This is a genomic window from Neobacillus rhizophilus (assembly GCF_018343535.1).
GTDB lineage: Bacteria > Bacillota > Bacilli > Bacillales > Cytobacillaceae > Neobacillus > Neobacillus rhizophilus.
Window position 1 is genome coordinate 2560 of sequence record NZ_JAGYPF010000008.1, and the last position, 57671, is coordinate 60230.

Annotated in this window: 51 protein-coding genes, 8 tRNA genes and 1 pseudogene (1 of these 60 running past the window's edge); 51 read left to right on the plus strand and 9 right to left on the minus strand. The window is 41.8% G+C overall.

The genetic code is table 11. From position 1 onward, the window contains the following. Nucleotides 1-475: 475 nt before the first annotated feature. From KHA99_RS29070 to dacB, 18 genes are all read left to right on the plus strand, one after another. Nucleotides 476-559: transfer RNA gene (locus KHA99_RS29070), tRNA-Leu, on the plus strand. Between the two features lie 16 nt (nt 560-575). Continuing rightward, nucleotides 576-650 (plus strand) — tRNA-Gly (locus tag KHA99_RS29075). 5 nt (nt 651-655) lie between these two features. After that, nucleotides 656-744 (plus strand) — tRNA-Leu (locus tag KHA99_RS29080). A 100-nt stretch (nt 745-844) separates the two neighbouring features. Further along, nucleotides 845-920: transfer RNA gene (locus KHA99_RS29085), tRNA-Ala, on the plus strand. 17 nt (nt 921-937) lie between these two features. Beyond that, a tRNA-Met gene (locus KHA99_RS29090) sits at nt 938-1011 on the plus strand. Between the two features lie 24 nt (nt 1012-1035). After that, nucleotides 1036-1120: transfer RNA gene (locus tag KHA99_RS29095), tRNA-Tyr, on the plus strand. Nucleotides 1121-1125: 5 nt separating this feature from the next. Beyond that, nucleotides 1126-1196: transfer RNA gene (locus KHA99_RS29100), tRNA-Trp, on the plus strand. A gap of 154 nt (nt 1197-1350) precedes the next feature. Beyond that, nucleotides 1351-2118: an NUDIX domain-containing protein gene (locus KHA99_RS31105; RefSeq protein WP_213120992.1), complete on the plus strand. Its 768-nt coding sequence runs from the start codon at nt 1351-1353 to the stop codon at nt 2116-2118. 153 nt (nt 2119-2271) lie between these two features. Then, nucleotides 2272-2345, plus strand: a tRNA-Ile gene (locus KHA99_RS29110). A gap of 107 nt (nt 2346-2452) precedes the next feature. Further along, complete coding sequence (locus KHA99_RS31290) at nt 2453-2557, plus strand: zinc finger domain-containing protein (protein WP_213120993.1); 105 nt, start codon at nt 2453-2455, stop codon at nt 2555-2557. 160 nt (nt 2558-2717) lie between these two features. Next, on the plus strand, nt 2718-3353 hold the full coding sequence (gene ccpN / locus KHA99_RS29120) for a transcriptional regulator CcpN (protein WP_213120994.1): 636 nt from the start codon (nt 2718-2720) through the stop codon (nt 3351-3353). 22 nt (nt 3354-3375) lie between these two features. After that, nucleotides 3376-4191 carry a pyruvate, water dikinase regulatory protein gene (locus tag KHA99_RS29125; protein ID WP_213120995.1) on the plus strand — a complete coding sequence of 272 codons (816 nt, stop codon included), beginning with the start codon at nt 3376-3378 and terminating at the stop codon, nt 4189-4191. Between the two features lie 4 nt (nt 4192-4195). After that, nucleotides 4196-6865, plus strand: a complete 2670-nt coding sequence (ppdK, locus tag KHA99_RS29130; RefSeq protein WP_213120996.1) for a pyruvate, phosphate dikinase — start codon at nt 4196-4198, stop codon at nt 6863-6865. A 156-nt stretch (nt 6866-7021) separates the two neighbouring features. Continuing rightward, entirely contained in the window at nt 7022-7213 is a 192-nt protein-coding gene (locus KHA99_RS29135; RefSeq protein ID WP_213120997.1) for a YbxH family protein, read from the plus strand. Nucleotides 7214-7319: 106 nt separating this feature from the next. Further along, complete coding sequence (locus tag KHA99_RS31645; RefSeq protein ID WP_372447649.1) at nt 7320-7403, plus strand: putative holin-like toxin; 84 nt, start codon at nt 7320-7322, stop codon at nt 7401-7403. Between the two features lie 203 nt (nt 7404-7606). Next, entirely contained in the window at nt 7607-10192 is a 2586-nt protein-coding gene (locus KHA99_RS29140; RefSeq protein WP_213120998.1) for a DEAD/DEAH box helicase, read from the plus strand. A gap of 148 nt (nt 10193-10340) precedes the next feature. Beyond that, entirely contained in the window at nt 10341-11609 is a 1269-nt protein-coding gene (locus tag KHA99_RS29145) for a glycosyl hydrolase family 18 protein (RefSeq protein ID WP_213120999.1), read from the plus strand. An 82-nt stretch (nt 11610-11691) separates the two neighbouring features. After that, complete coding sequence (dacB, locus tag KHA99_RS29150; RefSeq protein ID WP_213121000.1) at nt 11692-13158, plus strand: D-alanyl-D-alanine carboxypeptidase/D-alanyl-D-alanine endopeptidase; 1467 nt, start codon at nt 11692-11694, stop codon at nt 13156-13158. A 42-nt stretch (nt 13159-13200) separates the two neighbouring features. Here dacB and KHA99_RS29155 read toward each other — a convergent pair whose 3' ends face one another. Both KHA99_RS29155 and KHA99_RS29160 read right to left on the minus strand, forming a co-directional pair. Then, the gene (locus KHA99_RS29155) at nt 13201-13413 is read right to left on the minus strand and encodes a cysteine-rich CWC family protein (RefSeq protein ID WP_213121001.1); all 213 of its coding nucleotides are present in this window, start codon (nt 13411-13413) and stop codon (nt 13201-13203) included. Between the two features lie 62 nt (nt 13414-13475). Continuing rightward, on the minus strand, nt 13476-13958 hold the full coding sequence (locus KHA99_RS29160; protein WP_213121002.1) for an HIT family protein: 483 nt from the start codon (nt 13956-13958) through the stop codon (nt 13476-13478). Nucleotides 13959-14143: 185 nt separating this feature from the next. Here KHA99_RS29160 and KHA99_RS29165 point away from each other — a divergent pair, with 185 nt between their 5' ends. Beyond that, entirely contained in the window at nt 14144-14872 is a 729-nt protein-coding gene (locus tag KHA99_RS29165) for a CBS domain-containing protein (protein ID WP_213121003.1), read from the plus strand. A gap of 38 nt (nt 14873-14910) precedes the next feature. On the opposite strand, the gene KHA99_RS29170 is transcribed toward KHA99_RS29165, so the two are convergent. Then, nucleotides 14911-15624, minus strand: a complete 714-nt coding sequence (locus KHA99_RS29170; RefSeq protein ID WP_213121004.1) for a hypothetical protein — start codon at nt 15622-15624, stop codon at nt 14911-14913. 131 nt (nt 15625-15755) lie between these two features. Here KHA99_RS29170 and KHA99_RS29175 point away from each other — a divergent pair, with 131 nt between their 5' ends. From KHA99_RS29175 to KHA99_RS29185, 3 genes are all read left to right on the plus strand, one after another. After that, nucleotides 15756-16742 carry a helix-turn-helix transcriptional regulator gene (locus KHA99_RS29175; RefSeq protein ID WP_213121005.1) on the plus strand — a complete coding sequence of 329 codons (987 nt, stop codon included), beginning with the start codon at nt 15756-15758 and terminating at the stop codon, nt 16740-16742. Nucleotides 16743-16859: 117 nt separating this feature from the next. After that, nucleotides 16860-19808 (plus strand): PD-(D/E)XK nuclease family protein, encoded by a 2949-nt coding sequence (locus tag KHA99_RS29180; protein WP_213121006.1) that lies wholly within the window; start codon nt 16860-16862, stop codon nt 19806-19808. After that, nucleotides 19801-22995, plus strand: coding sequence for a UvrD-helicase domain-containing protein (locus KHA99_RS29185; protein WP_213121007.1), 3195 nt, complete (start codon nt 19801-19803; stop codon nt 22993-22995). Before KHA99_RS29180 ends, KHA99_RS29185 begins: the two co-directional genes overlap by 8 nt. Before the next feature lie 86 nt (nt 22996-23081). On the opposite strand, the gene KHA99_RS29190 is transcribed toward KHA99_RS29185, so the two are convergent. Continuing rightward, complete coding sequence (locus KHA99_RS29190; RefSeq protein ID WP_213121008.1) at nt 23082-23510, minus strand: acyl-CoA thioesterase; 429 nt, start codon at nt 23508-23510, stop codon at nt 23082-23084. A 264-nt stretch (nt 23511-23774) separates the two neighbouring features. Here KHA99_RS29190 and eutL point away from each other — a divergent pair, with 264 nt between their 5' ends. The 11 genes from eutL (at nt 23775) to KHA99_RS29245 (ending at nt 32248) form a co-directional block, all read left to right on the plus strand. Continuing rightward, nucleotides 23775-24431, plus strand: a complete 657-nt coding sequence (gene eutL / locus KHA99_RS29195) for an ethanolamine utilization microcompartment protein EutL (RefSeq protein ID WP_213121009.1) — start codon at nt 23775-23777, stop codon at nt 24429-24431. A gap of 35 nt (nt 24432-24466) precedes the next feature. Next, nucleotides 24467-24766 carry a BMC domain-containing protein gene (locus tag KHA99_RS29200; RefSeq protein WP_213121010.1) on the plus strand — a complete coding sequence of 100 codons (300 nt, stop codon included), beginning with the start codon at nt 24467-24469 and terminating at the stop codon, nt 24764-24766. Between the two features lie 22 nt (nt 24767-24788). Continuing rightward, on the plus strand, nt 24789-25562 hold the full coding sequence (locus KHA99_RS29205; RefSeq protein WP_213121011.1) for a hypothetical protein: 774 nt from the start codon (nt 24789-24791) through the stop codon (nt 25560-25562). Beyond that, nucleotides 25559-25834, plus strand: a complete 276-nt coding sequence (locus tag KHA99_RS29210; RefSeq protein WP_213121012.1) for a EutN/CcmL family microcompartment protein — start codon at nt 25559-25561, stop codon at nt 25832-25834. Before KHA99_RS29205 ends, KHA99_RS29210 begins: the two co-directional genes overlap by 4 nt. A gap of 21 nt (nt 25835-25855) precedes the next feature. Next, the gene (gene eutS, locus KHA99_RS29215) at nt 25856-26194 is read left to right on the plus strand and encodes an ethanolamine utilization microcompartment protein EutS (protein ID WP_213121013.1); all 339 of its coding nucleotides are present in this window, start codon (nt 25856-25858) and stop codon (nt 26192-26194) included. Next, nucleotides 26191-26631, plus strand: a complete 441-nt coding sequence (locus KHA99_RS29220) for a EutP/PduV family microcompartment system protein (protein ID WP_213121014.1) — start codon at nt 26191-26193, stop codon at nt 26629-26631. The genes eutS and KHA99_RS29220 overlap by 4 nt, the downstream gene beginning before the upstream one ends. Before the next feature lie 49 nt (nt 26632-26680). Continuing rightward, on the plus strand, nt 26681-28105 hold the full coding sequence (locus tag KHA99_RS29225) for an ethanolamine ammonia-lyase reactivating factor EutA (protein ID WP_249367015.1): 1425 nt from the start codon (nt 26681-26683) through the stop codon (nt 28103-28105). Nucleotides 28106-28266: 161 nt separating this feature from the next. Next, on the plus strand, nt 28267-29628 hold the full coding sequence (locus KHA99_RS29230; RefSeq protein ID WP_213121016.1) for an ethanolamine ammonia-lyase subunit EutB: 1362 nt from the start codon (nt 28267-28269) through the stop codon (nt 29626-29628). 18 nt (nt 29629-29646) lie between these two features. Further along, nucleotides 29647-30504, plus strand: coding sequence for an ethanolamine ammonia-lyase subunit EutC (gene eutC, locus KHA99_RS29235; RefSeq protein WP_372447648.1), 858 nt, complete (start codon nt 29647-29649; stop codon nt 30502-30504). A 48-nt stretch (nt 30505-30552) separates the two neighbouring features. Next, the gene (locus KHA99_RS29240; RefSeq protein ID WP_213121017.1) at nt 30553-30690 is read left to right on the plus strand and encodes a hypothetical protein; all 138 of its coding nucleotides are present in this window, start codon (nt 30553-30555) and stop codon (nt 30688-30690) included. A gap of 22 nt (nt 30691-30712) precedes the next feature. Further along, nucleotides 30713-32248 (plus strand): amino acid permease, encoded by a 1536-nt coding sequence (locus KHA99_RS29245; protein WP_213121018.1) that lies wholly within the window; start codon nt 30713-30715, stop codon nt 32246-32248. Between the two features lie 104 nt (nt 32249-32352). On the opposite strand, the gene KHA99_RS29250 is transcribed toward KHA99_RS29245, so the two are convergent. Beyond that, nucleotides 32353-32697 carry a CotG/ExsB N-terminal domain-containing protein gene (locus KHA99_RS29250; RefSeq protein ID WP_213121019.1) on the minus strand — a complete coding sequence of 115 codons (345 nt, stop codon included), beginning with the start codon at nt 32695-32697 and terminating at the stop codon, nt 32353-32355. Between the two features lie 195 nt (nt 32698-32892). Between KHA99_RS29250 and KHA99_RS29255 the strand changes: the two genes are divergently transcribed. Further along, the gene (locus tag KHA99_RS29255) at nt 32893-33984 is read left to right on the plus strand and encodes a CotH kinase family protein (protein ID WP_213121020.1); all 1092 of its coding nucleotides are present in this window, start codon (nt 32893-32895) and stop codon (nt 33982-33984) included. A 143-nt stretch (nt 33985-34127) separates the two neighbouring features. Here KHA99_RS29255 and KHA99_RS29260 read toward each other — a convergent pair. After that, nucleotides 34128-35684: pseudogene (locus tag KHA99_RS29260) on the minus strand (IS1182 family transposase); the annotation flags it as partial. Nucleotides 35685-35963: 279 nt separating this feature from the next. Between KHA99_RS29260 and KHA99_RS29265 the strand changes: the two are divergent. Both KHA99_RS29265 and lipP1 read left to right on the plus strand, forming a co-directional pair. Continuing rightward, complete coding sequence (locus KHA99_RS29265; RefSeq protein WP_213121021.1) at nt 35964-36581, plus strand: DedA family protein; 618 nt, start codon at nt 35964-35966, stop codon at nt 36579-36581. A gap of 303 nt (nt 36582-36884) precedes the next feature. Further along, nucleotides 36885-37814 (plus strand): LipP1 family hormone-sensitive lipase, encoded by a 930-nt coding sequence (lipP1, locus tag KHA99_RS29270; RefSeq protein ID WP_213121022.1) that lies wholly within the window; start codon nt 36885-36887, stop codon nt 37812-37814. Between the two features lie 218 nt (nt 37815-38032). Here the strand turns inward: lipP1 and KHA99_RS29275 are convergent, their stop codons facing one another. Then, on the minus strand, nt 38033-38962 hold the full coding sequence (locus KHA99_RS29275) for an endonuclease I family protein (RefSeq protein WP_213121023.1): 930 nt from the start codon (nt 38960-38962) through the stop codon (nt 38033-38035). Nucleotides 38963-39313: 351 nt separating this feature from the next. On the opposite strand from KHA99_RS29275, the gene brnQ reads away from it, so the two are divergent. The 7 genes from brnQ (at nt 39314) to KHA99_RS29310 (ending at nt 48063) form a co-directional block, all read left to right on the plus strand. Next, nucleotides 39314-40684 (plus strand): branched-chain amino acid transport system II carrier protein, encoded by a 1371-nt coding sequence (gene brnQ, locus KHA99_RS29280; RefSeq protein WP_213121024.1) that lies wholly within the window; start codon nt 39314-39316, stop codon nt 40682-40684. Nucleotides 40685-41018: 334 nt separating this feature from the next. After that, the gene (locus tag KHA99_RS29285; RefSeq protein ID WP_213121025.1) at nt 41019-42458 is read left to right on the plus strand and encodes a GntP family permease; all 1440 of its coding nucleotides are present in this window, start codon (nt 41019-41021) and stop codon (nt 42456-42458) included. 21 nt (nt 42459-42479) lie between these two features. Next, entirely contained in the window at nt 42480-43265 is a 786-nt protein-coding gene (locus KHA99_RS29290) for a 3-hydroxybutyrate dehydrogenase (RefSeq protein ID WP_213121026.1), read from the plus strand. Nucleotides 43266-43404: 139 nt separating this feature from the next. Continuing rightward, nucleotides 43405-44838: a sigma-54 interaction domain-containing protein gene (locus KHA99_RS29295; RefSeq protein WP_213121027.1), complete on the plus strand. Its 1434-nt coding sequence runs from the start codon at nt 43405-43407 to the stop codon at nt 44836-44838. A gap of 224 nt (nt 44839-45062) precedes the next feature. Then, on the plus strand, nt 45063-45935 hold the full coding sequence (locus KHA99_RS29300) for an SDR family oxidoreductase (protein WP_213121028.1): 873 nt from the start codon (nt 45063-45065) through the stop codon (nt 45933-45935). 149 nt (nt 45936-46084) lie between these two features. Beyond that, nucleotides 46085-46630: a GNAT family N-acetyltransferase gene (locus KHA99_RS29305; protein WP_213121029.1), complete on the plus strand. Its 546-nt coding sequence runs from the start codon at nt 46085-46087 to the stop codon at nt 46628-46630. A gap of 167 nt (nt 46631-46797) precedes the next feature. After that, nucleotides 46798-48063, plus strand: a complete 1266-nt coding sequence (locus KHA99_RS29310; protein ID WP_213121030.1) for an MFS transporter — start codon at nt 46798-46800, stop codon at nt 48061-48063. Nucleotides 48064-48125: 62 nt separating this feature from the next. Here the strand turns inward: KHA99_RS29310 and KHA99_RS29315 are convergent, their stop codons facing one another. After that, complete coding sequence (locus KHA99_RS29315; protein WP_213121031.1) at nt 48126-49805, minus strand: multicopper oxidase family protein; 1680 nt, start codon at nt 49803-49805, stop codon at nt 48126-48128. Nucleotides 49806-49923: 118 nt separating this feature from the next. Here KHA99_RS29315 and KHA99_RS29320 point away from each other — a divergent pair, with 118 nt between their 5' ends. Then, nucleotides 49924-50706 carry an HAD family hydrolase gene (locus KHA99_RS29320; protein ID WP_213121032.1) on the plus strand — a complete coding sequence of 261 codons (783 nt, stop codon included), beginning with the start codon at nt 49924-49926 and terminating at the stop codon, nt 50704-50706. A 132-nt stretch (nt 50707-50838) separates the two neighbouring features. Further along, nucleotides 50839-51522 carry a LytA/YqiH family protein gene (locus KHA99_RS29325; protein ID WP_213121033.1) on the plus strand — a complete coding sequence of 228 codons (684 nt, stop codon included), beginning with the start codon at nt 50839-50841 and terminating at the stop codon, nt 51520-51522. A 61-nt stretch (nt 51523-51583) separates the two neighbouring features. On the opposite strand, the gene KHA99_RS29330 is transcribed toward KHA99_RS29325, so the two are convergent. After that, nucleotides 51584-51895, minus strand: coding sequence for a hypothetical protein (locus KHA99_RS29330; RefSeq protein ID WP_213121034.1), 312 nt, complete (start codon nt 51893-51895; stop codon nt 51584-51586). Between the two features lie 179 nt (nt 51896-52074). On the opposite strand from KHA99_RS29330, the gene KHA99_RS29335 reads away from it, so the two are divergent. The 6 genes from KHA99_RS29335 to KHA99_RS29360 form a co-directional block, all read left to right on the plus strand. Further along, on the plus strand, nt 52075-52500 hold the full coding sequence (locus KHA99_RS29335; protein WP_213121035.1) for a hotdog family protein: 426 nt from the start codon (nt 52075-52077) through the stop codon (nt 52498-52500). Between the two features lie 9 nt (nt 52501-52509). Then, complete coding sequence (locus KHA99_RS29340) at nt 52510-53850, plus strand: sigma-54 interaction domain-containing protein (RefSeq protein ID WP_213121036.1); 1341 nt, start codon at nt 52510-52512, stop codon at nt 53848-53850. A 343-nt stretch (nt 53851-54193) separates the two neighbouring features. Next, on the plus strand, nt 54194-55348 hold the full coding sequence (locus KHA99_RS29345) for an acyl-CoA dehydrogenase family protein (RefSeq protein WP_249367013.1): 1155 nt from the start codon (nt 54194-54196) through the stop codon (nt 55346-55348). A gap of 20 nt (nt 55349-55368) precedes the next feature. Continuing rightward, complete coding sequence (locus KHA99_RS29350) at nt 55369-55779, plus strand: hotdog family protein (protein ID WP_213121037.1); 411 nt, start codon at nt 55369-55371, stop codon at nt 55777-55779. Between the two features lie 3 nt (nt 55780-55782). Then, nucleotides 55783-56580, plus strand: a complete 798-nt coding sequence (gene menB / locus KHA99_RS29355) for a 1,4-dihydroxy-2-naphthoyl-CoA synthase (RefSeq protein WP_213121038.1) — start codon at nt 55783-55785, stop codon at nt 56578-56580. A 35-nt stretch (nt 56581-56615) separates the two neighbouring features. Then, nucleotides 56616-57671, plus strand: the 5' portion of a protein-coding gene (locus tag KHA99_RS29360; RefSeq protein WP_213121039.1) for an AMP-binding protein. It continues 582 nt past the right edge of the window; only the first 1056 of its 1638 coding nucleotides appear in the window; its start codon is at nt 56616-56618; its stop codon lies beyond the right edge, outside the window.

Sequence of the window (57671 nt, forward strand, 5' to 3'; positions counted from 1 at the left end):
AGCCCCCCTCGAGATGAGATTTCCCATAGCGTCAAGCTAGTAAGATCCCTGAAAGATGATCAGGTTGATAGGTCAGAGGTGGAAGCGCGGTGACGTGTGGAGCTGACTGATACTAATCGATCGAGGACTTAACCAAACAGAAAAGCGGAAGCGGCCGGTTAGCAACGTATGGCCTGGAGGGCTTTGACTGAGATAAGTGTAAACTCGCCGATTGGCAAGCCGTTAGGCGCAGACAGAGGTGTAGTTGAACTTATGCGTTCAGAATTTAGTAATAAATTCTGATTAGCTAAAGGAAACACGATGAGCTTTAGCGAATCGATGTTGACTTATCGTAGGGAAAAGACCGAAGGACACTAGTTGCTGGACGCTGGAGCTAGACAATCATCAATGTAAAATGGCAACTCGTTTTTACTAAACTTCTTCTGTATTATCTAGTTTTGAGGGAATGAAATCCCAATATGCAATATTATATATTGCGGGTGTGGCGGAATCGGCAGACGCGCTAGATTCAGGTTCTAGTGGTAGTAATACCGTATGGGTTCAAGTCCCTTCACCCGCATCAAAGAGATTAAAATGCGGAAGTAGTTCAGTGGTAGAACACCACCTTGCCAAGGTGGGGGTCGCGGGTTCGAATCCCGTCTTCCGCTCCAAACATGCCGGGGTGGCGGAACTGGCAGACGCACAGGACTTAAAATCCTGCGGTAGGTGACTACCGTACCGGTTCGATTCCGGTCCTCGGCACCATTATTTCTCTAACGGGAACTAGCTTTAGCTTGATTGAGTACTACGTTCGGGACGAAGGATCGCTTACTTCAGATTCTGTTTTCCTGATTATAATATGTATGGGGCCTTAGCTCAGCTGGGAGAGCGCCTGCTTTGCACGCAGGAGGTCAGCGGTTCGATCCCGCTAGGCTCCACCATTTTCATATTTGCTTTTGGCGGTGTAGCTCAGCTGGCTAGAGCGTACGGTTCATACCCGTAAGGTCGGGGGTTCGATCCCCTCCGCCGCTATTACTTTTTTTTAAATTATATAATGGAGGGGTAGCGAAGTGGCTAAACGCGGCGGACTGTAAATCCGCTCCCTCAGGGTTCGGCGGTTCGAATCCGTCCCCCTCCACCATTTATAGGGGCATAGTTTAAAGGTAGAACTAAGGTCTCCAAAACCTTCAGTGTGGGTTCGATTCCTACTGCCCCTGTCTATAAATCTTAGAATGAACACCTTCCTATAATTTTCAGGGAGGTGTTTTTTGTGCTAATTCAAACGTATTGAACTAACAAATGGAACCTATTTCATTAAGACGCGTAAACTGGTGTAATTTAATTTGTACACTGAATGAAATGGGGAAAAAAATGTTTTATATAAGAGAAGTTTTTCTGCTTGTTCCTGATAAGGTAAGCGAATTCAATGAAATTTTTGAAGAACTTATTTTTCCAATGAAAATAAAAAGTGGAGCAAAAATTATCGGCCGCTGGATGACAAAAGGGAAAGCTGAGGTAACGATTATTTGGGAGTATCCAAATCATGAAGAATATTTAAAAATTGAAGAGCGTGTTATTAAAGATGAGATGTATAAACAATTACAAAACCGCATTTCGAATGTAGACGAATTTTTTATCGATACTCGAAAAGATTATTTATCTTCATTTGGAGAATATACAAAAACAAAACCGACTATAACGGTTAGTGGGTATATTACAAACGAGAACCAAGAAACTTTATTAGTAAAAACTTATTGGAGAGCAGATACGTGGGAACTTCCTGGCGGGGGCGTTGATGAAGGAGAAACTTTAGACACGGCACTTGTTCGGGAGATTTTAGAGGAAACAGGCATTCAAGTTGAGTTGCATGGAGTATCGGGTGTGTATTCAAATGGAAATACTGTTTCAATTGTTTTTCGTGGGAAGTATGCAGGCGGTGAGCCTAAAACATCCAAGGAAACCAAGGAAGTTCGCTTCGTCAAACTCGATTCTTCCAATGTTTCTCACTATATTAAAAGAGGCAAATTTATTCCCAGGGTGATTGATGCAATGACGGGAAATAGGGCTCCCTACGAAGCTTTCAAGGTCCGTCCATATGAATTATTAAAAAGAATGGAAGGTAATCTTGAAAGGGATTAAGTAATGTGCTGCCCGATTGGCGCAGTGAATCTCTCTTAAATTGCCATTCAGTGCGCCAATCAGCTAAATAATAAAAAAGATTGTGATATTTATCGACAGGTAAAAGAATTCTTGTTATAATGTAATTCGTCTTTGATAATTACTTTTTATTATGGGCCTATAGCTCAGCTGGTTAGAGCGCACGCCTGATAAGCGTGAGGTCGATGGTTCAAGTCCATTTAGGCCCATTACAATAAATAGCAGTCAAAAACCGAGTTCAAAATGACTCGGTTTTTTATTTGAGTTTAGACGTTTTGGAAAGCATTAAGGAAAAGAGGTTTTAGAGGAAATAAATATGCCTGAACTTGAAGGACAGAAGTGTAAGAGATGCAGGGTTACGATTGTTATGGAAACAATCTCGTCGAGAAAAACCCTTTATTGCCCTAATTGTCAAAAGTGATTCTGAATCCCGCCGATTGCCGGTGGGGTTTTTTATTAAAAAGTTAATCAATTTGCAAAATTATTGTTTCCGAATTTGTTTAAATGTACTATACTATATACAAATAAGTATAGCACATTTAAATATATATAACATATTTATTGTGAATAAGGTGGTGCTAATGATTAAACTCACCAAGCGTCAGGATGAAATTCTGCAGATTGTAAAGGAAAATGGCCCGATAACCGGTAAAGAAATTGCAGAGAAACTCTCTGTTACTAGAGCGGCATTAAGACCGGACCTTGCAATCTTGACCATGTCCGGCAGTCTGGATGCCAGACCGCGTGTAGGGTATTTTTTTAATGACAAATTAGAGGTAAAACGTCAGGCGAAGAAGTTTATTCAGCAAAAGGTATCCGATTTTAAGGCTCATCCAATCGTGGTTGAAAAATCAACTTCTGTTTATAATGCGATTGTTCAGTTGTTCCTCGAGGATGTTGGAACACTTTATGCGGTGGATACAGAAGGAAACTTAGCAGGAGTGATTTCCCGAAAGGATTTGCTCAGGGCTGCACTTGGGAACAAAAATCTGCAAGAATTGCCCGTAAGTGTCATTATGACAAGAATGCCTAATATTATCACGATTAATTCAGAGGAAACCTTGCTCGAAGCGGCCAAAAAAATGATTAATTTTCATATTGACTCCTTACCGGTAGTAAAGGAAGTCGATCATAAAAATAATACATATTTGTTGTTAGGGAGAATTACCAAGACGACAATAACAAGGGCCTATTTAGAATTTATGGAAGAAAAATAGATTAAGGGGAGTTGCTGCGATTTTGGTACAAAAGGAAGTTGTCTACGTAGTATCTGACTCGGTTGGTGAAACAGCTGAGCTCGTTGTAAAAGCGGTGGCAACACAGTTTAATGGTGGACAGGTAGAAATTCGCCGAAACTCATATGTAGAGGACATTGAAGACATTGAAGATGTGATTATTTTGGCAAGAAAGGACCATTCCATCATTGCCTATACCATCGTCATTCCGGAATTAAAAGATTATTTAGATAAGCGTGCCATGGAAGAGGGGATAATGGCAGTGGACCTCCTCAACCCATTAATGAATGCATTTGCAACAAGGTTTAATAAACAGCCCCACCGCCAGCCTGGCCTAATGAGAAAATTAGACGAAGAATATTTCCGCAAAATCGAGGCGATTGAATTTGCCGTGAAATATGATGATGGACGGGACCCAAGAGGAATTATGAAGGCCGATATTGTTTTAATCGGTGTGTCCCGGACTTCAAAAACGCCGCTGTCCATGTACCTTGCCCATAAGCGTTTTAAAGTGGCCAATGTCCCGTTGGTTCCAGAAGTGCCTCCGCCAGATGAACTTTTTAAAATACCGAGAAAAAATTGTATTGGTTTAATTATTTCACCAGATAAATTAAACGAAATTCGGACTGAGCGCCTAAAAGCACTTGGGCTGGGCTCAAAGGCGAATTATGCCAGCTTCCAGAGAATTCTTGACGAACTAGATTATGCCGAAAAAATCATGAAACGCGTAGGCTGTCCTATTATAAATGTTTCGAATAAAGCGATTGAAGAAACTGCAGGTTTAATTTTAGACGTGTTGAAAAAAGAGAGGAGCTTATAAAATTATGGGGAAATTCGTTTATTTATTTCATGAAGGCCATGGCAATATGCGGGATTTACTTGGGGGAAAGGGAGCGAATCTAGCAGAAATGACAAGAATCGGCCTGCCGGTTCCTTATGGTTTTACCCTTACAACAAAAGCTTGCAATGCTTACTATGAATCTAATAAAACCATTCCAGCTTTAGTAGAATCACAGACATTAGAGGCGTTAAGACTTTTGGAAGAAAAAATGGACAAAAAACTCGGTGACCCGCAGAATCCTTTACTTGTTTCTGTTCGATCCGGTTCAGTTTTTTCTATGCCTGGGATGATGGATACCATTTTAAATCTGGGGATGAATGACGAAACTGTTGTGGGTTTGGCTGCATTAACGAATAATCCACGATTTGCTTACGACTCTTATCGCCGTTTCATTCAAATGTTCAGCAACGTGGTTCTTGAAATTGATACTTATTATTTTGAACAATATTTAGAAGAGACACGCGAACATAAGGGGTATTCCTCTGACCCTGAAATGACTGCTGAAGACTGGAAGGAAGTCATTGTTGGTTATAAGGAAATTGTCAAAAAGCATACGCGTAAGGACTTCCCGCAAAATCCGAAAGAGCAGCTTTTCCTTGCCATCAATGCTGTATTCAATTCTTGGAATAATCAACGGGCGATTGTTTACCGCCGCTTAAATAAAATTCCTGATCATCTGGGTACAGCTGTAAATATTCAAAGTATGGTGTTCGGGAACATGGGTAATGATTCCGGAACAGGTGTAGCTTTTACAAGAAATCCATCTACTGGGGAGCCAGTTCTATACGGAGAATACCTAATTAACGCCCAAGGGGAAGACGTTGTTGCCGGTATCCGCACACCGCAGCCAATTGCCACCCTTAAGGACGAAATGCCAGACGTTTACCAGCAGTTTTCGGATACATGCCATCGCCTTGAGCAGCATTACAAGGAAATGCAGGACATTGAATTCACAGTGGAACGCGGGAAGCTGTTCATCCTTCAAACACGGAACGGAAAACGTACCGCCCAAGCAGCTATCCGCATAGCAGTTGAGATGGTGGAGGAAGAAATTATCGATAAAAAGACAGCGCTGCTTCGTGTTGATCCTGACCAATTAAACCAACTGCTGCACCGCCGAATCGATGACAAAGCTGAAAGAAGAATATTAGCTAAAGGCTTGCCGGCATCACCAGGCGCTGCAACCGGCCGGGTTGTTTTTGATGCCGATGAAGCGGAGCAATTAGGAAATGAAGGTAAAAAAGTTATCCTTGTTTCTCCTGAAACCACTCCAGATGACATCCACGGTATGGTTGCAGCACAAGCTATTTTAACTAGCCGCGGTGGAATGACAAGCCACGCTGCCGTGGTTGCTCGTGGTATGGGGAAAGCTTGTATTTGCGGATGTGAAGCCTTAAAGATTGACATGAAAGCAAAACAATTCATGGTGGGTGCCACGGTTGTTAAACATGGCGATATTATCACGGTTGATGGTTCAACAGGTGAAATTATGCTTGGTGAAATCCCAATGATCGACCCTGAATTATCTGAAGAGTTCCAGCAGCTTCTTGCTTGGGCAGACCAAGAACGCAAAATAGGTGTCCGTGCCAATGCCGATAATCCCGAGGATGCCAAGAAATCATTTGAATTCGGTGCCGGTGGTATTGGATTGTGCCGGACAGAGCATATGTTTATGGATTTAAAGAGGATTCCAATCGTTCAAAAAATGATTTTAGCAGAAACCTATAGCGAGAGAATGGAAGCACTTGAAGAACTTTTGCCGATGCAGCAAGGTGACTTTGAAGGGATTTTCGAAGCAATGCAAGGTTTACCAGTAACGATTCGTTTGTTAGATCCGCCGCTTCATGAATTCTTACCGAATAAAGAAGAACTTTTAGTAGAAGTAACAAAGTTACAAATTCTCAATCCGGATTCTGAAGAGTTAAAGCAAAAAGAACTGCTTCTGAAAAAGGTTCGCCAGTTGGATGAGTTCAATCCAATGTTGGGCCACCGCGGCTGCCGTCTTGGGATGATACATCCGGAAATTTATGATATGCAGGCAAAGGCGATTTTCTACGCTGCTGCTAGAGTAGCGGAAAAGGGCTTGGTAGTCCAGCCTGAAATCATGATTCCACTTGTTGGTCACGTCAATGAATTGAAGCAAATGCGTCAGTTGGTTGTCGATGCTGCTGTACGTGTTCAGGAAGAAACGGGTAAGGCCTTTAACTACACAATCGGCACAATGATTGAGATTCCACGTGCTGCGCTTACTGCAGACCAAATCGCCGAGGAGGCTGATTTCTTCTCCTTCGGAACCAATGATTTAACGCAAACAACGTTCGGCTACAGCCGTGATGATGCAGAAGGGAAATTCCTGCAGGCATACATTGAAAACAAGGTACTGCCAGAGAATCCATTTGCTGTTCTTGACCAGGATGGTGTTGGCAAGCTTGTGGAAACTGGCGTTAAGCTTGGCCGTGCAACAAAACCTTCCTTAAAAACAGGCATTTGTGGGGAACATGGCGGAGAGAAAAGCTCAATTGATTTCTGTTACCGGACTGGTTTGGATTATGTCAGCTGCTCGCCATACCGGGTGCCTTTAGCACGTTTGGCTGCTGCCCAGGCCACCATTCGCCATGAAGCAAATCGGGAGGAAGTTTATACAACTGCATAAGTTGATTGAGAGCGCGGCACTTTTTATGGTGCCGTTCTTTTTTTGTCATCTGCCGTTATGAAATACAATCCTTTAAAAGGAAACTTGTTTATTTAAAAGGGTTTAGCGATATATTTTTTGCAAATACTATGAAAAAACTTTAAAGGGGCTATAAAAATGGGGGCAATTGAACGAAGCGGCTTTCGGTTTGTACCAGAATATAGTGTAATCCAGCAAAATGGGGCGATTCACGTCTACAATAGGGATGAGTTTATTGAAGAAATCCAATTTCAGTTTGCCGGGAATTTTCCGGAATTGGACCAAATTGAAGAATTAGTGGATAAGTATTGCGAGTTACATAATATTTAGGGAACGCTTGTTCGTTTTGGTTTTTAATGGTATAATCTAAATTGCAATAGAATAGGACTTCTCAAGGGTGGACGGCACATCTCCGAATGAAAGGGGGTGATGCTGTTTGACAGTATTTCAGGCCTTGATGTTAGCTGTCTCGTTTGCCAGCCTGATTATCACAATTCTGTCTTTTCACCAAAAAAAATAATCCACCCTTGAGCCGGCAAGCATAAGCGGTGGATTTTTGCCCTTCTTTTGCCGAATCCCCTTGATGGGAACCAGCTATTGCATGGCCGAGCGAGTACCTGTCGTCATGCTCGGTCTTTTTTACTATATGCACTTCTTACTGAACATTATACATAACATTTTTGCAAAAAGAAAGAAAATATCTATATTAAAGAAGGGATTTATATGAGCAAGCTCGAAGCTATTTACCCTCAAGCAATTGAACATACGAAACAAAAAGTATTGCAGGATATGGAACGTTATTTTGAATACAGTGAAACCCTGCCTTCTTTTGAGCAATACTTGGCAGACAGAGGCCAGTACATTGGACAAATTTGGATCAATGTGTGGCTAAACAAAGTAACGAACGATGTCTCGAAAAATGAAAAGAAGCAATTTTTGAGTGAAAGAGATTATGAGGTGCAGGGTGTTGACCGGAAGCTGATTAATAAGCTGTTCCGTGATGAAATGAGGACGTATCAACCTTTCGATACGCTTACTTGGGTTATAGAAAACTTTAAAGAACATGATGAGGATTGGCAAACCCGCTTTGAGCAGGCAAAAGAAAACTTCTTTATTAGGGAGCAAGAAAGGCTGCTTGAAGAAGAAAAAGCAGAATTTCGTGAAGAAATAGAAGACGAAGCAGCTGCCATCATCGAAGAACAATACACACGTGTCTACTTATATATACGTCAATTCACAGCGAAACAATTAGCAGCTGATTTTGAATCGAGTACAAAATTTCAGTCTATAGATCCTGTGGCTCTGGAGGAGAAGTTAGTCTCAGAAGGTTCGTTTGATTCGTTTTCATATCAAACAGTTGCTGATTTTTTCGAAGAATTGACCGGTGATATCCATAAACCTCCTCACGAGTGGGGGCGAAGCTATTTTGAATACGAGACATACTACTATGTATATGAAAGCTTGATTTCGGATTATCTTTCAGAATTACTGCCTAATAAAGTATTACAGGAATTGCCTAAGGATTTGAAAGAGAGGTTTAATGAGACTTTTACTAAGCCGCTCACAGCAGCATTCGTTAAAGAATGTATGATTAATGTGATTTATGATGTAATTGGTTATTATTTAGAGGACATCCAAGAAGAATACGTTGCCGACTTATTGAAGCTTGTTGATATCCCATTTGATGAAGAAGTTCACCGGAAGCTGCTTGATCAAGATTTAGAGGAAAGAGAACGAAAACGGGCAGAAGAATTGGCAGAGCTGGAGCGGAAAAGGTCCGAGGAAGAACGGATTATGAGGGATATTTTCGGTACGGAATATGACCCTTCCCTTAACTTACGTCACATCCGCTATGTCCTGCATATTGGCGATACTAACACAGGCAAAACACATCATGCCTTAGAGAGGATGAAGCATGCTGAGAGCGGCTTGTATTTAGCACCATTAAGACTTTTGGCACTTGAGGTATTTGATAAATTAAATGCTGAAGGCACACCGTGTAATCTGAAAACAGGAGAAGAAGAGAAGGTTGTCCTTGGAGCTGGCCATATTTCCTGTACGGTTGAAATGTTTCATGAAAAGGAATATTACGAAGTCGTCGTGATTGATGAAGCTCAGATGATAACCGATAAGGACCGAGGCTTTTCTTGGTATAAGGCCATCACCAAAGCAAATGCGGAGGAAGTCCATATTATTGGCAGCCGCAATTCGAAGGAAATGCTGCTTGAGCTTTTAGGTGATTCCGATATCACGATTAATGAATATAGCCGCGATACCCCTCTTGAGGTGGAATCGAAGGAATTCCATATTAAACATATTAAAAAAGGGGATGCCCTTATTTGTTTTTCAAGAAGACGGGTATTGGAAATGGCATCTCGGCTGCAAAATGACGGCCATTCAGTCAGCATGATATATGGCAGCATGCCACCGGAAACACGCAAGAAGCAAATTCACCTTTTTAATGAAGGAAAAACAAAGGTGATTGTCGCGACGGATGCCATCGGGATGGGCTTGAACCTGCCGATTCGCCGGATTGTTTTTCTCGAAAATGAAAAATTTGATGGAACGAGAAGAAGGCTTTTAAATTCTCAGGAAGTGAAGCAAATAGCGGGCCGTGCCGGACGAAAGGGGATTTATGATGTCGGTAAGGTGGCCTTTACTAATGATATTAAAAAAATGAAGAATTTACTCTTGCAGGAGGATCGGCCGGTCCAGACGTTTGCTATCGCTCCCACGTCGTCAGTATTTGAACGTTTCCAACGCTATTATCATGATTTGGATACATTCTTTGCACTGTGGGAAAAATTTGAAAGCCCAAAAGGGACAAAGAAGGCTTCCTTGTCAGAGGAGCGGTCACTATACAGAAAAATTGCCGGGAGTGAAATCGAAGCGCGATTGACACTGACAGACTTGTACAGCTTTTTGCATCTGCCCTTTTCCAAAAATGAACAAGCGCTTGTGAAGCAGTGGGAAGATACAATGTATGCAATTGTTCAGGGAAGGGAGCTTCCGGAACCAATTGTAAAGGAAGGCAGTCTGGAGGAACTGGAATTAAGCTATAAGGCAATCGGTCTGCATTTGTTATTTTTATACCGGTTGGGTGAGCCGACCGAAGCTAGCTATTGGGAACGTCTGCGTGAAGAAATCAGTGACAAGGTCCAGGAAAGGTTGAAAACTGACATCAAGAAATTTGTGAAAAAGTGCAAGAATTGCGGCAAAAGACTTGCCTGGGACCATCCATTTCCAACCTGTGATGCCTGTTACCGTGCGCGGTTTAAAAAATATTGGCATGATGAGGATGAGTTTTAATTTTAAAGGCCTGGTTTGGGGCCTTTTTTATTTGCCCTAGGAGGAAGAGGCAAGAAAGGATGTTAGCATTAAAAATAGGGCGTTTATTTTGCCGATATTAGTATTTTAAGCTAAATTGCCCATATGATGTTAGAAAGGAGGGGGATTTATGACTGTTCATGTGGTTCAAACCGGGGAAGATTTATGGGCAATTTCAAACAAGTATAATGTTCCAATTGAATCCATTCTCAATCTTAATGGGCTGGTATCCGCATCCGTCGTTGTTCCAGGCCTAGCCCTCTACCTGCCAGATAACCTTCCTCATATTAGATTCTATCGAATTAAAGCGGGTGACCAAATTGGGAATTTGGCTTTTCAATTTCATACGGACCCTGCCTCTATTTTAGCTGCAAACCCAGGCATCCACCCCAACCAACTTCGTATCGGTCAAATTATTCACATTCCTTCTCCGCTTAAATTACAAATGGCTGCGCTCGGATTTATAGTTCCTTCTTCTGAAAGTGCTAATTTAACTGCCTTAAACTCGGTTGCCGGTCAGCTTAGTTACCTTGCTATTGTTGCTTATTCCTTTACTGACGAAGGATTTGCATATAGGGAATTAGAGGATGCAGCACTAGTAGCCAGAAGTAAACAATTAAACATAAAACCGTTATTAATGATCCGAAATTTTACAAGTGCCGGCTTTAGTCCCGATCTTGCGGGAAGGATCCTCGAAAACCAACAATTTCGGAGAAATTTGGTAGCCAGCATTCTCAACCTTGCGAGGCAGCGGGGATATGGAGGAGTGAGCATTGATTTTGAATTTATTCCTCCGGAAAGAAGGAGAGATTTTATTTCATTTTTAACCGAATTAAAAAGGGGATTAGGGGACCTTGTTTTACACGTGAATGTTCATGCAAAAACAGAGGATATCCCTACCAATAGGATTATTGGTGCTTATGACTATGCGGCAATCGGACGGGTGGCCGATATGGTAGCAGTCATGACAATTGATTACGGATATCCCGGCGGACCGCCGGATCCTATTGCCCCTATAACATGGTTGGAGCAGGTCATTCAGTATTCCATCACCCAAATACCCCCACGAAAATTGCAAATGGCTATTGCATTGTATGGATATGATAAAGCAGTAAGGACGAATGCCACAAAAGCTATGTCAGTTCTTGCGGCCCAAAATCGGGCAATTTCAACTGGTTCCCCCATTCAAATTGACCTTTTTGCGAAATCGCCCTGGTACCGCTATTGGCGTGGTGTGGAAGAACGTATTGTCTGGTTTGAAGATATCAGGAGCTTGATTGAAAAGTATCGATTGCTTGATATTTATCAATTAGCTGGAACGACATTTTGGCAAATCACCCTCCCATTTCCACAAAATTGGGCTTATATAAGGGATCATATAGCTATTATAAAAACTTAATAGTTTTGTCCAGTTTGCCTGTACATCTATTTTTTGGAGGTTTTGGACAAACTCTAAGGAAAAAAGAAAGGATGGAAATTTATTGTTCGAAAGAATTCTTTTTTCCTTCATAATTTTATTTTCCACTATTAATTACATAGCGCAAGATAGGGTTATTGCGGAAAGGAGGTCTGTAGTAATAGAAAGTCAGATTAATGAGCTATTGAGCAGTTCCCTTACGATGCAAGGGGCAATTGCCGGAATTAGTATCCGGTCAGCAGAAGATGGGAAGATGATTTATGAATATAATGGAGATGTGCGGCTCCGACCTGCCTCCAATATGAAGCTACTTACAGCAGCAGCAGCTCTGAAAGTTTTAGGAGAAGACTATACCTTCCCAACCGAAATACATATTGATGGTTCCGTAAAAAAGAAAACACTTGCTGGGAACCTTTATATAAAGGGAAAAGGTGACCCTACCTTGATGAAAGAGAATTTTGACAACCTGGCTAAAGAAATACGAAAGAATGGTATCACAAAGATAAAAGGAAACCTAATAGGTGATGATTCCCACTTCGATGATGTCCGATACCCCCTTGACCTGCCATGGAGTGATGAAACGACTTATTACGGTGCACAGATTTCAGCACTGACAGCATCACCAACTACAGACTACGATTCAGGTTCAGTAGAAGTTATCGTGACACCAAGCTCCAAAGCAGGAGAAAAGCCGAAGGTAAAAATTACTCCGGAAACCAGCTATGTAAAAATAGTCAATCATGCTGTAACGGTTGGAGAAAATGATAAAAAAGACATTACCATCAAACGGAAACATGCAAAAAATACGATAACCATTGAAGGCACTGTCCCAATAAAAACAAAAGCAGTCAAAGAGTGGGTGGGCGTTTGGGAACCGACGCGGTATGCATTGGCGCTTTTTAAACAATCATTAGAAGAACAAGGTATTAAAGTTTCCGGGAAAATCAAGACAGGTAAAGTACCTGACAATGCTATACTAATTATTACCCACAAATCAATGCCATTGTCAGAACTACTTGTTCCCTTTATGAAGCTCAGCAACAATGTTCATGCTGAGATGTTGGTAAAGGAAATGGGAAAGGTTGTTCTCGGTGAAGGCTCTTGGGAAAAGGGGCTTGAGGTTTTGAATTTGGAAATGGTGAAGTTTGGGTTAAATTCGAAAACGATGGTCATCCGTGACGGATCAGGCGTCTCCCATGTTGATTTAATTCCAGCAAACGAAATTTCCAAACTGCTTTTCGTCGTACAAAAGGAAACGTGGTTCTCTTCATATCAAAATTCATTACCGGTAAGTGGTGTTCCTGAAAAAATGGCTGGCGGTTCGCTTCGCTATCGGATGAAAACCGCAGATGTTCAAGGAAGGGTAAAAGCAAAGACTGGGACTCTTTCCACTGTTAGTTCTTTATCCGGCTATGTAACAACAAAAAACGGTCAAACATTAATTTTTTCAATCATTTTAAACAATCTGCTGGATGAAGAAAAAGGAAAGAAACTGGAAGATGAGTTTGTGAAAATATTGGCTAACCAATAAAATAAATGGGCAGTGACTGTAATGATTCACTGCCCTTTAATATCACTTCTTAATCGTATTTCTGCTTAATTGCTCTTTCCGAAATTTATCTAAACATTTTTTGCAAATGCAATCTCTTCTTATGCTTTCGGAAGGAACTAATTCTAAGATTTCGTTTGGAAATTTCTCGGCATCACACCAGCAATTTCCATGTTCTCCTGCACCTGACATACATCCGTTAGCTTCCCCGCAAATTGGGCAATATTTATTAGCCAATTAAACTCCCACCTATTATAAGTCTTTTATTTCATTTTAAATCATTTTGCTTCATGAAAATATTAATTTAATTCATTTTTTAATGCTTTAATCGCTGCAAATACCTTTCGTCTATTCTCTTCGTCAATCATATTGTTCCGGGCATGAAGCAGCACCGGTCTCACGGACTCTATCGAACGGCCAAAATCATACATCCATTCATAGCGGGGGACAAGCCAGGTGTGAAAATGGTGGCTAGTGTCCTCGTTGTAAAAGTAATAAACATACTCAATACCAAGCGTTTCTCTTTGGGCTTTTCTGATTTTTGTTAGTAGATTAATATAATCGTGTTTTTCTGTATCTGTCAGTTCATCAAAGCATTTAATATGTCGCTTCGAAGCCAAGATAACCAAGCCTTCAATGGGATAGGCGACATCCTGATGGGCATGAAAATGGTCTGTTTCGATTATGACCCCGCCATCCGGATGGATTAGTCCGCTAGTTAAGGCACAGCTTAAACATTCTACTTCTACTGTTTGACCATTTGATAGAGTAATTGTTCGCATATCGGCTCCTTAGAATATGTAGTATCCAAACAATATTACACTAAACATGGAAAAGGGAATAGATTTTTCCAACTGTGTTAAATCTAACATAAAGCTTGGTGGAGTTATTAACAAGTATTTTCAATTGATTTCCCACCCATGAAAAAATGTATAATAGAGAAAAAGCATTCACATGGGAGAGAACAATGAAACCGGCAAATAAACAGGATCAGCTTCTGTCCGAGCGCTTCGAGGTCGCCTTTAATCAGGTCCATGATGCACTTCGGGATATTGTCCAGATCAATGATGAAAGATTTGTTGTATTAGTGAAGGTAGGAGCAAAAAAGTATCAAGTCATAGAAACCTTTAAAAAGGATTTGGAGCAATATGCCAGACTTCGGAATGCTATTGTACACGAAAAGATGGCAGTGGGCTTCTATATTGCAGAACCCAATGCTAAAGTGGTCCATCATATCGAAAAAATCGCCAATATCTTAAGCAGGCCGAATTACGCCCCTACGATTGCAACCAAGAACGTTGTTTTCTTTGATGAAAACGATAGTATTTTAAAGGTAACTGCTGCCATTAAACAGCATGGATATTCGAAGTTTCCGATTTATAAAAATCAAAAGTGCATCGGCCTTTTGACCGCTGGCTCTATCATGAAATGGATGGCGCAGCATATGGAAAGCGGCATCGTCAATCTGGCGGATGTTCGGATTGCAGATATTATGAAGGTTGAAAAGAAACAGTCAATAGAGTTCATTTCAAAAGAGATTAATATATTCGAGGTGGAAAACATTTTTGAAAAGGCTCATAAAAAGAAGAATAAATTAGAAGCAGTCGTGATCACGGAAAATGGAAATGCAGGTGAAAAGCCGCTTGGCATTATTACTCCATGGGATTTAATTCAGATTGATTATACAGTTGAATGAAAAAGGGGTGCTCGTTAAAAAAGCACCCTTTTCCTTATTTAAAAATCAAATTCGCTTAACTGATCCATATGGCTCGCAATCATCGCGATAATCGTGCTCGCCTCTTCTTTACTGAAAATAAAATGCGATTCATCCTTGATTAACTCGTCCTCGGTCGTCCAAATTCGGTTGACCCTCTTCAGTACACCGTCACCGGTTTCCTGAACAACGCCAAACTGATAAGTTACTTCCACTTCATCCTCATGCTTGAAGGCCGTTACCTCTGGGGTGGACCATTCAACGTCAATTTCTTCAAAAATTTCATCGCGGTTTATTTGTGCGCCTTCAAAATACTCCTCGTCATCATCCGCCATTTCAATTTCATCGTCTTCACAATATTCATCATCAGATTGAAGATAAACCCCATCATCGGTATAATGGTCCTCGCCGTTTATGTAATCATGGAGACTTTCATGTACCTCATCGACAATCTCCTCAATGTCTGAAAGAATGATTTTTGCAGTATGACCACTGTCAACATCGTAACTGTCAATATAAAATTCTTCGTTTTGCGGGTCAAAAAACAGCGTACAAAAGTAATCTCGGTCTAGTTCCTCAGTATCAACATCTGCGGTCTCCACAAAAAACTCAACCCTAGGATGCTTGGCAGCTCTCTCAATCTTCATGTGGCCAGCTTGATCGTATTCTTCACAAATCGATTCAAGATGATCCTGTAATTCACTGCAAACTCGGTCAAACCATTCTAACGACATCAAACATCCCATCCTTTCAAGTTTAATCGAGGTTATTATGTCCGAGTTTCCAAAATATATTTCATGAAGGTAAAATGAGTACTAACGTAGAATTCTGGTAGAAGGAATTTTTTTAAGAAAGGTGATTTTAGATGACTAAGCCTCCAAGCGGAGAGCGTCTGCTTAAGTTGCGGGAAATTTTATTTAATGAAACAGATGAAACGAATGAGCTTTCAATGGGAGAAATAATTGAAAGACTTCGTCAGGAGTTTGGACCGGGTTTTGAATTTGAACAGCGTGCCATTCTTCGTGACATCGAGGATTTAACTAACCAGCGTTTCGAAATTTTTGTTACCAGGGGAGCAGCTGGGAAGAAATATTACAGTCATAAAAATAAGCGGTTCGAGCAGTACGAATTGAGACTTTTAATAAACGCTATCCTTTCAGCACGTTTTATTACAAAAAAAGAGGCAGAACAGTTGATAGAAAAGGTGAAGGGTCTGACCAGCAAGCATCTTGCAGCCAAGCTTCCGAATCCGACACATTATGAAAGTTCGATTCGCAGTACCTACCAGCAGCTGCGGTATGAAATTGACCAAATTCAAATTGCAATTAATGAAAGTTTAAAAATTAAGTTTCAATATGGTAAATTCGATATTGATAAAAATTTTGTCCTCCAGCGCAATGGTGAATTTTATGAGGTCAGCCCGCACGCACTCATTTGGAAAAATGATTATTACTATTTGATAGGGATCTTAAACGGTGAGGAGAAGTTCCGCCATTTCAGGGTAGACCGGATGCGGAACGTCCAATGCACGGAGGATTTTTTCTTTAAGGCTGATATCAATATCTCTGATTACATTAACAAATCCTTTAATATGTACGCTGGCAAAGAACAGTGGATTACACTGAAGTTTAAACAGTCCTTGGTGAATGTCATGATCGATTACTTTGGGCTTGGTGCCGATATGAAAAAAATTGATGAAGCTTTTGGCTGGCTTAGGGTAAAAGCAAACAGAAGCGAAGGTCTTGTCCGCTGGCTGCTTAACTGGGGAAGTGATGTAAAGGTGCTTGAGCCTCGGGATTTAGTGGAAGAAATAAAAGCGGAAATTCAAAAAATGAATCAAACCTATGAATAGAGGAAGGTCTTAAAGCCCGCCTCTTTTTAGTTTTACCAAAAATGGTAAACCATTTGGAAGGAAATGTGAGATAATAAAAATGTAACTAATTGTAAATTGATACAAGGAGATTTTTTTATGGAATCTTTAGTAAATGAACTTAATGAAATTTGTATGAGAGATCCCTTTCGCGAGAAAATTGTCATTGTCGATTCTCATACAATTGGCGAACAAATAAACGAAGCCTTCATAAAAAAAGACTTTCAGGCGGTTAATCTTAAATATCGAACTGTTTTGGATCTGGCCAAGAGCATTGTTGAATTGAATGCAGGCCAGCCTACGGAATTGCTCGACCAGACGGTTGGGGTTCATATTACGTATACACTGCTTAAAAGATTAAAGGAACAGGGGGCTCTCCATTATTTTTCAGGAATGGAGATTACCCCGTCCTTCAGCCATGCCATTTACTCGGCCATTCAAACATTGCGGCTTACCGGTTATACCAAAGAGAATTTGAACGCGAATGCCTTTGTGGCACCGGACAAAGCCGCGGACATGGCTGAAATACTTGCAGGGTATGAAGAGCTTTTGCAAGCGAATACACTCATCGACAGAGCTGACCTGTTAACTCAAGCAATGGAATATGCCCTAATTGATGAAAAGAAATTGTTTATTCTGCAGTCTAATTTACAACTTTCACAACTCGAAGAACAACTTCTTGAAAAAATTCTGCCTGAAAACACTGCTAAACTTCCACTGGCACTCGTTTTTGGCATCGATTTACCTGAGCGGACTAGCTTGAGTTCTGTTCGCTGGGGTGAGCCCGCACCACTCAGCTATCTTTATCAACAGGATCAGGTAGGCGGTAAGCCTGATTTGCATATTTTCACCGCCAAAACTGAAGAACTGGAAGTGAAACAAATTCTGGAGCAGATAAAAAAGTCCAAATCATCGCTTGATGAAAATGTCATCTACTATACTAGCGCTGATTCCTATGTTACCCTTTTTTATCATTTGTCCCAGCGAATAGACATTCCGGTTACTTACGGGGAAGGGCTGCCGATTTCCTTCAGCCGTCCCGGCCGTCTAGTTTCAGGTCTGCTGGAATGGATTCAGTCGAATTATAGTGTGCAAGCATTTCTTGATTTGTTAAATGAAGGGCTCCTCGAATTGGATGATGAGGCCCCGTCAAAAACAAGAATGGCCAGGATTTTAAGGGATTTACAGATTGGTTGGTCAGAGGAGAGGTATGGGGCGTGTCTAGTGGCGGAAATTGAAAATTTAAACTCTGAAGACCCATACTATGAAACTCGATTAAAGGAATTTTCATGGTTAAAGCAGTGGTTCTCTTCCATTTTCAAAAAGCTGCCGGCCTTTGATTTAACAATTAACTATAAAAAATGCTTAACAGGTATTGCTTATATTTTAAAAAATTTCAGCAAAACCAGCTCAGGCTTGGATGAGATTAGCAAAACTGCATTGCTTGAGGGGATTGAAAAAATTATTCCATTCGCAGAAGAAGCCTTGCCTAAATATGACGTAATTGAAAAGGTGAAGGACTTGCTGCTGTCGCTTCGGGTTCAGCAATCACGATCGAAACCGGGGCATCTTCATGTAACCTCCTATAAAAAAGGAATTTATAATAATCGCAAAAACGTGTTTTTTGTCGGTCTCGATAATAAAAAGTTTCCAGGTAATGCCGGTGAGGACCCGCTGCTCTTAGATTTGGAACGGAGAAAACTAAGCAGCAGCCTGCCGCTGCGGAGCGAAAAGGGCCAGATCAATTTATATACATTATTGCAGGTAATGGCACAATCTGCCGGAACCGTAACAGTCAGCTATTGTCATTTTGATATCAATGATAACCGTGTCATGAATCCAGCATTTGTGGTCCTGCAATGTTATCGCCTTATGACCGGAGATCAAACTGCAGACTTTAAAGCATTGAAATTACTTCCAACCTCCATCATTGCAGGCGATATTTTGGATGATAAAGATTACTGGAATGAAAAATTAGCCGATAATCAGCCTGCCAAATTGACTAAGGGAATTCTTGGTCATTTTGCGAATTTAGAGCACGGGGTGGAGGCGGAAATCAGGCGGAATTCAAGTGGTTTTTCTGAATTTGACGGTCTTGTTCAGATTGACACGAACGAAGATGACCCACTCCTTAATCAGAAGAAAAAGATGAGCGCCGGAAAACTTGAAACGCTTGCCAAGTGTCCATATTCTTATTTCTTAAAAGAAGTGCTGCGCGTCAAGCCAATTGAGGAAATTTCGTTTAATGCCAACAAATGGCTCAATCCTGCCTTGAGGGGAAGTCTTCTGCACAGCATTTTTGAAAATTTTTATAAGCAGTTAAAAAAGGAAAATGCTAAGCCTTCATATGCGCTTCATTTAGACAAGCTCATTGCTTTAGCAACTAGTTTAGTTGAGCAGCAAAAGGAAGTGTTGCCGCCGCCAAATGAACGCATTTTTTTAAGGGAAATGAATGATATTCTGGAGTGCTGCAAAATTTTTCTTAAGGAAGAGGAGCGCCATAGCGAAGAGTATGAGGCGATTGACTTTGAATATTCCTTTGGAATAGGCGGGAAAGAACCTGCAGTCATCAAGCTTCCTTCAGGAGAATTAAGGATTTCTGGTATCATTGACCGTGTGGATAGGTCAAGTGACGGAACCTACCACATCATTGACTACAAAACAGGAAGCACCTACGGATATAAGAAAAATGGCGCCTTTAAAGGCGGCCGTCAGCTTCAGCATATGATTTATGCCTTGGCGATTGAGCAGCATCTTCAGCTTGGTGAGGGGGCCGTGGAAGAAAGCTCATATTATTTTCCAACCGTAAAGGGGATGGCCGAGCGATTCACCAGGAAACAGGATGCCACCCTCAGAACCAATGGGTTAGATATTTTGGAAAAATTAATTGATGTAATTAAACATGGACATTTTGAAATGACGGATGACATAGAGGATTGCAAGTACTGTGAATTTAAGCTTGTCTGCCGCCGCCATTTTTACAATCAAGATACCCTTGAAATGAAACAATCTAACCAGAAGTTAAAGGGGGTGCGGGCCTATGACTAAGGTGATATTTGACCAAGCTGCCCGCGAAAAAATAAAGCATGAACTTGGAACGAATTTCTTGGTGGAAGCAGGCGCCGGTTCAGGGAAAACGACGAGCCTTGTGGACCGGATGGTCAACCTTATATATACCGGAAGTGCTGAGATTCACCAGATTGTCGCCATTACCTTTACTAGGAAAGCTGCAGATGAGCTGAAGGTCCGCTTTCAAGCTAAATTAGAAGAGGCTTGGAATAAGGAATCGGACCTTGATGCGGAATTCCGTTTCGGAGAGGCCGTGAAAAATATAGAACGCTGCTTTCTTGGCACGGTTCATTCCTTTTGCGCCAAGCTGCTAAGGGAGCGGCCTATTGAGGCAAAATTGGACTTAACCTTTAAGGAACTTGAGGAGTCGGATGATGCCGATGTTTTGGAGGAAGCTTGGCAAAAACATCTCCAAGACTTGATGGATTACGCCCCCGGTCAGCTTGAAGAAATGGAACGATTAGGTATCTCAACGGATAACCTGTTTCCATGGCTAAAGGATGTTAAGGAATATTCTGATGTAGAGTGGGTCGCAGAATCTGTACCAAAACCAGAGATGTTTGCGGACTACCAAACATTTATGAATATCATAAGGGAAGCACGGAAAAGCGTGCCGGAACAGGAGCCAGAAAGGGGCTATGACACCCTGCAAAAGGCAATTTTGATGGCCGTGCAACGGGAAAGGTTTTTAGATTCTCCGAAGGAAACGGATATCATTGGTATTTTTACTTTGTTCGATAAGAATTTAAAGCCAACCTATAACCGCTGGCCGTCCAAGGAAGATGCCAAATTTTATGAAGAGAAAATCTCATCAGAATTTGCGGTGAAAATCAAGCCTCTGATTCAAGCCTGGAAGGAATATTGCCATCCTAAGATTATTGCCTTTCTAAAGGGTGCGGTTCAGACATACGAACAGCTAAAAAAAGAACGGTCCTTGCTGAATTTTCAGGATCTAATGATGCATACATCCAGGCTGCTGAAGGAAAACGCTGAGGTCCGCAGTTATTTTCAAGGAAAGTACCGTTACCTGCTCGTCGATGAATTTCAGGATACCGATCCCCTGCAAGCAGAGATTATGTTCTATTTAACCAGTGAGGACCCGAATGAGAAAAACTGGACAAGCTGCAAGCCAAAACCGGGCTCACTCTTTGTCGTCGGGGACCCAAAGCAGGCCATCTATCGTTTCCGCCGGGCCGATATTGACACCTATAACCGTGTCAAACAATTAATTGAGGAGCATGGCGGGGAAGTGCTGCAGCTGACGACGAACTTCCGTACCTTAGATTCGGTCACAACCGAATTAAATACGGTTTTTGAACATCATCTGCCAGAAGTAGAGACCGATTACCAAGCGGCATACCGTCCATTGATCTCTTATCACGTAGATTCGGGAAACGAATTTTCCGGCGTAAAGCGGTTGACGGTCCCGGCAGATTTTTCTAAGAAAGAGGAAGTTATCCATAAGGATGCAGAAAATATTGCGCTTTCGATTCGGAATCTTATCGGGCAAGGACATCGGGCACGGGATTTTATGGTGCTGACCAGATATAATGACGGGGTTGCTGTTTATGCGAAAGTTTTGGAGGATGCCGGCATTCCGGTCAGCATCAGCGGCGAGGTCATCCTTGGTGAAACGAGAGAGTTTCAGGATCTATGGATTCTCTTAAAATCCTTCCTTGATCCGACAGATGAGGTAAGCTTTGTTGCCGTCCTCCGCGGGATTTTCTTTGGAATCAGTGATGATGAATTGTATCAATGGAAGCGGGCCAAGGGGCGCTTTTCGCTGTACACCGATATTCCGGCAGATTTGGCACCAACCGTTAAGGATAAATTTAAAACAACCATTTCGAAACTAAATTATTATCAACGAATGATTCGCAACCTGCCGCCGACAGCTGCAATTGAAAAAATGATCGAGGATGTTGGTTTCTACCCCTTGCTATTAATGCATGAACATGGCAAACGAACCTATAAAAGCCTGCTGCAAATGCTTGAGGCCTTGAGAAAACAGGAGGCGGGAGGAAAGACAACCTATAAGCAGGTGATAGAAACCCTTACCGAAATGATTTTTGAAAAATCGGTTGTCGCCAATTTGGAAGAAGAAGCAGATGCCGTGCGCCTCATGAATGTCCATAAGGCAAAGGGACTTGAGGCACCGATTGTCTTTTTAGCCCATCCGGCCAAGTCGGTTAGCCCAGAATCGTTTTTATCAAAGCACATTAAACGCGAGGACCTGACTTCAAAAGGGTACTTCATGTTTAAGGTGGATAACGGCTACCAGTCCTGGGAGACGGCGATTCCCAAGGAGTGGGAGATTCATAAAGCGGAGGAGCTAAAGTATCTTACGGAGGAAGAACTTCGGATAATTTATGTGGCCGCCACCCGTGCGGAGAAAGCTTTGATAATCAGTGCCAACGGGAATAACAAGAAAAACCCATGGAATATTCTGTTTGCGATGGAAGCGATCGAGGAGCTTGAGGTTCCTGAAATAGATGTCTGGGATAATAAATCTGTACCAAAGGAAATCACCCTCAGTGAATTCCAAGCAAAAACCTCAAATAAGCTTGCTTGGCTTGAACCAAGCAAAATGAAGACCTACGATCATTGGACGCCAACAAAGGACAAGGATTATTCAGAACTGACGATTGAGCGAGAATCTGGAGGCGGCAAGGAATGGGGCACGGTTGTTCATGATGTTTTTGAAAAAGCGGTCCAGGGTTATGATGTTGCGGATTATATAAAAATTGCGTTAAGCAAACATGGATTGGATGAAGAAAAAGAGACGGAAGTCACGGCCTATTTAGACCAATTTAAAAATTCTTCCCTTTGGGACGAGCTGCGGACGGCAGATGAGGTTCTTACGGAAGTGCCATTTACCTTTAAAGTGGTTAAAGGTCACCCGCTTTATTCACAGATTACCGCGGGTCCAAAGGACAAGCATCCTTTCTATGTAAAAGGGGTCATTGACCTTATTTATAAAAGGAATAACAAATGGACCATTGTCGATTATAAGACAGACCGGGCTGTCCACGAGGAGGATTATGAAAAACTTCGTGACTTTTATAGCAGCCAGCTGGCCTTTTATAAGGGAGCATGGGAGGAACTGACTAGAGAAGCGGTTGGCCAGCAATGTCTTTATTTCCTTGCACCGAATCGGATTTTTTAAAAAAAATAGTATTATTACGAAGTAAAAGGCGGCCCCTTAAAAAGACGGCCGCCTTTTTTGTGCATACTAGTTATTTATCTCAATAATTACGGGGTCAATAAGCCGTTCTCAAATTCTTCAATTCGACTGCGAACTAGAGCTGGCACTGGCCGGGTTGTTTTTGTTTTAGCATCATAGCTGACGTAAATAATTTCGGCTAAAAGAATTGGGTCTGTTTCACCATCTCTAGTAATCATGCAATTCAGGGTCATACTCGTGTTACCTATCTTGGACATTTTACACCAAATGTTCAGCCAGTCATTCAATTCTGCCGACTTTTTAAACTCCAAAGTAGATTTTGCCAGAACAAAATCAAAATCGGCCTCTTCAAAGTCTAACTTCAATCCCTCATGGAAATATTCAGTAACAGCAACATCTATATAAGTCATATAGTGAGCGTTAAAAACAATCTTCTGACCGTCAATTTCAGAATAGCGGACCTTCAGGCGATGTGAAAAACGAAAATCATTAACCATTGTAAACCACCTTTTTTAAATTTTGATAAGGATGATTCCCTCTAATCTATTTATTCTGTTAATTCCTTTCATTTCCTTTTTTTGAAGGTCTTTTTATATATCAAATGATCAAGGAAATTCTAAATTAGGAATTTTTGCATAAATTGAATTAAGAATAATAGGATGTAGTAACCTAGCAAATTGAATAGAGATTGACATCGGTGCCTTAGATGAAGTGTCATACTGCCATCAGGGCACCCTTTTTGCTAATAGGGAGTGGAACTCATGAGGCTACAAAGATTACCTGCCCAAGCCTTGGCAAGTCAGCTGATACCAAATGTTGATGAGGGATTAAGAGAGGCATTGAAGGTTCCGGACCACGTCAAAAGTTTGGGGCTGGTTACCAGCACGAGTGATGATGTCGGCTATACTGCGATTGATGAGGCCACGAAAATGGCCGCAGTGGAAGTCGTATATGCAAAGTCTTTTTATGCCGGGGCCGCACATGCTTCAGGTCCATTATCGGGAGAGTTTATTGGAATTTTAGGAGGGGCTACACCATCTGAAGTGAAGAGCGGCTTGGAGGTAGCTGTAAGGATGATCAATGAGGGTCCGGCTTTTTATGCGGTGGACGAGGCTGGGAATCATGCCTACTTTGCCCATACCATTTCTCGAACGGGTTCGTTTTTATCGAGTTTAGCCGGGATTGAAACGGGGGAATCACTAGCGTATTTAATTGCTCCTCCGCTTGAGGCGATGGTGGGGCTGGATGCAGCGTTGAAGGCTGCAGACGTAAGGATTTGCGTTTTTTATGGCCCGCCGACAGAAACCAACTTTGGCGGGGGGCTTCTGACGGGAAGCCAATCCTCCTGTAAAGCAGCAGCGGAAGTCTTTGCGGACACAATTCAAAAAATAGCTCAGTATCCACATAAGATGTTTTAGGAGAGATGGTTAAAAAAATGAAGGAGGTTCCAAAAATGGGACGAGAAACGTCGGCATTAGGAATGATTGAAACAAAGGGATTGGTGGGAGCGGTTGAGGCTGCGGATGCGATGGTGAAAGCCGCGGATGTTAGTTTGGTAGGGAAGGTTCAGGTCGGGGGCGGGCTTGTAACGGTATTGGTCCGCGGTGATGTTGGTGCTGTCAAGGCTGCTACAGAAGCCGGGGCAGCCGCAGCGTCCAAGGTGGGAGAACTTATTTCCGTCCATGTGATACCAAGGCCACACTCCGATATTGAACTGATTCTCCCGAAACTGGAAGGGCAAAGCATAACGTAAATGGCGGTTGGGAGTGTTAAAAATGGATAAAGGACAGCTGCAGAAATTGGTAGAACGGATTACTCGTGAACTTATCGAACAAGAGACTCCTAGAATAAAAGTCCTGTTTGTATTTTGTGACAGTTCAGCGCACGAGCCCTTTGTTGACCAATTGATGGTCCTAAAAAAACATCCGATAGATTATGATTTTCTGTTACTTGACGGTGAGACATCAGGATGGCTTGGGGGCAGCTATATCCAAGCCACCGGAGCAGGGCAGGTAGTAGCAGCGGACGAGTATGCCAAAGCACCGATTGAGCTGCCAAAGGATTATGATGCCATTGTCATCCCGGAAATCGACTTGGATAACGCCGCCCGTGTCTGTCATGGATTAAAGGGTTCTGTGAAATCGGAAATTATCTTTGCGGCCCTCGTTCTCCAGAAACCGGTCATCGTTGGCGGTGATTCTCCCGGTATCAAACGGGCCGACCGCTGTACCCTAAAAACGCTAGATTTACCGCTCCCACTAAAGAAACGATTTGAGTCCTATAAGCAGGAACTCACCAACCTTGGTATTCGTTTTTTCAAGCAATCCTATATGCATAAAGAAATTATTAGTTTGTTTTTCCAAGAAAAAAAGGACCAACAATCCGGGGGGACCTTTATAGGAAAGGTGTTAACAGTGGAATGGCTTGCTGGGAATCTGGGAATCTCGAAGACATTGAATATTAGGAAAGGGACGATCCTGACACCGTTGGCAAAGGATTTTCTGAAGGAAAAAGGGGTAAAAGTCATTGAAGAGGGGGCGGATGGATGATTCTTGGGAAGGTCATGGGCAGCATTTGGGCTACTCAAAAGGAGGATGGCATGAGCCAACTGAAGCTGCTGATCATTGAGCCTATCAACTGGAAAGGGGAGCCGGCAGGGGCTCCGATTATTGCTGCTGATCGAATTGGAGCCGGCCGCGGTGAACGTGTAATTGTTTCACGGGGCAGTCCGGCAAGGGCTATTTTTTCAAAAAATGCCCCGATCGATGCAGTGGTGGTTGGAATTGTCGATTCCCTTGAGGTAGGAGAAGGGGAAGAATAGCGATTAAAGGTGTGAAGATGGATGGAGAAAAAGCAGCGCGTCATTCAGGAATATGTACCGGGGAAGCAGCTGACATTGGCACACATTATAGCCAATCCTGATGAAGCTTTATATACAAAGCTTGGAATTGGTCAAGCGGGGGCGATTGGAATTTTGACATTGACTCCAACGGAGACCGCCATCATTGCGGCTGATATTGCTACCAAAGCAGCAGATGTCGAGATTGGGTATTTGGACCGCTTTACCGGGTCGCTTGTCATCTGCGGAACGGTCTCTAATGTAGAAATGGCCATCCAAGCTATCAATCAATTCCTGAGCAGGCATTTGAAATTTGAGCCTGCGGAGATCACTAGGTCATGAAAAAAGGGAAAGTGATGTTAATTGGTCCTATTGGGTCAGGAAAATCTACGTTAACCAAACGACTGCTTGAGGACCCGACACCCGCTGTCAAAACACAGGCACTAAACTATATGGATTGGATCATTGACACACCTGGGGAGTATAGTGAAAATCCTTTGTTTTACCGTTCTTTAATCGCGACAGCATTGGAAGCGCGGATTCTCCTAATCATTCAAGACGCAACTCGCCATGAGCAGTTCCTGCCGCCGAATTTTGCGCAGGGATTTCCGTTGATTCCTATTGGTGTCATCACCAAAATAGACCATCCAAATGCGGATTTGGAAAAGGCTGAAAAACTGCTGAGGCAAGTTTTGTCAAATCATTCAATATATAAAATTTCGTCCATCACTCTTTTAGGAATACCGGATTTGAAGGCGGCCCTATTGAATCTTATTTGAATTTTTAGGAGCGGTACAGATAGCGGTCTGGAGGGGTTTTAGATTGGGCATGGAAGCAATAAAAAGTGTCGGCATTGATATTGGCACAAGTACAACGAAATTGATTTTAAGCGAACTGAGGTTAGGGAGGGTGTCGAGCCATTTTGCCCTGCCTCACTTTGATATTATTGATCGAAAGGTCACCTATGAGAGTGACATAATTTCCACTCCTATGAAAAATGGAGATGAAATTGACCTTATGGCATTGGCGGGCTGGCTTGAACAGGAATATCGACGGATTGGATTGTCACTATCGGATATCAAGTCAGGTGCGGTAATCATTACGGGGGAAACGGCGATTAAGAAAAATGCCGATGCGCTGCTGCATTATTTGGCGGAACGGTCCGGGGACTTCGTTGTAGCCATTGCCGGAGCTAGCTTGGAAGGCGTATTGGCTGGACGGGGCTCGGGTTCCTCTGAGTACTCAAAAAAGGTGAAGGGTATTGTCGCCAATATCGATATTGGCGGCGGTACTGCTAACGTTGCCTTTTTTCAGCAAGGTAAAGTGTTGGATACTATAACCTTTCATGTCGGCGGCCGACTGATCGAAATCGATTCTGCCGGTGAAGTCTCGGCGGTATCCCCATCTTTACAGCTTTGGCTTTTTTCTAAAAACTTCTTGGTGGAAAAGGGGATGCGGCTGACATTAAAGCAGCTTTCTGAACTTTCTTCTGTTTTGTGCAAAGACATGCTGGACTGTTTAGTGGGGAAGATGCCCATTGCTGCTGTTAAGTCGTTGGTTCACAGTGCTTCGTCCGAAACACTACCCATGATTGATGAGGTCATGATTTCAGGGGGTGTGGGGAGGCTGGCATTGGAAGTGCCGCCTTCGACATTGGATGATGCGGCGAAATATAACGACATCGGTCCTATTTTGGCTGGAGAACTGATTAAAGCTTTAAAAAACTATCCTCTTTCCGTGGTGGAGGCGGCGCAAACCTCGAGGGCTACGGTCATCGGGGCAGGCATGCAGACAACGAAAATAAGCGGTGCAACGATATCAATTGCTCCTGAGCATCTGCCGCTAAGAAACATCCCAGTTGTTAAAATGAGCTATTCAGATACAGCTTTGGAGCAGTATATTGAACGGTTTTTTTTACAGGGGAAGGAATTATTCCATGGAAATTTTGAAGTGCCGTTTGCGATTAGTTTAGCGGAAATGCCCTATTTGCCTTATTTAAAGCTAAAGGAACTGGCGGAAGTACTTGGGAAGGTCTATACACGGCTTTTTCCTAAGGCAGCAGTCCTTGTCGTAGTCTGCGAAAATGACATGGCTAAAGCCCTGGGGCAGGCGCTGCGACTGCAGTTAGCGGCTGATATGGACGTGATTTGTATTGACCAGGTGGTGGTTGAGCACGGCGACTATATTGATATCGGAGAGCCGTTGAATGATACAATGGTGCCCGTTGTCGTGAAGACGCTGGCGTTTTCCTAACCGGGAATAGCTGGTTGGCGAGTAATACCGGGAAATTGGCGAGTAAAATGGAAAAGCAACGAGTAAATTGGCCGAACTGACAAGTAAAATCGGAAAAACAGGCGAGTAACTCCTCGTTAACCCCTAAAATATGAAAAAGGAACTGGGAGGTGAATTGGAATTTGAAAACCAAAATTACCTTACTTAATAAAACATATGAATTTAATAGCTTAAAAGAGATTCTGGCGAAGGCGAATGAAGAAAAGTCGGGGGACCAACTGGCGGGTATCGCCGCCAATGACGCTCAGGAGCGGCTTGCAGCACGTCACCTCCTGGCTGATTTGACTCTGAGTGATATACGCAATAACCCCGTGCTGCCTCCTGAGGAGGACGAGGTTTCCCGTGTCATCGAAGAATCTATTAATGAAAAAATCTACCAATCTATCGCCAATTGGACTGTCAGCGACCTGCGTGAGAACCTGCTGGCTGAATCTACGGCAAACCAGGAAATTAGCCGGATCCGCCGGGGACTAACGAGTGAAATGGTCGCTGCAGCAGCTAAAATTATGTCCAACTTGGACTTAATTCAAGCAGCATCCAAAATCGAGGTCGTGACACAGTGTAATTATCCGGTTGGCCATAAAGGCACGCTTGCCGGCAGGGCCCAGCCCAATCACCCCACTGATAGTATTCAAGGAATCAGAGCCTCTCTGTATGAAGCGCTCAGTTATGGAATCGGTGATGCAGTTATCGGAATCAACCCAGTTATTGATTCAGCCGAAAGTGTCAAACAAATTTTACAAATGACAAAAGAGGAAATCGATCGCTTTCAAATCCCTACGCAAAACTGTGTGCTTGCGCATGTCACGACCCAGATGCGGGCCATCAAAAATGGTGCGCCGTCCGATCTGCTATTTCAAAGCCTGGCGGGGACGGAGGCCGGTAATACAGCGTTTGGCATCAGCGTTGGACTGCTGGATGAAGCGAATGATTTGATTCAAAAAGAGGGAACGGCAACAGGGCCAAATTTGTGGTATTTCGAGACGGGACAGGGGTCGGAGCTTTCATCAGATGCGCATCATGGGATTGACCAAGTAACGCTCGAAGCCCGCTGTTACGGACTTGCGAAAAAATATAAGCCGTTTATCGTCAACACCGTTGTCGGTTTTATTGGGCCGGAGTATCTTTACAACAGCAAACAGGTCATCAGGGCCGGGCTTGAGGATCATTTTATGGGGAAGCTGCAAGGCATTCCTATGGGAGTCGATGTTTGTTATACAAACCATATGAAAGCTGATCAGAATGATATGGAAAATCTCGCCGTGCTCCTGGGCTCGGCAGGGGTCAATTTTCTTATCGGCGTTCCAATGGCGGATGACTGCATGCTGAATTACCAATCGACCAGCTTTCATGACATTGCATCTGTCAGAAGGGTTCTGGGGTTAAGACCTGCGCCTTTTTTTGAAAAATGGCTTGAGAAGATGGGGATTATGGAGAACGGAATATTAACCAAGCGGGCCGGTGATCCGACACTGTTTATTTAAGGAAAGGAGGGGGAGAGAGTGCAGGAGAATGAGATTGAATTTATTGTTCAAAAAGTAATGGAGGAACTTCAAAGGAAATTCCCCGCTGAAACTAAAACAGAACAAATTGCGAAAACCAATGAAGATGGACTGATATTTACTGAGAATGACTGGAAGACCTCTATTCCGGCAGCTGTATATCAGGAGGGGGTATCTGATTTAATCGCCTCTACGCCGGCCAGGATTGGCGTTTGGCGGACCGGTACAAGGCCGCTAACGAAAACGATGTTAAAGTTGCAGTTCGACCATGCGGCGGCGATTGACGCGGTTGGCGGCGAGGTCCTCGAAAAAACTTTGGCGGAATTTGATTTATTTACCGTTGAAACGTGCTATGAAAACAAGGAAACGTATCTAAAAAGGCCTGATAAAGGGCGCATGTTAACCGATAATGCTGTAAGGACCATTAAGGATAAATGCACCCATCACCCGCAGGTGCAAATTGTCGTCTCTGACGGACTAAGTGCTAGTGCTGTGGAAACCAATTTAAAGGATGTTTATCCGGCCTTACTGGATTCTTTGAAAATCAATAACCTTTCCGCTGGAACCCCGTTTTTTGTCAAAGGAGGCAGGGTAGCTTGCATGGATCATATTGGCGAGATTCTTGAGCCGCAGGTGTTGGTCCTGTTAATCGGCGAACGGCCTGGGCTGGTCTCGGCTAGTTCAATGAGCGCCTATATGTGCTACCGGCCGCGAAAAGGAGTGGTTGAATCCGACCGCAATGTCATTTCGAATATCCACCCGCTTGGTACTCCGCCTGTCGAGGCTGGTGCCCATATCGGTACCGTCCTTAAGAAGATGCTTGAGCAAAAGGTAAGCGGAGTAAAGCTGGAATTATAGTGATCTTTCATCATTCTATTGGGATTTTTTTAGAAAGGAGGTTGGGTGATGGAGGTTGTAATCGGCTTTGCATTAGTAGTCATCACATTAGTGGTCGGTACGGCCATTGGCATGCATGCGAATAAAAATGTAAGGGCCTTTAAAGAAGAAGAACATGAAATTTTTGTTGGAAAGGATGACTTATAATCAGTCAGAAAGGGTGGAACAAATGAAAAACAAAGACCAACAATTGTTGGAGGATAGGAAGCAGCTGAACCGCTATGGCTATGCCCAGGAATTACTGCGGGATATGGGCGGATTTTCCAACTTTGCGATTTCCTTTTCGATTATTTCCATCTTAACAGGGGCTGTTTCTCTCTATGGACATGGATTAACGTACGGCGGTCCAGGTATGATGGGGTTTGGCTGGACGATTGTGGCCTTTTTCGTGATGCTGGTGGCCGCATCACTTGCCGAACTGGCTTCCGCTATTCCAACCGCAGGTGCCCTGTATCACTGGGCCGCAGCTTTAAAGGGCATTCGGATTGGCTGGTACACAGCATGGATTAATTTAATCGGCCAAATTGGAATTGTGGCCGGAATCGACTACTCTTGCGCCTTATTCGCAGACCCGCTCCTAGCAACCGTTTTTGGTTATACCTCTACCGATACCACCACTTTAATTGTCTTTGGCGTTATTCTCCTATTACATGGAATCCTCAATCACGTTGGGATTAAAATCGTCGCAAAATTGAACGACTTTTCAGCCTGGTACCATATGGTCGTTGTCGCCATCCTTGTTGTGAGCTTGGCTTTTTTTACAAAAAATGGCCTCCAGCCAGTCGATTACTTATTCCAGGTAGGGCAAACCTTCTCGGATAAGCCTTATGTTCTGGCCTTTTTAATCGGGTTGTTACAGGCACAATGGACCTTTACTGGTTATGATGCATCTGCCCATACGATTGAAGAAACAGTACACCCGCGCGTCCGCGCTCCATGGGGAATTTACAACTCTGTTGCGTTTTCATTTGTGTTTGGTTTTATCATGCTGGCATTTGTCACGCTTTCCATTCATGATGCTGCCGGTGCGGTGAAATCTGATAATGCTTTTATCTTTGTTATTAGCGAAGCTCTAGGTGGCACCTTTGGAGCAGTCGTGTTATGGCTGGTGACATTTGCGATGTTCTTCTGCGGTCTTTCGTCGATTACTTCCTTTTCGAGGATGATGTATGCTTTCTCAAGGGACAAAGGAATGCCGTTCAGCCGCCATTGGGCGGAAATCAGCCGGAAGTTCCGGACACCGGCAAAGGCGATTTGGCTGTCTGTGATTCTTTCGTTTGTGCTGGCGTTGATTGATTACATTACGAAGCTGGTGAATCCGGATGCAGGTTACTCCACCATCGCTTTCCTGACGGCAGTAAGTGTGGTTGGTTTGTATGTTGCATATGGGATTCCCATCTATCTCAAGCTGCAGGCAGAGGCTAAGGGGATCTTTCAGCCAAAGCATTACGGCCCTTGGAGTCTTGGAAAGTGGAGCAAGCCGATCAATATTCTCAGCATCCTTTGGATTATCTTCATTTCTATCATGATGATCATTCCGCCGAACCAAATGGCTGCCTATGCCTTGGCTGGAATGTTTATCCTGTTAATTATCATGGATTTGACCTATTATAAAAAACACTTCAAAGGCCCACAGGCAGCACTCGAAAAATCAATTGATGAAATTAGAAGATTGGAAGGCGAATTTGAAGATGGGAAACATTAATTAAATAGAGGTCAGGACCTCGTTGCCGTTGTGCCAGGGTCCTGACCTTCAAAGTGTCCTGAATAGAATAAAAAGAAAAGGCGGACCTGCCGCCTTTTGATTCTTTAACCTCTTCTCCGTGATTTAAACACCCACATGTTGCCGTCTTTCCAGCAGCTCTTCGTTTGATGTCTGCCTTGGCCCGTATTTCGCCAGTTTGTGCATTCCAGATTATGCGTTAAGCGTCTTGAAGTTCTTTTTCTGGATGTGCGGCGTCGAGTCGTATTTCTACTGGATGTCATCTTTCGACGACTAGAGGTTCGTCTAGAAGTCCGACTAGAAGTTCTTCTACGGCTAGATGTCCCGCGATGACGGCCTGGATCCATAAACATGAAATCCCCGAACCCGCCGCGTCCTACATCTTCAGCAGCTCTTTGAATATCCTCCGGAGAAAATTCTCTTTCTTCCATTTGAAGCACCTCCTTTTTTTACAGAAAAGGGAGTACGAAATGAATTGTGCATTTTCTTAACACCCACTCCTCTTTTAACAATTTACGAATGGATGCTTGTCTTGGTCTCGGACAATAGCCTATTAAAGGAAAAAATCAATTAACCGTGACATCCCTTTTACTCCATCATAGGTATAGAAGGAGGGGGGATAGGGAATGGACGAAGCCGCAAAACTGCCAAACTATAAACTTTTTATAAAACCGAGCGACTTAAAGGAGCTTAGAAGGGATATATGGGTGGATATGCCAATCCCCGCACAGCTAAATATTGATGGAAAAAGATTAGAGGTAGATGTCAGTTACCGGGGTTCCCATATACGTGATTTTTCTAAAAAATCGTATTATGTTTCTTTTTATAAACCTAAAAAATTCAAAGGCTCCAGTGAAATTCATATAAATGCAGAGTATAAGGACCCATCACTTATCCGCAATAAATTATCCTTCGATTTCTTTTCTCAGATTGGTGTCCTAGCACCATATTCCCAGCATGTCTTTTTGACCCTTAACGGCAAACCGGAAGGAATATATTTGGAAATCGAATCGGTGGATGAAAATTTTTTAAGAAGAAGAAACCTTCCCGCTGGTAGCATTTATTACGCCATTGATGGCGATGCGAATTTTTCATTGATGAGTGATTTGGATAAAGCCGTGAAAAAATCATTGAAATCAGGCTATGAAAAGAAGTTTGGGAAGGCGTCCGAGGATAAGTTTTTAGAAAGGTTTATTTATAACATTAATACGATTCCTAGAAGTGAATTTGAAAGGGGAATTATTAAATATATTGATGTTGAAAAATACTTGCGGTGGATTGCGGGCATCATCTTTACGTCCAACTATGATGGTTTTGTCCATAATTATTCGCTTTACCGAAACGGTGAAACAGGGCTATTCGAGGTGATGCCATGGGATTACGATGCCACCTGGGGAAGAGATGTTAACGGGAAGATGATGGAGGCGGATTATGTTCCGCTTCAGGGCTATAATACGTTAACGGCAAGAATTTTGGATGTGGATTCGTTCCGAAAGCAGTATCAAAAGCTGCTTGTCGAAATTATGAATCAGCAGTTTACATTGGAATTTATGGTGCCTAGAGTTGAAAAGTTGCTTGGAATAATACGGCCCTATGTCCTCCAGGACCCCTACAAAAAGGACTCGATCACACAATTTGACCAGGAACTTCGGGTAATCACTGAATACATCCTTGAACGAAGAAAATATATCCAAAGCGAAATAGTAAAGCTTAACTAAATTAGGCAGCAGCCTTTATGATGCGGTGTTTTTAAAGAGGCTGGGACATAACTAGTTTCTATAAATAAAAAACGTGAAATCGCAGCGGTGATTTCACGTTTTTTATTTTATCTCTAATCTAAGTGGACAAGATCTTACGATCTTGCCGCATATTTTCTTAAGTTTACGGCCATTAATGCAAAGCCGATGTCGTTTTCAACTTTCGATTTTCCACGTACAGAAAATCGAGTGAAACCTAAATTAGCCTTCAGAAATCCAAAAATTGGTTCCACGTCAATTTTACGTTGACGATAAATAGCACCAGTTTTTTCATCTGAAAGCTTCTCTCTTATATATTCTTTTTGTTTTTCCCACTTCTCATTTATCATAAGCTTACGGTTCTTTCCTTCTTGCGCCTTCGTACAGTTTACTCGAAGTGGACAATTCGTACAGTCTTCACATTCATAAATTTTAAACGTGCGCTGGAACCCTGATTTATCTGTTCTATTCGAATGATATTGAAACCTTACTTGTTTTCCGTTCGGACAGGTATAGGCATCGATTTCTTCATCATAGAACCAATTGCTCGTTTTAAAAGGATCCTTTTTAGATTTTTTCTTTTGTTCATTTAAGTAGTGACCGTATGTAATCAGCGGTGTACGTTTGCGCTTTGTTAGTATGTCATCGTAATTTTGTTCGCTGCCATATCCTGCATCTGCGACGATATGTTCAGGCAATGAAAAATATTGCTCAATTTGATTGAGAAATGGCGTAAGTGTTTTTGTATCCGTTGGATTAGAAAAAATACCGTAGGCAAGTGTATATTGTCCTTCAGACGCTATTTGAAGATTATAACCAGGCTTTAATTGCCCGTTTTTCATATAATCATCCTTCATTCGCATGAATGTCGCATCGGGGTCTGTTTTCGAATAACTATTCCGTTTGCCAAAGATCTCGAAATCTTTTTGATATCTCTGCTTTCGTTCAATCAAATTAGAGATCTGTTTCGCGATTTGTTTAGGTGTTTTTCGTTCGCTACGCAACTTTTTGCGTTCATTGACATCACTAGAATTCTCAATTTGTTCCGTATATTCTTCGATGACTTCCTCTAGCTTTTTAGTGATTTGAGATAGTTCTTCCATTGAAAGTTGTTCGTTATTTTCTCGTGTTATTTCAGGGATAATTTGTTTTTCAAGCAACTCATTATAAATCTGATTAGACTTCTCCACCAAATTCGTATTATATTTTTCAACGGATTTCTTCCATACAAATGTGAATTTATTAGCGTTCGCTTCGATTTTTGTACCATCAATAAAAATCGCTTCTTGATCGATTAGCTTTTCCTGCACAAGTTGGCAGCGAAACTGAACAAAACATTGACGAATCAATTCTTTCATTTCTGGATGTACACGGTAACGATTGATTGTACGGTAACTTGGTTCATAGCCCTGAGCTAGCCACATCATACGGATACTATCTTTCACCAGACCCTCAATTTTTCTGCCTGAAAAGGCAGATTGCGTGTAACCACATAAAATAATCTTAAGCATCATGCGTGGGTGATGAGCAGGACAACCGGTATGTCGTAGGAAAGAGTCGAAGACTCCTGCAGGAATACTCTCTACTAAATGGTGAATTGAGAAAGCAATATCATTTTCTTGTAATTTAACTTCTAAATCTAAAGGTAAAATCAGTTGATTCATGTTATAATCTTTAAACATAAGGACACTTCTTTCTGATTTGATTTTGGTAGGGGTACTTAAATTTTATCAGAAGATGTCCTTTTTGTTATGAAAAAAATTAAAGCCTGTGAAATTTTACTGCTCGTAAAATTTCACAGGCTTTTTCGGTTCTAGAGGGGGTTTTGTCCCAGCCTCTTTATGAATTTAAAGGTAAACTTTCCGTCCTTCCCTCCTTCCTTAAAGAATTTATACCTATTAGCGGAACCTTTTAGGATAAAAAACGTAATACATGTGGAAATGAAAAAATGGAGGATTATAATGGAAGTTTGGATAAAAGATTTTATTGAAAGCTATGGTTACATAGGGGTATTTTTGCTGATAGCTCTTGAAAATATTTTCCCGCCCATTCCTTCAGAGGTCATCCTGACCTTTGGCGGTTATATGACCTTGGATACCAGTTTGAACGTTACGGGGGTCATTATTGCCTCAACCTTGGGTTCTGTTCTTGGAGCGGTAATTTTATATCGGCTCGGAAATTTTTTGGATGTGGAACGGTTTGACAGAATCATTAACCGGTACGGAAAATTGTTACGACTAAAAAAGGAAGATTTATACCGCGCCAATGCCTGGTTTAATAAATATGGTATTTGGACGGTTTTCCTGTGTAGGTTTATTCCACTAATTCGCAGTTTGATTTCAATCCCCGCTGGAATGGCCAACATGAATTTCTCCCTTTTCCTTATTTTCACAACCATTGGTACACTGATTTGGAATACTATCCTGATTCATCTAGGTGCAAGCTTGGGCGAGAATTGGGAACTTATTACGGAAAAAATGGACAATTTCTCTAACGTAATTTACGGGATTCTTTTCGGCCTATTAATGGTGGGAGTCATCACGCTAATAAGGAAAAGTTTAAAGTCAAAAAAAATATAATGGTAGTTTCCGTGAAAAATATAAAAATGACGTCGATGCCTTAACCGTTCTAGGAGAATTTAAACAGAAATTGATTTATATCGAAATTACTCTGAATATTATGGTTATGTATTCTATATATTGCAAAAAAAGTAAGGAGGCCGATAAATTAGCCTCCTTATTTTACTGTGAAAAGAAGAAAGGAACAATTTCTTAGACTGCCTCGCCTGCTGGTGATAATTATTTATATTCATGGAGGAAAAAATTAACTTTTCTCGAACAATATTATCGTATTAAACTATGATTTTGAAGGTGGGCGAAAAAATGACTCTTGAACCGCAAACAAAGTTTTTATTAGACCAGTTAAAAGCTCTAGGCGCACCGCCGCTCGAAACTTTAACCCCGCAAAAGGCAAGAATGGGTTCCAAGTTTCCTCAAGGGGAAGTTGAGGAAGTAGGCAAGGTGGAAAACCGGACCATTCCTGGCCCTTCGGCAGATATTCCTGTAAGGGTTTACTATCCGAAGGAAGAACAGTCAAGCTATCCTGCGTTGGTTTTTTATCATGGCGGAGGCTGGGTAATCTGCGATCTTGATACCCATGATAATATTTGCCGGGCCCTCACCAATAGCGCTGGCTGCGTTACGATTTCCGTTGATTATCGCCTAGCGCCTGAACATAAGTTCCCGGCTGCAGTGGAAGACTCCTACACAGCAGTACAATATGTTTACGACCATGCCGAAGACTTTATGGTGGATCGCACGCGGATGGCTGTTGGCGGTGACAGTGCTGGTGGAAACCTCGCTGCTGTTATTAGTCATCTTGCAAAAGAGAAAAACACCCCGCCTATTTGTTTCCAGCTTTTGATGTATCCTAGTACCAACACTGGCGGAGAGCCGACAGGTTCCATGGTGGAAAATGCTTACGGCTATTTTCTAGAAAAGGGAACTATGGAATGGTTCCGCGATTGTTATTTTAACAGTGAAGAAGACAAGAAAAACCCGTTAGTTTCACCTGCTCTTAACGAGGATTTCAAAGGGCTGCCGCCAGCACTTGTGATTACAGCTGAATATGACCCGTTACGTGACGAAGGGGAAGAGTATGGTAAAAAATTAGCTGATTCTGGTGTGGAAGTAGAAACAATCCGTTACGACGGCACCATCCACGGCTTTATCAGCATGGCAGCAGTACTAAACGTAGGAAAAGCGGCCTTGGAAAAATCCGGGGAAGCCTTAAAAATAGCATTCAGTAAATAAAATACCTAAAAGTGTCTGGGCCTTTACAACCCAGGCACTTTTTAAAATTAAAAATAGCAAAATGGAAAAAGAACATTTATAATATATTTTGCGGAATTTTGTGTAAGTTATTATAATCTACATATCCATATACAAAGAGGCAATCCGGTTAAAAAGGATGCCTCTTTTTAGTACTGCGTATCTTTTAATCTGCCAAAAAAAATGATGGGAATAACAAGTTAATGAATAGGGAATTCAATTTGTTCAGTCAGTTCAGAAAAGTCAATGAATGGGTTCCGATTTCCTTGGATATGGTAAATGGTTTGATTGCGATGCATTTCATAAAGTCCTACTGGAAAAGTCTTGTGCCACTTGATTAAAGTGGAGAGGTCTATCTCAATTCGAAAAGCTTTTTTGATTGCCTTCGGATAGCGGAGCAAGAAATACAGCATTGCCCTTGCTGCTGTCCCTTTGCCATGCTCAGGCTCAAATCTTCCCCCGACTGCGAGTCCGCAATTATTTTGAACCAGTTCTTCCGGTGATTCGGGATGGAAATTGGGTAAATCTGAGTAAGGGAAATTGGAGCGGGTAATATTACATTCCGGGTCGCAAACAAACAAATGATGCAAATCGCCCTTCATCGGTTCGAGGGCCCCGAACCATGATTGGGGGACAATATGTTCCGTGTTAACTTTTAATTTTCGTTCATAGGCTTTCAATTGGTGAAGCGTTTCGAATTCCTTTTGCTTAATTTTTCGAAGAAATTCCTGAAATTCTTCATATTTTTCTGTGATGATTTGATAATCCTGAATAATGATGGTTTCAGGATTCTTTTTTTCACTGGAGTAAATACTTTTTACGCTGCCGTCTGGGTGCAGGTCTACCCAGGTATATAGATATAAATCTTTACTGATAAAATAGGGGATTCGATTTTTATGGGTTTTTGTTAGTAATTCATTGTATTTATAAAATAATGTGGTGCCATTAAGGTCATGTTGCGCGATTGTTTGATAGTATTTTTCAATATCAAGCAGATCTTGTGTTTCATCGTAATAAAGGTCTTTGTCTTCCCGTATTTTTCGCTTGTTATCTCGCAAAAAAGCCAATTGTTTATGCAAATCAAAAAAATTCGAAGTGCTATCCTTAATGACTTTTTTCTTTTTTGACATCTAAATCTCACTCCAGAGAAAAGAATTTATCTTTCAAATTCATTATATAATGATATCTCCGGCAAAACGGGTATAATTTGAAATTTTGTGTTAACAGGGATAGGTTATGGTTCGGGTGGCTGAATTTTTTTAAAGTGAATTATTATTTTAGAAAAATATTTTTGTTTTGTAAATTGAGTGTTATAAAAGTGGCTCTCAAAAGCAATTACTGTAAATAATGATTAATTCTGTATTTCCAGTATTTAAATGTATTTTAAAATTATCAAAATAATCACAGAAATGGATTGCATTTTAATTTTGAGAATAGTAAAATTAGTATCCGTGAATAAGAAATGAAGGGGTTTAACCTTAATGGAAAATAGATTGCCATTTTCGAAGTATTTTGTAATAGGGGTCATGTTATTTGCCTTGTTTTTTGGAGCGGGAAATCTAATATTTCCGGCATCACTCGGGCAAAACGCCGGGACAAACGTTTGGGAGGCGGCAGCTGGGTTTCTAATAACGGGAATTGGATTGCCGTTTCTTGGAATATTAGCGATGGGCGTTTCTGGAAGCAGAAACCTACAGGAACTGTCAAGCAGGGTTCATCCGCTCTATGGAATCATTTTTACCTCGCTGCTTTATTTAACAATTGGACCGCTGTTTGCAGCACCAAGAACAGGTGCTGTAGCTTATGATATTGGGATTGCACCGTTTGTCGGCGGGGGTTCAGATCGCATTGGATTGTTCATATTTTCACTAATATTTTTTGGAGTAACCTTGTGGTTTTCATTAAATCCGGCCAAGCTGGTTGACCGGATCGGGAAAATTCTTTCACCTGCCATCATTATTCTCATTTTTGTGTTATTGGTAATGGTGATTGTTAAACCTATGGGGTCGATTGGAGTACCACAAGAAGCCTATGCCAACGGCGCATTTGTAAAGGGCTTTATGGAAGGATACAACACGATGGATGCACTGGCATCGCTTGTGTTTGGCATCATTGTTATCAATACTGTTCGTGCCATGGGAGTTAAATCAACAAGCGGCATTCTGTCGGCTTCGGCTAAATCTGGATTGGTTGCGGTTGTTTTCCTAGGAATCATTTATGTTGGTGTTGCTTACTTAGGCGCGACTAGCACAGGGCGATTCGGACTTCTAGAAACAGGAGGTCCTGTTCTCGGAAAAACAGCAACTTATTATTTTGGGATTGTCGGAACAGTTATGCTTTCGATTATTATCATTCTCGCTTGCTTGACTACCAGTATCGGATTGGTTACAGCCTGTGGTGAGTATTTTCATGCCCAAATGCCGAAAATCAGCTATAAAATTTGGGTTGTTTTCTTTTCGTTAGTATCTCTTATCATTGGTAATTTCGGCTTAGCTAACATCATCAACTTTTCAATTCCAGTGTTAATGTTTCTTTATCCGCTGGCTGTAGTCTTAATGATGCTGACATTTTTATCAAAGTTTTTTAGACATTCGCAGATCGTCTATGTTTCAGCAACTGTGGTAACCTTTATGGTCAGCATAATCGATGGAATCAAAACTTTCTGTCAGCTTGTAGGAATCGAAAATTTCAGGTGGATGGATCCGATCGTATCCTTTTATGAACAAGTACTGCCGTTGTATAATGAAGGACTGGGCTGGCTGTTGCCAGCAATCATTGCCATTGTGATCAGCACTGGAATCGTGAAACTGCAAAAATATGTTGAAACTTCTTTTAGGGAAAAGAACGCTTAAATCATAAACATATATCCTCGTTAAAATGCACTGCAAATTGGCAGTGCGTTTTTTGTTATAAAAAAGCATTTTGGTGAAGGGATGTATTTTTCCGGATAGGCGGAATTTCCGGATTATCGGAAAATCAACTTCCGTAGAATCGGAAATGGATTCGGAATTATCTATATTTCCTAAGTGAATATGTTGATTACGCCTTTAAATTAAGCGTTTTTAATTTTCAGAATAGTTGGCATAAAACTTGCAAATAAATGTTAAATGTAACGGCCTTTTTTGAACGGGGATGAAAGCGTTTTCCGTAAAGGTCCTTTACGAATTTTACGCAAGGGGGATTTATATGGATTTATTGGTAATTTTATTGGCACTTGGATTATTGATGTTTGTGGCATACCGAGGTTACTCTGTTATCCTGTTTGCTCCAATCTGTGCCCTCCTGGCTGTGGTATTAATTGCACCAAGCCATGTATTGCCATTCTTTTCAGGCGTATTTATGGAAAAAATGGTCGGATTTATTAAATCTTATTTCGCTGTTTTCTTATTGGGAGCTATTTTTGGTAAGGTTGTTGAAATGTCCGGGATTGCTGAATCGATTGCCAAGACAATTGTCGGCTGGCTTGGGGCGAAACGGGCGATGCTGTCGATTGTGCTGCTTGGGGCAATATTAACCTACAGCGGGGTTAGTTTATTCGTAGCCGTGTTTGCGATTTACCCGTTTGCTGCACAAATGTTCAAGCAGGCAGATATTCCGAAAAGGCTTATTCCAGGTACGATTGCGCTAGGTGCGTTTACATTTACAATGGATGCGCTGCCGGGAACACCGCAAATTCAAAACGTTATTCCCATTGCTTTCTTTAAAACCGACATCTATGCCGCACCTATCCTTGGAATCATTGGTGCCATCATCGTTTTGGCAGCCGGCTTATTCTATCTGGAATCCAGACGGAAAAAAGCTGAAAAAGCAGGTGAAGGTTATTATGGGTTAGGAGCGGAAATGGCAGCTGCTATTGAAAAGGAAAAGCTTGGTGCTAATGAGCCTGCTCTACCTGATTTAACAACCGAACTGTCATTATCAAGAAAAATTCTTGCCTTTGTTCCGCTCATTTTGGTCGGAGTAACGAATAAACTTTTTGTAACGAATATTCCAAAGTGGTATCCGAATGGCTTTGATTTTGCAGCACTTGGCTTAGATGCCTATAAGGTGGATGTGGCAGTATCTGCTCCAATTTGGGCGATAATTATGGCACTCCTTGTAGGGATTATTACATCTATTGCCTATGATTGGAAACGGGTTACGAAGGGCTTTAAGGATGGCGTAAACACTGCGATTGGCGGGTCACTTTTGGCAACCATGAATACAGGGGCTGAATACGGATTTGGCGGAGTGATTGCCGCACTTCCGGGATTTGCAAAAATAAGTGATGGCATATCGACTACTTTTACTAATCCGCTTGTGAACGGTGCTGTTACGACAACTACGCTTGCAGGGATGACCGGATCAGCATCCGGCGGTATGGGGATTGCATTAGGGGCGATGGCTGAAAAGTATAATCAAGCGATTGCTGCAGCGAATATTCCTCCTGAAGTTATGCACCGAGTTGTGGCGATGGCATCAGGAGGAATGGACACGCTACCGCATAACGGTGCAGTCATCACCTTGCTGGCAGTAACAGGTTTAACCCATAAGCAATCTTATCGTGATATTTTTGCCATCACGGTCATTAAGACTTTGGCGGTATTTGCGGTTATTGCTATTTATTCACTCTTTGGAATCGCTTAACAGTTTAGGGGGTCTTGAAATATGAGTCAAGCATTAGCTGGAAAAACAGCATTTGTAACCGGGTCGGCAAGCGGAATCGGCTTAGAAATTGCTAGGACTTTTGCTGAAGAAGGGGCAAATATTGTTATTTCCGATTTAAATGAAGAAAAAAGTGAACAAGTGGCGCTGGAGTTAAAGGAACAAGGTTTTGAAGCATTGGCCGCTCCCTGTGATGTCACCGATGAGGAGGCATATTGCAATAGTCTGGAATTGGCAAGAAGTACTTTTGGAAAAATTGATATTCTCGTAAATAATGCTGGGCTGCAATATGTTTCCCCAATAGAGGATTTTCCGACAGAAAAATTTGAACTGATGATTAAAGTTATGTTAACGGCACCGTTTATTGGCATTAAAAATGTATTGCCGTATATGAAAGAGCAGGGCTTCGGCCGAATTATCAATATGGCTTCCATTAATGGCTTGGTTGGCTTTGCCGGGAAAGCGGCCTACAATAGCGCGAAACATGGGGTGATTGGCTTAACGAAAGTAGCCGCATTAGAAGGGGCACAATACGGAATTACGGTAAATGCCTTATGTCCGGGCTATGTTGATACACCGCTTGTAAGGGGGCAGTTGGCTGATTTGGCCAAGACAAGAAATGTCGGATTGGAACGTGTCCTCGAGGAAGTCATTTATCCGCTTGTCCCCCAAAAAAGGCTCTTATCCGTATCTGAGATTGCAGATTATGCAGTATTTCTAGCAAGCGACAAAGGTCGGGGGATTACAGGGCAGGCGGTTGTGCTCGATGGAGGGTACACGGCACAGTAGCTTTGCAGTTTGATTTTTATAGTTCAAGAGAATCCATGCAAGCAGGATTCTCTTTTTTTTGCAAAACTTCCAATTATATCAAAAAAATAAGTGGTTTTTGCTATAATTATTTTACTTAGTATTAATGGGGAGGCATTCAATGACGCGAGCATTTGACAAAGTACCAAACAGTTGGCATGAGCAAATTATCAATCTATTAGCAGAACGTGTGGTTATTGTCGATGAGAACGGGATTATTTTATATATTAACGAGGGATATTGCGAGTTTATCGGCACCACGATGGAAGAGGCGCTTGGCCGGCATGTACAGGATGTGATTGAAAACTCGCGGATGCATATTGTTGCCCAAACAGGTCTGAAGGAACTGGCCTCAGTCCAACAAATAAATGGCAGTGAAATGATTGCTAATCGATTCCCCATTGTTGAAGCGGAACAGATTGTTGGTGCTGTAGGAAATGTCATGTTCCGTAATCCTGAAGAATGGCGGATGTATAAAAGTAAGATCCAAAGCCTTGTTGATGAATTAAACTATTATCAAGCAAAAGTTCAAAGGGATTTGCAAAGTAAATATAGTTTTCAGGACTTAATAGGGGACAGCCCTAATTTTCTTGCAGCAAAAACTTTGGCTCAAAGAGTTTCCAGGAGCGATTCATCGGTGTTATTGATCGGTGAATCAGGCACCGGAAAGGAATTATTTGCACATGCGATTCATCATGACAGCAACCGGACTGCCGCTTCCTTTGTGGCCATTAATTGTTCCTCTATCCCAGAGCACCTGCTTGAATCGGAATTGTTTGGCTATGAGGATGGTGCGTTTACCGGCGCGAAAAAAGGCGGCAAGAAGGGACAGTTTGAATTAGCAAGCGGCGGGACGTTGTTTTTGGATGAAATTGGGGACATGCCGCTCACGATGCAAAGTAAACTATTAAGAGTGCTGCAGGAAAAAGAAGTGGTCCGAGTCGGAGGTCATAAATCTATCCCTGTGGATGTGCGGATTATTGCTGCCACCCATCGAAATTTAGAAAGAATGGTTGAAAAAGGGGATTTCCGACAAGATTTATATTATCGATTAAATGTCATTAAAATTGATATTCCTTCGCTTAGGACAAGAAAAGAGGATATCCCTGCGATTGCAAAGCGGTTATTGAAGAAATTAGAGTCAAGATTTTTCCGAAATGGTATTGAGCTGTCTAGTGAGGTAACGGAAAGGTTGATGCAGCACTCTTGGCCAGGGAACATTCGTGAATTGGAGAATGTATTAGAACGTTCGATTAATGTTCTCGATGGAAAATACATTCTATTAATGCACCTGCCCCTATATTTGCGCGACAGAGAGACTGAGGGAAGAAACGCAGGAATCTTACATAATGAACAAAACGTTTCATTAAGCAGTATCTCGTCAGCTGAACCGATAAAAATTCTGCCATTGAAGGAGACGCTCGTTCAAGCTGAAAAACAAGCAATTGAACGAGCTTTAGTGGTAACGAAGGGTAATAAACTAGAAGCAGCTAAACTGCTGGAAATCGGTAAAACCAGTTTTTATGATAAATGTAAGTTATATGATATAAATTAAAAAGATATAACCAATACAGGAGCTAAAAAAATCCATCATATTATCAAGGACTTCACTCGAAATTTTAATGAGTAAGTCCTTTTTTGTTTTTATGTGAATTTTATCTTAATAGAAAGAACAAAATTTATTTGTTGACAAAAAAACATAATGTAACTATTATGATTACAGGTAATCAAATTTGTTACAAATGAAAAACATTAACAAAACCATTGGAGGAATAGAAAATGAAAATGTTAGTAACTGGAGCAACGGGTAAGATGGGAACAAAAATCGTAGAGACTTTATTAAAAACTGTACCGGCAAGCCAATTGGCTGTCAGCGTTCGGAATCCGGAGAAAGCAGAAGGGCTTCGTTCTCGTGGAGTGGAAGTACGCCAAGGAGATTTTGATCTTCCGGTAACATTGGATACTGCCTTTGCAGGAATCGATCGTTTATTAATCATCTCTGCGGATGGAGACAATGAAACAAGAATTCGCCAGCATGCAAATGCAGTAGCTGCGGCAGAACGGGCTGGAGTTAAATTCATTGCCTATACTAGTTTAGCGAATGCAATGGAAAGTAATAACCTATTTGCGCCAACACATCAGGCAACAGAAAAGGCAATCGTGAAAACAGGCATTCCTTACTCCTTCTTACGCAACAACTGGTACTTGGAAAACGAAATCCCAAGTATTCAAGGTGTCATCGCAGGCGCTCCATGGGTAACATCTGCGGAATCAGGTAAAGTCGGCTGGGCGTTGCAGCAGGATTATGCAGAGGCTGCAGCTGCGGTACTGACTGGTGAAGGACATGATAACACAATTTACGAGCTTTCCGGCAAGCTATTAACACAGGAAGAATTAACAACTACCCTTGGCAACGTGTTGGGTAAAGAGGTAATTTTACAAAAGGTTGATGATGCTGCATATGCCGATATTATGAAAGGTGCTGGACTGCCTGATTTTCTTATTCCTTTACTTGTTGACATCCAAAGAAGCATTCGTGAAGATACACTGGCAGTTGAAAGCGACGACTTTGAAAAGCTTATCGGCAGACCAGCTACACCGATAAATGAAGCTTTGACACAAATCGTTAATGGTATCAACTTAACAAAATAATAAAACTCAAATCTCAATGATTTGTGGGTATAAAAGTTGCGTTTCTGTTTAAAGCAGGAACGCTTTTTTATGTTATCAAGAAGGAAATAAAGTGGGCAGGAGAGTATTATAGTAAGGGCAACTTAGCTAAAAATGGGGGACAGTTTTTAATGAGAGTGAATCCAAAGAAATTTGAAATAAATAATTTAATTTATATTATTAGGTCTGCAAAGGAAGAGGATGCCCAAAACTTATCTGAAGTTAGAGTGCAGATTGATGGTGAAACAGAAAATATGGATAGAGAAAAAGGAGAAGCATACATAGATGAATCTGGCTTCAAACAGATTATTAGATCGGATACCGAACGGAAAAATAATCTTTTTTTAGTGGCAGAAGCAAATGATAGAATTGTAGGTTTCTCTAGATGTGAAGGGACTCAACTGAAAAGAATGTCCCATAAAGTGGAATTTGGAGTCTGTGTTTTAAAAGAATTTTGGGGACATAGCATTGGGAAAAAACTATTGGAAGAATCCATTCATTGGGCAGATTCAAACGGTATTAAGAAAATATCATTGAGTGTTCTTGAAACGAATAGTAAGGCTGTTAAGCTTTATCAAAGATATGGGTTTGAAGTGGAAGGCATTTTAAAAAAGGACAAAATTCTTTCCGATGGGAATTACTATAATACTTTTTTGATGGGAAGGTTTAATGTGTAATTAAAAGTTAATTGGTACATTTCCTTTTTAAGGGAAAGTACCTTTTTTATTTGTTTAAAGGAGAAAAGTGGTATCATAGTACAGTAAATACTGTTAATATTGTGAAATTTTTGATTTGGCGGAAATCGGGGGCAAAACTAAATTACTTTATAAATGAGGTGAATTCTATGAAAGCAAAATTCCATTATGCTTGGATAATCATTTTTATTACATTTTTAGCTTTATTGGCTGTTCAAGGAGTTCGCCTTGCGTTTGGAGCATTTGTGCAGCCTTGGGAAAAAGATTTTTCCATGGATAGGGGGACTATTTCTCTTATATCTACATTAAGCTTTGTTGTTTATGGTCTTTCGCAGCCAGTGATTGGGAGACTTGTAGATAAGCTGGGTCCACGGTTGATTTTATCGGTGAGTACCTTATTGGTTGGAGTGAGTATCTTTTTAACCTCCTTTATCAATAAGCCATGGCAGTTGTTTGTTCTTTACGGCATCTTCGTTTCCATCGGAGTGGGGGGAGCATCCAATGTTGCGGCAACCGTCCTTGTAACGAAGTGGTTCAATGAAAAACGCGGCCTTGCCTTAGGAATTATCGAAGCAGGATTTGGAGCAGGACAAATGCTGCTTGTACCAGGGTCTTTACTGTTAATAAACTGGTTGAATTGGAAAGTAACAGTTGTTATTTTAGGTATTTTTCTGGCAGTTATTGTTTTTCCTTTTGTCCTTTTATTTTTACGCAATGACCCTAAAGAGAAAGGTTTACTGCCAATTGGCGGAAAAGGGAAAGAAGAAAAACAGACAATTGGTGATGCGGATCAAAATAGTAATTTTTCTATTTGGGAAGCTTTCCGCCAAAGACAGTTTTGGTTTTTAGTTTTACCGTTTGGAGTTTGTGGATTTACCACGACAGGATTAATGGATACACATTTAATTCCTATTTCTAATTTATGTGGGTTTTCACCAGGTGTAACAAGTGCTGCAGTGAGCATTCTAGCTGCTTTCAACATTATTGGCATTTTACTTTCAGGTATCGTTGCCGATCGATGGAGCTGCAAAAAAATACTGTTCGGGTTGTATGCGGTAAGAGCTTTATCCATTGTTATTCTATTAAATACTTATAACCCGGCAATGCTGCTGGCTTTTGCCGTTGTGTTCGGATTGGTCGACTTTGCAACGGTAGCGCCAACTCAATTACTGGCAACTCAATTTTTTAAAAATCATTCTGTAGGGTTTATCCTGGGCATGTTGTCACTAAGCCATCAAATAGGCTCGGCATTAGGTTCGTACTTACCAGGTTTATGGTATAGCCTTTCAGGAAATTATAATCTTTCTTTCTACTTTTCGATTATCATTCTTGCACTGGCTGCCGTTTTTAGCGGGTTGCTTCCGAAGCAAATCGTTAGTAAGGAAGAGAAAGAATTAAAAACATTGCATGCTTAAATATTGAAAAAACCTAGCATTTCATGATAAAGCTAGGTTTTTTCATTAGAAGAGGGTAGAAGTCAAATACTTGACTCATCTCGGCCCTCCTTTTTAAAACTTTGAGTAAACGAGTCATCAGGGCATTGACCTGGAATTGGAATGCGTGGGTCAAATTCGGGATTTTGGAGTACTTCATACGGCCGCATCATTTCATGGTCCTCATGTTCAAGGTTATGGCAATGCCAAGGGTAGATTCCCGTAAAAGGTCCGAAGCGGGCAATAATGCGAGTGACTTCTTTGGGATTCACTCCAACGGTATCCTTCCAGCCTTTTTCGTTCGCGGGTGGTTCCCGCGGTGGACCGACGTGTGTGATATTTTTATTTTTATCAATTGTAATGGGAGCATGATTGAGAACCTGAAAATGCACAAGATGTAAGTGCATTGGATGATTGTCTCCTGTCAAATTGTAAAGCTCCCATATTTCCACAGTGCCATTATACGGAGTTTCTGTAATGGGTAATTCACTCCACATCATGTCATTGAGCAATGGTTTCAAACGACCTGGAAATTCCGGGTCATCTATTTCAGTCAAAATGTTCTGCCGTACAGGTACACCTTTTGGATTAAGTCTCTCCAAACAAGATAATGTTGCTGGAATTACACTTTTGTCAGGTTCAGTAAGGTTTTTACTAACACGGAACTCCATAATTTGCGGAAGGGCTGGATTGCGTGGGTCGCCGCTTGGGAATGGTGATGGCGAATCATTTGTTAGGATGATTTTCTGACCTGCATGTTTTGAAAAGTCGACAATCACATCTGCACGTTCCGCTGGGCCGAGCAGTAGCCCTTCCCTATGTGGTACAAAAACTGGTTTCACAAGAAATCCGCCATCTGTCCCTATTTGGATAAACTCTTGGCCAGAACTTAATCGTAGTCGATAAAACCGGGCATTGGAGCCATTAAGGATACGGAATCGGTATTTGCGCGGCTCAACCTCGAGAAAGGGCCAGACTTTTCCATTCACAAGAGCGGTATTCCCGAAAAATTCCGGGACGACAGATGGTCTGGGCAGGCTTGAATCAATTGGCGGTGAAGGATCCGGCAGCGCTGCCTGGTTTGGCTGGGAAGGATAGAATAATTCACCAAACTGCTCACCGCTAAGATAGAACGATCGATCTTGAATCAATAACGGAATTTCATAGTTTCCTCGTGGAAGATTTAGCATTTCCTCTTCGTCATCTCTAATAAGGTAAAACCCGGCTAGCCCTGCATAAACATTTAGACGGGTGATTCCAATCGCATGATCATGATACCAGAGTGTAGCAGGACGTTGGCCATTTGGGTAATAATAAACTTCATGTAAGAATTTAGGTCCAACGTTTTTGAAGTTTCGGGTAAACCAGGCTTCCGGATATCCGTCATTTTCCGGCCGGTTACGCCCGCCATGTAAATGCACGACTGTCCGAACAGATGGCCGGTCGAGTTCTGCGCCATGAACGGTTCTATCTACCGGAAGCAGGTGTTCAAAGGGAAGTTGGTTTTCCCACTTAACATAAATAGGTTGGTTCCTGCGAACTTCAAATGTAGGTCCTGGATACATGCCGTTATAACCCCAAAGAGTGGTCGGTTTTAGGTCACGGTGTAATTTTTGCTGAACCTGCTTCATTTCTACCTCGTAGTATGGGTTTCCATTTCTGTTCCCGACGGGGGTTATGACTGAAGGTATTGGCAATGCATCTACAAACTTGTCTAAAGGCAAATATAATTCCTCCTCATTTTAAAACCTCTTTATTAAATTATGAAGATAGGAAGTTTTCAGTTTTCTTTTTTTAAAAAAATGGTAAACTAGTTAAAAAAACAAAAAGTGAGGCGCCAGCATGATTAAGGCAGTTTTTTTTGATTTGGATGATACGTTGCTGTGGGATCAGAAGAGTGTAAAGGAAGCCTTTGTGGCTACATGTAAGGTTGCAGAGGAACGATATGGACTAGATTCGAACCAGTTGGAGGAGGCTGTTAGAGAGGCTGCAAGAAACCTCTACTCTTCCTATGAATTTTATCCTTTTACACAAATGATAGGAATCAATCCATTTGAAGGCCTATGGGGCAATTTCCTTGATGATCATGATGATTTTAGAAAAATGAAGGACACGGTTCCTGGTTACCGGAAAGACGCTTGGACGGCGGGTCTTAAGGCTTTGGGGGTTGACGACCCAGAATTTGGCCAAGAATTGGCGGAGCGTTTCCCAGCCGAGCGCCGAAAGCTGCCGTTTTTATATGAAGAAACGTTTAAAACACTAGATACGTTAAAAGGGAAATACAAGCTTTTACTATTAACGAATGGATCACCAGACTTACAAAATACGAAACTAACAATTACTCCAGAATTGGTTCCATACTTTGACCAAATCGTCATCTCAGGTGATTTTGGTAGAGGAAAACCAGATCCAACGATTTTTGAACATGCCTTGTCACGCCTCTCCTTGCAAAAGGATGAAGTCATCATGGTGGGGGATAACCTAATGACCGATATTCTAGGGGCAAACCGTGCCGGGATCAAATCCGTTTGGATTAACCGTCACAATAAAGAGCGGAATGAAGTCATTCCTACCTTCGAGATTCACCATTTAGAAGAACTTTTTACCATATTGGAGAAGTTATAAAAAAAGATCAGCTGCCTCTGGCGGCTTTCTTTATGTCAAAAGACCAATTTTTTTAATACGGTGTAACCTCACCCCTTTTTTGAGCGACTATTATGCTGAAAACCAAATAATTACAAAAAGGGGATCTTGAAAATGAGAAATAAAAGTGTGATTTTCATATTAACCTCTACCTTAGCTATTGGGCTTTTAGCCGGCTGCGGTTCAGGGGTGGTGGATAAGACGAATGGCAGTTCAGGAACTCCAAAAGCGACAGCGCCTAAACAAAATGAGATAGTTGCAAGTTTCCTTCCAAGGATTGAAATTATTGAGCAAGGGACGGGAATTAACGTGAATTACCGAGTAAAGAATATTTCCGGTAAAGCTCAGAAATTAACGTTTTCAAATGGTTTACAAGTGGATTATATTGTTTATGATGAGTCTGGAAAAAAGCTAAAACAATATTCAGAAGAGGTTATGTCTACTCAAGCCATGGAGGAAGTAAATCTTGAGAACAATGAAGAAATCTCCAAGGAATTTACCATCACCGACCTGAAAAATGGCAAGTATAAGCTGGAGGTTTTCTTAACAGCAAAAGAGGAGCAGGCGAGGGTTGTTAAGGATTTACTTGTGGAAAAAGCCGCTTTCAACGGTTCTGGCAAATACGTTGGACAAATCGACCCACATACCATTGAAATTGATATGAATGGCACGAATACCGCGTTCCAATTATCTGATGAAGCCCAAAGACAATTATTGGCCCTTAAAGAGGGTAGTAACGTAACATTTCTATATAAAGAAAATGAAAATGGACAAAAGGTAATTGAAAAATTTTTATAAAAAATACATTCATAAAAGGGACAGTGATTTTAGATATTACTGCCCCTTAGTTTTTAATTAATCAGCTTTTCAACTTTTTAAGTACCCGTTCTTCGAAATCTGCCCGGTCAATATCTAAATCATGTGTTTCATTGCGAAATGACTTGAACCTTCCGCCCTTGACTTCGAGGGTAAAATAGCCTCTTTCACTTGCAATATTTATATCGCCTATAATATTTTTCCTTCGGATTGGATCGAACAAATTTACCATATTTGGATTGTTGGGGTGCGGTCTGAACTGGCAGCCGTGCTCCACGCATATTTTAACAATGTTACGTACCTTCGGATGGGCGATACTTTCAATTTTCTTGGTTGTTTCTTTACTTATGGTCATTCTTTAGTCTCCTTTCCGTCTTAACAACGATATGCCATGGCGGCGTTGAATATTCAATAATTATAAAACCTAACACAGCTGTTAAGGGGGATTGAGTATTGCACGGTTGGATGAGTATCTGTTACCCTTAAATTATAAATAAAATATTCATAACTTTTCTTCAATGGGAGATGGAACAGATGAGTATAGTGATTGATGAGTTATTTATCGGACAAATCGCTCGCTTAAAACGAGTATTTACAGATGAGGATGTCAAATTATGCAATGAGTTGACACGGGATTTTAGCCCAGTTTATCATGTAAATGAGAATGTCTGGAAAAAATTTTACGATCAACCAATTGTTCCAGGGTTATTGACCGAGGGTTTAATCACCCAGGTTATCAGCCAAAAGCTGCCGGGTGACGCCTGCATTTTGCTGCAAAAGGAATTGGTTTTTTATTACCCTGTCCATGTTGGAGATGAGATTACTGCGGAGCTCGAAATTATTGATATTAACGAAACAAGGAATTGGGTAACGCAAAGGGTCAGCTGTTACAACCAGCAGGGAAACGAAGTGGTAAAAGGACAGGTGGTCATACTTATTCTGCCTAAACAAAGTTCATAGGTGATGTGAATGGAACTAACCCAAAAAGTTGATAACCGCACAGGGTATTGGGGATCAATGGAAGTGAATGAAAAGGGGATTCTTGTAGATGTCAGCCCTGAATTTTGCAGCTGTTTTGCTTTTGAAAAGCCTGAACTAATAGGGCTTTCGATTGCGCATATCATTGAAGGAGCCACAAAAAGTCGGCCAACCTCTGCTGTTGGAAAACCAGTTATTCCTGGTGTGATTAAAGGCCATTCCTGTTTAATTCGAATCGAAAAAAAGGACAAACATCTCATTTATTCGGTCATTTTAAGAAAAGAAGAAATCGATCATGCTGAATTTTATTCCTTTCTGCAGATGGTGGATAAGCCAAAAATAAGATCAAAGACAGCCAACGGGAATCGATATAGTTTTGAGGAGATTATTGGCGACAGCCCATTGATGGCGCAAATTAAGGAATTGGCTGCCAGGATTGCAGCCAGTAGTTCAACTGTGCTGCTTACGGGCGAAAGCGGTACAGGGAAGGAATTGTTTGCCCAGGCCATTCATGGACTTAGCTCGAGAAAAAGCCATCCGTTTGTAGCGGTTAACTGTGCGGCCATTCCTGATGAATTATTTGAATCGGAAGTGTTCGGCTATGAAGGAGGGGCATTCAGCGGAGCAAGAAAAGAAGGGAAGCCTGGAAAAATTGAATTGGCGCAGAACGGGACACTATTTTTAGATGAAATATCCGAGTTGCCTTATCAAGCACAGGGGAAGCTGCTCCGGGTGCTGCAAGAGCGCGAGGTGGAGCGGCTTGGGGGAACAGGAAGTAAGAATGTTGATATCCGTATTGTTGCCGCAACGAACAGAGACCTAAAAACTTTGGTTCAGGAAGGCAAGTTCCGGCAGGATTTGTTTTATCGTTTGTATGTATTTGAATTAAAAATACCGTCATTAAGGCAGAGAAAAGAGGACATTTTACCGTTAGCCTATTATTTCATCGAATATTTCAATGAAAAATTAATCCAAGATGTAAAATACTTAGCACCCAATCTCCAGGAGTGGCTATTGAATTACGAGTGGCCTGGGAATGTCCGCGAACTAAAAGCGGTTATTGAACGGGGGATGAACATTGTTCAGGGGGAAACACTGACAATGGAAAGCTTGTTTATTTCCCCATCTCTTGAACGTTCAGTTGGAAAAACGGAGGCGGAAGAAACACCTAAACTCTTAAGTTTAGAGGAAGCTGTATCAAATGCAGAAATTTCCGCCATCCAGCGTGCACTAAAGGAAGCAGACGGCGACCGGACAAAAGCAGCCCAATTGCTGAATATTCATTTGGCCAGTCTATATAGAAAAATAGCAAAATATAAACTAAATAAATGATGATTTTATCTATTCACACACACTTTTTCTAGTGTGTTTTTTTTTGTCTAGCTGCAGCGCCTAGGGGCTCGATGGTCTACAGCCAATCCGTCAAGAAGGCTAACGCTTTCTGTACGCATTAAGGGAGACTAATCTCTGGCTTCGCTTTCGCCTGCCAATCGATAAGTCTCCTTATATCGCCCCTGGTGAAGGCGCTTCCGCTTTTCTTGTTTCCGCAAATCGGATTCGCAAATATGCGAAAAATAGTGAATTTGCAAAAATGCAAAACTCGGAAACCGGTAAAATAGTGAATTCTATGTTGGCACGGAATTTGCAATATAGAAAGGTAAAGGAGGGAATCATCTTGTTGAATTTTACCTTTACAGATGAACAAGAATATTTTCGTGAAATGCTAAGAGAATTTTCCTTAAATGAATTACTTCCCCAATATACAAAATGGGACCGGGAGAAGACACATCCCCGCCATTTGTGGAAAAAACTCGGGGAACTTGGAGTGAATGGACTAAGAATTCCCGAAGAGTATGGCGGCAGCGGGGCGGATTGCGTTACAACCGGTATTGCGGCAGAGGAAGTCGGAAGAGGAGATTTTAACCTGACCTATGCTGTCATGCTAAATGCCTTAGCCTCAGAAATTATTACCAATCATGCGACAGACCAATTGAAAAAAACCTGGCTTCCGCAAATTGCTAGCGGTGACAAAATTGTTGGAGTAGCAATTACCGAGCCAGCGGCCGGGACCGATGCTGCAGGAATCCGCTCGACAGCAGTACATAAAGGGGACCGCTACATTTTAAATGGAGAAAAATCAGGTATCAGTGCGGCAACGATTGGCGATGCCTTTATTGTTTTTGCGAAAACAGACCCCAACTCCGGCAGTAAAGGTATCAGTGCCCTCGTCGTGCCTGCCGATGCTCCTGGCGTGGAATGTAAAGGTTATGACGACATGGGTAATGTACCGATTGGAAGAGGGTCGATTTATTTAACGGATGTCGAGGTTCCGGAAGAAAATTTAATCGGACTTGAAAACAATGGCTTTTTCCAAGTTATGAATGGGTTTGACCTTAGCCGCTTGTTAATTGGACTCCAGTGTGCAGGGGCAGCCTTCCAAAGTATCGATGAGACCATTGAACACGTAAAAACGAGACAGGCTTTTGGCAGACCACTTGCAAAATTTCAGGGAGTTTCTTTTCCAATCGTCATCCACTATACGCAGTTGGAGTTAATTAAGTGGCAGGCATATCGAGGCCTATGGCTTCGTGACAATGGGAAAAAACATACAAAAGAGGCATCCTCGGTAAAATGGCTAGGACCAAAATATGCACAGGAGGCAATCCATGAATGTATGCTTCTTAATGGCCACTACGCCTATACGAAGGAAATGCCGCTTGAACAAAGGCTTCGGGATGTAATTGGGTTGGAAATTGGGGATGGCACAGCACAGGCTAACCAAATGGTCATTGCTCGAGAATTGATTGGGAAAGAATTTCGTCCCTATTAAAATAGGAGACTACTTCCCGAATGGATGATGCTGAAACATTTTTTATCGGACAAATAGCGAGAATCCAAAGGACCATTATTAGTGAAGATGTTGAAAAGTGGAAATTTTTAACCTGGGATTTTAATGTGGTGTATCAAAGTGAGACATGGTTTGAACTGCCTCATGTTCCGGGAATTGTTTGTGAGGGATTGATTGCGGAGGCGATGGGCAAAGAATTGACCTGTCACCCTGCTGTGATATTGAAGAAAGAACTCGTCTTTTTAAATCCAGTCCATATCGGCGATATGTTGACAGTTGAGATAGAAACCATAGATGTTAATCAAGAAATGGATTGGGTTACCGAAAAGGTAACATGCATCAATCAATCTGGTTTTGAAGTGGTCAGAGGGCAAGTTGTTTTGAAAATTTTAGCAAAGAAAATGGAGGAATGAAAAATGGAAATGACAGATGTACTTTATGAGAAAAAGGATGGAATTGCCAAGATAACAATTAACCGCCCGGAGGTTTATAACGCCTTTCGTGCTCAAACTGTCCAAGAATTAATTTGGGCGTTTCGGGATGCCTGGGATGATAACAGAATTGGCGCGGTTATTTTAACAGGAGCAGGAGAAAAAGCCTTTTGTACTGGCGGTGACCAAAAGAATAAAGGTGACAGTGGCTATGATAGCTCAGGTGGACTTGGCGGCGGCATCGGATTGGAAATTGAAGCTTTGCACCGGACAATTCGCGCGATTCCAAAGCCGGTTATTGCAGCCGTAAACGGTTATGCTATTGGCGGCGGCCACGTTCTTCATGTGGTTTGCGATTTAACCATCGCCGCTGAAAATGCCATTTTTGGCCAAAGCGGTCCGAAAGTGGGCAGCTATGATGCAGGGTTAGGATCTGCCTATCTTGCGAGGATTGTCGGTGAGAAAAAGGCAAGGGAAATTTGGTACTTGTGCGAAAAGTATTCGGCGCAGGAGGCAAAGGAAATGGGCCTTGTCAATAAAATCGTCCCACAAGGCGAATTGATGGCGGCTGCAGAGGAATGGGCGGGGAAAATTTTAGAAAAGAGCCCGACGGCAATTAAAATGCTGAAATATTCCTTTAATGCAGATTCTGCCAATATTGAAGGGATTTCGCAAATTTCAATGGCAAGCCTAGCGATGTTCTACAAAACGGATGAGTCGGCAGAAGGAAGAAATGCGTTTGTCGAGAAACGTCCGGTTGATTTTAAGAAATTCAGGCAGTAAACCAATATTACCTTTAGTAGGGGGAGAACAAGCTGATGGGTTTCGAAACGATTTTAACGGATGAGGATATCAAAAAATATGAATCGAATTGGTCAAATAAGACGATTCTTGATTATTTAAAGGAAGCAATTGAAAAGTATCCTGAAAAAGCAGCCATTATTGACAAGAAAAGCAGATACACCTACAAAGAGCTTGGGAGACTGGTAGACCGTGTGGCTCTTGGTTTGCTTGAATTAGGATTGAAAAAGGGAGATGTCATCTCCATCCAGCTGCCTAACTGGAATGAGTTTGTGATTTTGCATTTTGCAGCAACAAGAATCGGCGCCATCAGCAATCCATTAATCCCGATTTATCGTGATCGGGAAATTGGCTTTATGGTCAAACTCGCTGAATCCAAGATGATTGTCGTACCCGACGAGTTCCGCGGTTTCAATTATCCGGAAATGATTGAGAGACTTAAGCCGCAATGGCCCTCACTGGAACATATTTTTGTCGTTGGTGAAAAAGTGCCGGAGGGAATGAAATCTTTCTCCTATTTAATGGATGCTCCTTGGGAAGAGCAAAGGGAGCCCTCTGCTTTGGATCAGATTGCCCTTAATCCTAATGAAGTAACAGAAATCATTTTTACGTCAGGAACCACGGGTGAACCAAAAGGTGTCATGCACACCCACAATACTGTGACGTTCGCATCAGAGCTTTGGATTGACCATTTTCAATTAACTTCTAATGACGTAATTTTCATGGCTTCCACCTTTGCCCATCAAACCGGTTTCCTATATGGCGTCCGCCTACCGGCCATTTATGGGGGAAGTGCTGTTTATCAGGATATTTGGAACCCTGAAGAATTCATTCAATTAATAGAAAAAGAGAAAATTACCTTTACCACGGCGGCAACACCATTCTTACAGGATACCATCAATGTCAACGGAATCGAAAAATACGATTTGAGCTCACTCCGGTACTTTGCAGCAATTGGAGCACCAATTCCAAGAACACTTGTGAAACAGGCCCGTCAGAAGCTGCCAGCGCAAATTCTCTCGGGCTGGGGGCAAACCGAAAATGGCTTGGTTACCCTGACTCTTGCAAACGAT

Excerpts from the sequence above, each read along its gene's own strand:
- KHA99_RS31105 (WP_213120992.1), top strand. The coding sequence starts at position 1,351 with ATGTTTTATATAAGAGAAGTTTTTCTGCTTGTTCCTGATAAGGTAAGC.
- KHA99_RS31290 (WP_213120993.1), top strand. The coding sequence starts at position 2,453 with ATGCCTGAACTTGAAGGACAGAAGTGTAAGAGATGCAGGGTTACGATT.
- ccpN (WP_213120994.1), top strand. The coding sequence starts at position 2,718 with ATGATTAAACTCACCAAGCGTCAGGATGAAATTCTGCAGATTGTAAAG.
- ppdK (WP_213120996.1), top strand. The coding sequence starts at position 4,196 with ATGGGGAAATTCGTTTATTTATTTCATGAAGGCCATGGCAATATGCGG.
- KHA99_RS29135 (WP_213120997.1), top strand. The coding sequence starts at position 7,022 with ATGGGGGCAATTGAACGAAGCGGCTTTCGGTTTGTACCAGAATATAGT.
- KHA99_RS29140 (WP_213120998.1), top strand. The coding sequence starts at position 7,607 with ATGAGCAAGCTCGAAGCTATTTACCCTCAAGCAATTGAACATACGAAA.
- KHA99_RS29145 (WP_213120999.1), top strand. The coding sequence starts at position 10,341 with ATGACTGTTCATGTGGTTCAAACCGGGGAAGATTTATGGGCAATTTCA.
- KHA99_RS29160 (WP_213121002.1), bottom strand. The coding sequence starts at position 13,958 with ATGCGAACAATTACTCTATCAAATGGTCAAACAGTAGAAGTAGAATGT.
- KHA99_RS29165 (WP_213121003.1), top strand. The coding sequence starts at position 14,144 with ATGAAACCGGCAAATAAACAGGATCAGCTTCTGTCCGAGCGCTTCGAG.
- KHA99_RS29170 (WP_213121004.1), bottom strand. The coding sequence starts at position 15,624 with ATGTCGTTAGAATGGTTTGACCGAGTTTGCAGTGAATTACAGGATCAT.
- KHA99_RS29175 (WP_213121005.1), top strand. The coding sequence starts at position 15,756 with ATGACTAAGCCTCCAAGCGGAGAGCGTCTGCTTAAGTTGCGGGAAATT.
- KHA99_RS29180 (WP_213121006.1), top strand. The coding sequence starts at position 16,860 with ATGGAATCTTTAGTAAATGAACTTAATGAAATTTGTATGAGAGATCCC.
- KHA99_RS29185 (WP_213121007.1), top strand. The coding sequence starts at position 19,801 with ATGACTAAGGTGATATTTGACCAAGCTGCCCGCGAAAAAATAAAGCAT.
- KHA99_RS29190 (WP_213121008.1), bottom strand. The coding sequence starts at position 23,510 with ATGGTTAATGATTTTCGTTTTTCACATCGCCTGAAGGTCCGCTATTCT.
- eutL (WP_213121009.1), top strand. The coding sequence starts at position 23,775 with ATGAGGCTACAAAGATTACCTGCCCAAGCCTTGGCAAGTCAGCTGATA.
- KHA99_RS29200 (WP_213121010.1), top strand. The coding sequence starts at position 24,467 with ATGGGACGAGAAACGTCGGCATTAGGAATGATTGAAACAAAGGGATTG.
- KHA99_RS29205 (WP_213121011.1), top strand. The coding sequence starts at position 24,789 with ATGGATAAAGGACAGCTGCAGAAATTGGTAGAACGGATTACTCGTGAA.
- KHA99_RS29210 (WP_213121012.1), top strand. The coding sequence starts at position 25,559 with ATGATTCTTGGGAAGGTCATGGGCAGCATTTGGGCTACTCAAAAGGAG.
- eutS (WP_213121013.1), top strand. The coding sequence starts at position 25,856 with ATGGAGAAAAAGCAGCGCGTCATTCAGGAATATGTACCGGGGAAGCAG.
- KHA99_RS29220 (WP_213121014.1), top strand. The coding sequence starts at position 26,191 with ATGAAAAAAGGGAAAGTGATGTTAATTGGTCCTATTGGGTCAGGAAAA.
- KHA99_RS29225 (WP_249367015.1), top strand. The coding sequence starts at position 26,681 with ATGGAAGCAATAAAAAGTGTCGGCATTGATATTGGCACAAGTACAACG.
- KHA99_RS29240 (WP_213121017.1), top strand. The coding sequence starts at position 30,553 with ATGGAGGTTGTAATCGGCTTTGCATTAGTAGTCATCACATTAGTGGTC.
- KHA99_RS29245 (WP_213121018.1), top strand. The coding sequence starts at position 30,713 with ATGAAAAACAAAGACCAACAATTGTTGGAGGATAGGAAGCAGCTGAAC.
- KHA99_RS29250 (WP_213121019.1), bottom strand. The coding sequence starts at position 32,697 with ATGGAAGAAAGAGAATTTTCTCCGGAGGATATTCAAAGAGCTGCTGAA.
- KHA99_RS29255 (WP_213121020.1), top strand. The coding sequence starts at position 32,893 with ATGGACGAAGCCGCAAAACTGCCAAACTATAAACTTTTTATAAAACCG.
- KHA99_RS29265 (WP_213121021.1), top strand. The coding sequence starts at position 35,964 with ATGGAAGTTTGGATAAAAGATTTTATTGAAAGCTATGGTTACATAGGG.
- lipP1 (WP_213121022.1), top strand. The coding sequence starts at position 36,885 with ATGACTCTTGAACCGCAAACAAAGTTTTTATTAGACCAGTTAAAAGCT.
- KHA99_RS29275 (WP_213121023.1), bottom strand. The coding sequence starts at position 38,962 with ATGTCAAAAAAGAAAAAAGTCATTAAGGATAGCACTTCGAATTTTTTT.
- brnQ (WP_213121024.1), top strand. The coding sequence starts at position 39,314 with ATGGAAAATAGATTGCCATTTTCGAAGTATTTTGTAATAGGGGTCATG.
- KHA99_RS29285 (WP_213121025.1), top strand. The coding sequence starts at position 41,019 with ATGGATTTATTGGTAATTTTATTGGCACTTGGATTATTGATGTTTGTG.
- KHA99_RS29290 (WP_213121026.1), top strand. The coding sequence starts at position 42,480 with ATGAGTCAAGCATTAGCTGGAAAAACAGCATTTGTAACCGGGTCGGCA.
- KHA99_RS29295 (WP_213121027.1), top strand. The coding sequence starts at position 43,405 with ATGACGCGAGCATTTGACAAAGTACCAAACAGTTGGCATGAGCAAATT.
- KHA99_RS29300 (WP_213121028.1), top strand. The coding sequence starts at position 45,063 with ATGAAAATGTTAGTAACTGGAGCAACGGGTAAGATGGGAACAAAAATC.
- KHA99_RS29305 (WP_213121029.1), top strand. The coding sequence starts at position 46,085 with ATGAGAGTGAATCCAAAGAAATTTGAAATAAATAATTTAATTTATATT.
- KHA99_RS29310 (WP_213121030.1), top strand. The coding sequence starts at position 46,798 with ATGAAAGCAAAATTCCATTATGCTTGGATAATCATTTTTATTACATTT.
- KHA99_RS29320 (WP_213121032.1), top strand. The coding sequence starts at position 49,924 with ATGATTAAGGCAGTTTTTTTTGATTTGGATGATACGTTGCTGTGGGAT.
- KHA99_RS29325 (WP_213121033.1), top strand. The coding sequence starts at position 50,839 with ATGAGAAATAAAAGTGTGATTTTCATATTAACCTCTACCTTAGCTATT.
- KHA99_RS29330 (WP_213121034.1), bottom strand. The coding sequence starts at position 51,895 with ATGACCATAAGTAAAGAAACAACCAAGAAAATTGAAAGTATCGCCCAT.
- KHA99_RS29335 (WP_213121035.1), top strand. The coding sequence starts at position 52,075 with ATGAGTATAGTGATTGATGAGTTATTTATCGGACAAATCGCTCGCTTA.
- KHA99_RS29340 (WP_213121036.1), top strand. The coding sequence starts at position 52,510 with ATGGAACTAACCCAAAAAGTTGATAACCGCACAGGGTATTGGGGATCA.
- KHA99_RS29350 (WP_213121037.1), top strand. The coding sequence starts at position 55,369 with ATGGATGATGCTGAAACATTTTTTATCGGACAAATAGCGAGAATCCAA.
- menB (WP_213121038.1), top strand. The coding sequence starts at position 55,783 with ATGGAAATGACAGATGTACTTTATGAGAAAAAGGATGGAATTGCCAAG.